This is a genomic window from Sphaerisporangium corydalis, from assembly GCF_025506355.1.
Classification (GTDB): domain Bacteria; phylum Actinomycetota; class Actinomycetes; order Streptosporangiales; family Streptosporangiaceae; genus Sphaerisporangium; species Sphaerisporangium corydalis.
In genome coordinates this window covers 110,793-163,998 of the sequence record NZ_JANZYP010000011.1, presented here as the reverse complement: position 1 = coordinate 163,998, position 53,206 = coordinate 110,793, and the positions used below count along the sequence as shown (strand labels likewise).

The following is a 53,206-nucleotide window of genomic DNA, read 5'->3' as shown; positions in this document are numbered from 1 at the left end:
CCACCCCTTCCACCCCACCCCCACAAACCCTGACGAGATCAGAGGCGGCCCTCGGCCAGGAGCGTGAGGAGGTCGGGGATGGTGTCGATGACCGCGTCGGCCTGCCGGGACTCGGGGCGTTCGGCGTGCAGGTACCCCCACGGTCCGCGCCGCAGCAACGCCGTGCGCATCCCGGCCGCGCGGGCCGGCAGCACGTCGTTGTCCAGCCGGTCCCCGACGTAGAGGATCTCGCCCGGCTCCCGCCCCGCGACGGCGGCCACCTTGTCGAAGAACGCGCGCTGGGGCTTGCTCAACCCCCACCCGGCGGAGGTGTGGATCGCGTCGACCGGCAGATCCATCGCGACCAGCGCGTCATAGGCCTGCGGCGGCTGGTTACCCGCGATGATCAGCTGGTACCCGGCGTCCCTCAGCGCCGCGAGCCCCGGCCGCACGTCCGCGTAGAGATCGTCGCCGTCGAAGTTCTCCCGCAACCCCTCGGGGTCGTCCCGCCGCCACCGCTCGATCTCGGCGTCGGTGTCGATCCCCGGCCGCACGACCTGGAACGCGTCCCGATGCGACCGGTCGAGCGCGGCCATCCCGCCGAGCACCCCCAGCATCACGAACCGCGAGACCCCCAGCCGATCGGCCCACCGCGACCAGATCCGCGTCTCGTCGATCAACGTCTCCCCGACATCGAACACCAGCGCCCGCACCACGTCGACTCCCTGCTCGCCCATGGCATTCGACCCTACTTGTCCGAACCTGGCCACGGCCCCGCGACCATACGGGACCCCAGGTCGACACCTGTGGGACCCCCGCCACCCATGTGCCCAGTGGTCCGATCATGAAGCAACTTCGAGCATCATGCTTCAGCTGGGACAAGCCGGACGTTTATCGTCCGGTGCATGGGAGGAGCCGAGTTCCCCTGCTGTTCACGGAGAGGACTGCCACTCCGGTGACGGAACAATTGTCCCGGCACGACCGGGCGTACGCGAACGTGAGCAGGCGGCTGGACACGCTCCTGAGCGCGTCCGAAGGGCACGCCGACCACGCGCCGCACGTCCAGCGCCCGGCCGGAAAGCCCGCGAACCTCATCGACTGGCGGACCGCGACCTACTACGTCGCCCGCACCCGCGAACTGCGGTGGACGTGCGAATGCCGCCTCACCGTCTACTACCTGATGACCGGGGGCGGCCTGGCCTGGATCCGCCGCGCGCAACGCCCGAGCGCCCTCAACCACCGCGCGAGGATCACCGAGACCGACCACATGCGGTACCCCGACGCCGAACGCCTCTGGGAACGCGTCCTCCTCGGCCACGCCCGCTAGAACCCCCGCCCGGCTTTTCCCGTCCCCGCATCCGGGCAACCCATCACCCCTCCCGGTTGTCTGAACAGGCATGAGATCGGACCAACTAGCGTGAACGCCGAGGACGGCGACCCGTTCGCGGCGTTCGTCGCCGCGCGGGGGACCGGGCTGCTGCGGTTCGCGTACCTGACCTGCGGCATCAGGGAAGACGCCGAGGACCTGGTGTGATCCTTCGTCCGGCCGTCGTCACCACGCCCGTGGTCAGACCAGGAGGGCCGGCCACACCCGGACCCGGCACCACCGACCAGGCCGAAGTGGAACCGTCCTCCCCCGCCCCGAGACCGAGAGTGACCTTCACCCCCACGCACCCCGACCTCGGCGACCTCGGCGACGGGCGGACCTTCAAGAACATCCGCGTCGGTTACCTGCCGGCGAAGCTGCGGTGGTCGAAGTGGTCGGTGAACTGGGGCGACAAGTTCGCGACCGCGTGGAACAAGACCGGCGCCGAGGGCGACCACTCCTACTGCGTGGAGATCTACGTCTACGAAGGGCGCTCCATCGAACTACCGGACAAGGCCTGGAACATCGTCACCGACGACGGCAAGGCCAAGGAGGTGACCTTTTGGGGACGAAAAGGCCTGATACGCCGGCAATTCGTGGGCGAGGACGGCGGCACGGGCACACCTACCCTCTACATGAGCCTGGGCCGCGACCGCCGCGTAGAGATCATGCTCAGCCCCGGCTACGCCGACGAGGTCGGCCCCCCGAAAGCCGTCGAATCCCTCCTCAAGAAGATCGCCACCGGCCTGACCACGACCAACTGACCCCCGTCCGACGGGCACCGGCGCGGACGGCCCCACCGCCCGACCAGCCTCACCCAGTGTCGTCCGCCAGCAAGGCCCACACCCGGTGCCCGGTCATGGCAGCGCCCTGAAAGCCCGTCCTGCGCGCCACCCCCGCCACGACGACCAGCCCGCGCCCGCCCTCCTCGTACTCGCCCTGATCCTGGTCCTCGCCCTGGCTCTCGTCCTCGTACTCGCCCTCGCGCCCGCCCTGGTCTTCGCCCTCGGCGGCGGTCCGGCTGGGACCGGCGAGCCGGGGGATGCCACCCCCTCCACAGTCATGCACCGTGATCAGGACGTCGGCGGGGCCGTCCCCACGCCCGTTCCCTGCGCCCAGCACCACCTCCACCATGAACCACCCGCCAGGATGTCCGCTGCGCGTGTGACACAGCGCGTTCCCGGCCAGCTCGGAGACGACCAGCTCGGCCACGTCCACGCATGCGATGTCCTTGAGCAGAAATCGGACGAACCGACGAGCCTGCGGCACCTGGTCCAGCGTGCCGGTAAAGACCCGCCGCCAGACCAGCCCTTCAAGCCGAGGCGGCGCAAGCCCAAACAGCGCACCGCCCCCGGAACCGGGACGAGGGCAGGAATCAGGACCGGAGAGAGCCTGGGGGTCGGGAACAGGAAGAGTGCTGGGGTCGGCGGTCATCCGCCCACCTCCTTGCCGGGAGACGAGGGTGCAATGGACAGGCCAGAACTCTCGTCCGCCCGGCTCCCCCCGCGCACCCCTAACTCACCCGATCACACCGACCCCGCCAACGGCCTCCCTGACCTGCCCAGACACCCACCAAACAACCGCGACCACCCCCCAACCCAGCACACGATTCCACCCACCCCCCACCCACCGCCCGGGTCGGGAAGACCTCACCTCACCAGCGATGATCCTTCTTGCGAGGACCACAGCCTCTCCGCACGGTCGAGATTTCGAATCAGCCGTCATTTTGCGTAGCCGGTCGTGTACTTTAAGTGAGAACAGGTGTTCGGACGTCACTCTGACAAGGGGGCCTCACGGTGTCCGGTGAGGGTTATCGCGTACTGCTCGACTGTCGGCGTCGCAGCGCGACTCTCCGCGCCAAGGGCTTCAGCCATGACCAGGTCGCGGACATCTTCGCGGCCTTCTACGACGTCAGCCCGCTCCGCCTCCACCGCCTTTCCTACGGCCGGACGGCGGCCGAGGTCGTGGCCACGTTCAACGACCTCGACCCGGCCGGAACCGCTTGCCTGCGGGAAGGCCGGCTATACGACTACGAGACGTGGCCGTCGCGCGGAAAACGGCCTTCGGCGCGAGCCCTGACCATCCTCGCCCAGATCTACCGGACCACCGCCCGGCGCCTTGTCGCCGACCAGGTATACGCGTCTTACACCGTTCGCGACCGCGACCTCATTGACCATACGGACCATCGTCACCTCGACACCCACAGGCCTCGTCACATCCCGGCCTCCAAAGCGGGACATGTCACGATGGAACGACCAGGAGTGCGCACAGACGGACATGCTCCGAGCCCCGCTCCGGCGGACTGCGCCGCCCTGCTCCGCGCCCTCGCCGCCGAGGAGGCCGATGTGAAGCGACGTGACCTGCTGTTCGAACTGGCTCTGGCCCTAGGCGGCATCCCCGCCCTCGCCCTGCTCCGCCACCTGTCTCCCACCGAGAAAGACCGACTGGCGATCGCGGTACGAACGTCCGGCCACGTGGACTTTCAGACCGTCGCCGTCGTCGAGAAACTGACCGCCCGCTGCCGCCGCCTGGACGACGAGTTCGGCCCTGAGACGGTCCTGCCGATCGTGGAATCGCAACGAGATCTGGTCGCCGGCTTCCTGCGCCGGGAATCTCTGAGTCCTGGCCTGCGCGACCGCCTTATACGCACCTACGCCGATCTGAGCCAGCTCTCCGGGTGGCTTCATTTCGACCTGTTGGACTACCCAGGGGCGAAGCACCGCTACCAGGACGCCCTCACGGCCGCCCATCAGATAACCGATGCCGCCTTGATCGGCTATCTCCACGACTGCCTGAGCCATATGTACCTCCGCCAGGGCTCGACGGGGCTCGCTTTGGACCACATCTTCGCCGCACGGGAGTGGGTGCGGAAGAGCGGAAGCGGTTTACTGGCATCGGTCCATGCGACAGACCTCGCTCGCGTTCTCGCGCGCACGGGTGAGCGACGAGCGAGTGAATTCGCGCTCGATCAGTCGGCAACCGCCATCCAGCGCCCCAGAAACGAGAACGACCCCGCGTATCTCTACTGGTGGACGGCCAACGGGGTGCGTAAGAACACCGCCTACTGCATGCTCGCCCTGGGCCGACCCGAGGAAACGATCAGGGCTGTCGAGGCGGCACTGGCGGCGCCGCAGGCACGCAAGCTCGCGCGCGGCGAAACCTTCGTCTACTACGCCGACGCGCTCATCCGGAAACGTGAGATCCCGGCGGCTGCCGACACACTCCGTGAAGCGGCGCGCCTCACCACGCAGCACTCCTCCAACCGCCTAGCCGACTCCGTACGGCAAGCCCGCGCGCGCCTCCAACCCTGGGCGGACAACAAACACGTCCGCACCCTCGACGACGAACTTCACACCTTGGCCATCACCTCCACCGCCACCCGCTAGACCCCACCCGTATCCCGGACCACGTGTCCGTGCTGTCAACACTGGGATACTCAGTGTGTCCACACAATCACGAAGAGGCAGGAACGATGGTCATGACATCGCGAAAGTCACGCACGAAGCCTGGCGCGCCCCCGGAGGACGGTTCTGGACCGAAAAGCCCGACCGATACCGCCGCCGACGTCGTGCCGGCCCCCCACCCGGCACCCACGCCCACGCCCGAGGCGCCGGACATGGCCGACGCCGGCGCTGCGAGCGGCAGGAGTACGCAGCTCCGCCCGGCACCTGGCAGGAGGTCACACGCCATGCTGGCGCCTATCCCGGATACCGAGAACGCGCCGCTCCCCAGCACTCCGCGGGAACTCTTCGATGCGCTGCCACCCCTGCCCCTCCGCACCGAAATCATCAACGGGAGAATGATCGTGAGCCCTATGGGCACCCCCGAACACGGCCGTTCGGCGATGCGCCTTTGTCGTGCTCTGTTCCCCCTCATCGACGAACACGGGTGGGACGCGTTCACCGGCAACGTCGACGTCTGCATCGACGGCCCGCATGATCCGATCATCCCCGACCTGGTGCTCGCTCCCCTTGAATGCCCCCGCTGGGGTGACCGTGAGTTGCTCTCGTCCGGGCTGCTCATGGTGGCGGAGGTCGTGTCGCCCAGCAGCATTCGGGAGGACCGGGAGGACAAGCCGGATATCTACGCGCGCGGCGGAGTGCCGGTCATGCTCGTGATCGATCCTGAGGACGGGCCGCCCTCGGTGACCGTGCTCAGTGACCCCGAGCACGGTTCGTACCAGACCGTCACCCGGGTGACCATGGGCAAGCCTCTCCGGCTCCCCTTCCCCATCGACTTCGATCTCGACACCGGGATCTTTCTCGGGTGAGAAGAGATCCAGGTCATGGCAGTGTCCGGGTGGGGTGTTCGAGCGTGGTCAGGAGGGGTTCGATGATGGTGAGGGCTTGGTCGACCAGGATGGCGAGCGGGGTGGCGCCTTGTTCGGCCACCCATCGGCGGGAGGCGGTGAACAGGACGCCGGCGAGCACGAAGGCGATGAGTTCGAGCTGGTAGTCGTCGGCGGGGCGGCCGGTGCGGTTGGCGAGCAGGCGGGCCAGCAGGTCGATGGTCCTGCGATCCTCGCCGGCGTAACGGGCTTCGAGGGCCGGGACGGTCGCGACGAGCCGCATACGGGCGAGGGTCAGGTCACGGTCGGCTTCTGCGGCGCCCACGACCGCGCCCATGGCGGCGCGGATGGTCGCGGTCAAGGGCTCGTCGGCGGGCCGTGTCGCGACGGTGGCTTCGAAGAGAGGGGAGGCGTCGTTGTCGAGCACGACGTCCTCCTTGGTGGGGAAGTATCGGTAGAAGGTGGTGGTGGAGGCCTCGGCGGCCTCGGCGATCTGCTCGACGGTGGTGTGCTCGTAGCCCTGGGTCTCGAAGAGGCGCAGGGCCGCGGTTTGGATGGCGCGGCGCAGCTTGATCTTCTTGCGTTCCCGTAGACCGGGGGGCGGATCAGTCGGTGTGCTCATTGCGTTGATCTTCGCTCATGGACCGGCGCGGCGGGCCGGTCGGCCGACGACGGGTGATGTGCCCGCGACGAGCCCGTGCCGATGCTGGCAGGCGGCAGGCGGCAGGCGGAGGCGGCAGGCCGCATGGAAGGCCGCAGCGGCAGCGGCAGGTCATGCCTGTAGCACTACCTCGTAGATGTCGACAGGGGTGGGGGCGATGTTCAGATCTGAGCTCGCTTCTTCACGTACGTGGGCGCCTCGGGCTTCGAATCGTCGCAGGTCGTCGTCGCTGTCCCACAGGGAGATGCTCACGACCTTGCCGCTCTGACGGTCGGCGAGCAGGTAGAAGCCCTTGAATCCGGGAGCTTCCCGGACCTCCGGGAACTGCTCCTCGGCGAAGCCGACGAGACCGGCAAGCTTGTCGGTCTCCGCCTGTACGGAGTTGATGCGAGCGAACATGACGTTCCTTTCGTGATCGGGCGTCCACTGACAGGCCACCGGCCATCGTCTACCCCGATATCGGGTCGTTCTACTCTTCGGGCTATTGGCACAAATAGTAGTTTGTCCCAGATTTCAGGCCTGTCAACCCCTCGAAGGGATTTCGCTGGTCCTAAGATGACGCGGTGAAGTTCGTGATGGTGCCGGGTGGCTGGCAAGGCGGATGGGCGTTCGACTCGGTGGCCGCCGAGCTCCGCCGAAACGGTCACCACGTCGAGGCGGTGACCCTGTCCGGGTTGGAGTTGGACGGCCCCGTCGATGTGGACCGTCCGCCGAACCTCGACACCCATATCGACCAGGTAGCCGAGATCATCGACCGTGGCGACGAAGCTTCCCTCGCGTTGTGCGGGCACAGCTACGGCGGGATGGTGATCGCCGGTGTCGCGGATCGGCTCGGCGACCGCCTCGATCAGCTCGTCTTCATCGACGCCTACGTCCCGGACGACGGAGATTCGTGCTGGTCGCTGACCAGCGACGGTTTCCGGGAGCTGTTCATCGCCGGCGCCCGCGCCGACGGTCGGTGGGTCGCGGTCCCTGACGGGCTCGACCCTCGCGCGCGACCGCACCCACTGGCGAGCTTCGTCCAGTCCATCAGGCTGGAAAGCGACCCCAAGCACGCGTTCGGCCGAACGTTCATCAGTGGTGGCGCGTGGCCAGGTAGCCCGTTCGTGACCCTGACCGAACGGTTGCGCGACGACTCCGGCTGGCGGGTTCACGAGATTCCCGTCGGTCACAGCATCGCCGGCCGCGACCCGCACAGCCTCGCGGCCGTCCTCAACGCCCTGCCACCTGCCGCCGGGAAACCGTGATCCGGGTGCACCCAATAACTATCCCGGCAATATTATCCCGGTACTAGAATCGGCACCATGGTCAGATTGCCGCTCACTCCCGATGAGGTCGAGCGCGGACAGCGCCTCGGTACCCTGTTGCGTCGCGCCAGGGGAGAGCGCTCGATGCTCGCCACCGCGCTCGACGCACGCATCTCACCGGAGACCCTCCGGAAGATCGAGTCGGGCCGTGTGGCGACCCCTGCCTTCCCGACCATCGCCGCGATCGCCGATGTCCTCGGCCTTTCCCTCGACGAGGTGTGGGCCGAGATCAACCGGCCCGAAGGTGGTGTCGAACCGGCCGGCTCTGGTCGCAACGCACGTGAGTGGCTGGCCTCGTAAGTCGCGATCCCGCCGTGACCGGCGGGGCGTTCGGGGTAGAGGCCGTGACCGGAATCGAACCGGCGTATACCGCTTTGCAGGCGGTTCCCTGAGCCACTCGGGCACACGGCCATGCTTGGGGGACGAGGTCAGACCCGATGGTGTCGGGCCAGGCGCTCGTCGAGAGCGTCCACGTCGGGCAGGAACCAGACGTGATCACCCTGGTTCGTCTCGGTCACGAAGTCCTGCAGGGCCGAGCTTTCCGCCGTATGCCGGGAGATGTCGCCCACGACGACCAGGAGCAGTTGGTAGGTCACGAACTTCTGCGCTATATCACCGGCAATTCGCGTGCGGAGCCGGAAGAAGTCGTCGCCGAGCCGCTCCGCGGGAATGACGACCACCTCCGCCTGCTCACCGAAAGCCTCGCCTATCAGGTCGACGGCGGAGCGCTCATTTTGAATGACCTCACCGTCGGACTCGCATATGAGCACGCGAAATCCATTTATGATTGAAAGAGTTTCGGGCATGTTCATTGAATCCCTCTGGGTGCCAGGAATAATGCGCGGCACACGCCGCTCAGGCCGCCGGATTCGTCAAAGACGCAGGACAGGCCAGGTGTGGTGAGGTTACGCGTCAGGCGCGACAACAGGACGAGGTGACCAGATCACAGGTAGTGCGGATCATCGTTACCGCCGCCTTCCTGTCCATCTCCTGGCTCCTACCGTCTCGTCCCGGGGCGGGCCGCCAACTCAAGCCCTGCCGTTCGTGGTAAATGCGATGTTAGTGCCGGATATCAGCGACGTCAATCTCGGAAAAGAAATAACGACCTCCCCGGCACCTTTCTTCGGCCCCCGCGACGGCGCCAAGTTCATGCCGACCCCGTCCGGCCCAGGCATCCCGACCCGTCGGGCTCAGGCGTTCCGCCGCGATTGAGGCGGGGTATGGCGGGCGGTGATGTGGAACGGGCTGTGGTGATGGCCGACACGCTCGAGCGCCGTCCTGGCAAGATGTCGGCATGGAACGTGTGCTTGGAATCGGTGGATACTTCATGCGCGCCGCCGACCCGGTGGCCCTGGGCGCCTGGTACCGCGACTGCCTGGGCCTGGACGCCGATGAGCACGGCCTGTGGCGTCAGGAGACCGGGCTGACGGTGTTCGCGACGTTCGAGGACAAGACCGACTACTTCGGGTCCGACGCCCAGCGGACCATGCTCAACTTCCGGGTCCGCGACCTGGATGCGATGCTCGCGCAGTTGCGCGCCAAGGGAGCGGACGTGGCCGAAGAGACACAGGCCATGGAGGGCGTCGGTCGGTTCGGCTGGGTCACCGATCCCGACGGCAATCGGATCGAACTGTGGCAACCCGCCTGACCGCGTCTACACGATCAAGCGTCCGCCCGTCCAAGTGCCCGTTCGTCGTGCCCGGGTGACGTCAGGTGTAGAGGTCGGGGAGGCTGATCAGGTCGACGTCGTCGCGGGTGCTCGCCTGGGCGAGGTCTTCGGTGAAGCCGGCGCGGGAGTAGCACACCAGGCGGGTGCGAGTCGTGTCGTACTTGCCGTTCTGGGTGACCAGGTCGCGGATTCGCCGGAGCCGTTCGAGATGCCCGAGTCCCATGGTCTCGCCCCACTTGGCCTCGCCGATCGCCAGCAGCGGAGGTTTGCCACCGTCGGCGTGCCCCACCGCCGCGACGTCGACCTGAAGCGTGGTCCGGTTCGCCGGATCGTTGACCGTGCCCGCGGTCACCTGGGAGGCCCAGTCCCCGAAACGATCCTCGGCGAAGTACAGCGTCCACTCACGGCACAGCCGCTCGAAGTGCGGCCCGAGCACGTTCCCGGGGAACCTCTGCTTCGCCCGCTGCCAGATCCGGTCGGTCGCGGCCGCCCGCATGAGCTGCGGCCAGTACGGGCGCATCATCGAGTGGTAGAAGGTGAGCAGCGGTTCTCTGATCCGGAAGTCGGTGCGGTTGCCGCGGAACGCGTCGGTCTCCCGTGCGATGAGCCCGGCATCTTCGAGGACGGTCAGCGGGTGGGAGAGTTCGTTGCTTTTGCGGCCCACGTACCCGGCGATGCCCCCGCGTCCGCTGTTGCCCTCGGCGATGGCGGAGAGGACGGAGTGGTAGAGGGCGCCGTCCCGCAGGTCGGGCTCCTCCGCGAGCAGGTATCTGGCCTCCAGGAACATCGGGCTGCCCGGAGACAGGACGGCTCGGACGATCCAGTCGTCGAAGTCGTCCAGGCCGCGAGGCGCGTCGTAGCGGATCATCTCCGTGCGGTAGGCGGGCGTCCCGCCGACGACGGCGTGCACGAGGAGCGCGAGATGGGGATCCTCGAGATCCCAGAACCGGGCGGCGAGCCGGTAGTCGAGGGTGTCGACCGTCAGGTCCAGGGACGCCCGTCCCCGCAACGGGGCGTTCCCCGACAGCAGCCCACCCATGAACGAAAGGGACGAACCGCAGAGCAGCAGACGGGTGCGCGACCCGGTCCGCTCGGCGCGGCGCGGCGCGTAGGCGCCCTGGATGATGGACGGCAGCGCGGGGTGGGCGCGAGCGAGGTAGGGGAACTCGTCGATGACGACCGGGAACGGGCGCTCCCTGCCGGCCCGAAGCAGCACGTCGACCACTTCGGCCCAGCTCGACGGCGTGAACGGGACCACCGGGTCAAGATGCTGGGTGAGCGCCTTGCCGATCTGGTCCAGCGACTGGGCGTCGGTCGCCTCCTGGGCCGAGAAGTAGAACCCGCCGAGCTCCTGGCAGAGCGCCTCCAGCAGGAAGCTCTTACCCTGGCGGCGGCGACCGGAGACGACCCCAAGAGTGGCACCCGGCTGCTCGTCGGAGGCGAACCCCACCAGCGCCGCCCACTCGCGATCGCGATCGAACATGTCGTCGGGCTTCCGCATCCTCACCTCCCTGTAAGAGTCCTACAGGTATGATAACTATAGAACTCCTAGTTGTCCCAGGTAGCAGACACGAACAAACCCCAACCAGGCCGCCAGGCTCCTAAAAACACTGCCCGAGCCGGAGCGCCCCCAGGGCGCGGAGGGGAGGGCCTTCAGGCGGCGGGCAGCGAAAGCGTGGACCTGCAGCCGTCCATGGGGAGTGGGGGTCAGGGGGTCAGTTGGGAGAGGGCTCGGTGGATGCGTTTGTCGGAGATGGGGTAGGGGGTGCCGAGGGTTTGGGCGAAGTAGCTGACTCTGAGTTCTTCGAGCATCCAGCGGACGTCCAGGACCGCGGGCTCCGAGCGGCGCGCCGGGGGCAGGTGGTCCAGGACCTCGTCGTACGCGTCGCGCATCTTGTCGAGTTGCAGCATCCGTTCCCGGTCGCGGAACGGGTCGTCCGGTAGCTTCTCCAGGCGCCGCTCGACGGCACGCAGGTAGCGCTGGAGGTCGGGCAGCCGCCGGTACCCGGTCGCGGTGACGAACCCGGGGAAGACCAGTGACGACAGGTGCTCCTCGATCTCCTCCAGGGTGTCCGCGGGGCTCTTCATCGTGCTGAGCGTGCCGCGCACGCCCTGCCAGATGGCCAAACTCCGCTCGACCCGGGACACGACCTCCGCGACGGTGTCGTACAGTTCGGCCCGTACGTGGTCGTGGATGCGGGTGAAGTCGCCGGGCGTCCACGCGGGCCCGCCGGACTCGGCGATGAGCTTGTCGGCCGCGCAGGTGACGCAGTCTTCGAACAACTCGGCCGCGTCGCGATGCGGGCTGTGGCTGAGGGCGAGTTTCTGCTGGGTGGACAGCCCGCGCAGGATGGCCTTGGCCGGGGAGGTGACGTTCAGCAGGACGAGCCGCCGCATGCCCGCCCACATGGCCGCCCGCTGCTCGGCCTCGGTCTCGAAGACGCGGACCGCGACGGTGGCGCCCTCGTCGACCAGCGCCGGGTAGGCCTTGATCTTGCCCTGCTCGAACACCTTGGGCAGGTCGCCGATCGTCCAGGAGCGCAGCCCGGCGCGTTCGAGATGCTCGCCGGCGCGGGCGAGGGTGGCGCGCATCTTCGGGGCCAGCCGCTGCTTCAGCGCCGAGAGGTCCTTGTCCTCGGCGACGGTGCGGCGGCGCTCGTCCACGACGCGGTAGGTGACCCGCAGGTGGTCGGGCAACCGCGCCGGGTCCCAGGCGTCCGGCGGCACGCGCACGCCGGTGAGCTCGTACAGCTCGCGCCCGACCGCGTCGACCAGTGGTTCCCTGCCGGGGGTGACGCGTTCCAGCACGGCCTTGGCGAACTGGGGCGCGGGGACGAAGTTGCGGCGGATGGGCTTGGGCAGCGACCGGATCAGTTCGGTGACCAGTTCCTCGCGCAACCCGGGGATCTGCCAGTCGAAGCCGCCGTCGCCGACCTGGTTGAGCACCTGGAGGGGGACGTGCACGGTCACGCCGTCGGCGTCGGCGCCGGGCTCGAACTGGTAGGTGAGCCGCATCCGCTGCCCGGCCTGCCGCCAGGCGTCGGGGTAGGCCTCCTGGAGGCCGAGCGCGTCGGCTCCGGCGTTGATGAGCATGTCGGTGGAGAAGGTGAGCAGGTCCGGCTCGGTCAGCCGTTTGCGCTTCCACCAGGTGTCGAAGTGGGCGGCGGACATGACGTCCTCGGGCACCCGTTTGTCGTAGAAGTCGAACAGCGTCTCGTCGTCGACGAGGATGTCGCGCCGGCGGGCGCGGTTCTCCAGTTCCTCGACCTCGGAGAGCAGCCGGCGGTTCTCCTTGAGGAAGCCGTGGTGGGTGTCCCAGTCGCCTTCGACGAGGCCGTTGCGGATGAACAGTTCCCGTGACAGGTCGGGGTCGATGCGGCCGTAGTTCACCTTGCGGTCGACCACGATCGGCACGCCGTACAGGGTGACCTTCTCGTACGCCATGACGGCGCCCTGGTTCTTCTCCCAGTGCGGTTCGCTGTAGGTGCGTTTGACCAGGTGCGCGGCGAGCGGCTCGACCCACTCGGGTTCGATCTTGGCGACGACCCGCGCCCACAGCCGGGACGTCTCGACCAGTTCGCCGGCCATGACCCAGGCGGGCTGCTTACGGAACAGCGCCGAGCCGGGGAAGATGGCGAACCGGGCGTTGCGGGCGCCGATGTACTCGCGGGCCCCGCGCCGCCGCGCGCCGCCTCCGCCCCCGCCGCCTTCCTCTTTCTTGTCGGCCTTCTCGACGTCCATGACGCCGATGTGGGACAGCATGCCGGCGAGCAGGGAGACGTGGATCTGGTACGGGTCGGGACGCGTGGTGTTGAGGGTGACGCCCATGCCCTTGGCGACCTGTTTGATCTGGCTGTTGATGTCCTGCCACTCGCGGACGCGCAGGTAGTTGAGGAAGTCGGCCTTGCACATGCGCCGGAACTGGCTGGAGGACAGCTCGCTCTGCTGCTCGCGCAGGTAGTCCCAGAGTTTCAGGTAGGTCAGGAAGTCGGATTCCTTGTCGGCGAAGCGGGCGTGCTTCTGGTCGGCCTGGGCCTGCTTGTCGGCGGGACGTTCGCGCGGGTCCTGGATGGACAGGGCGGCGGCGATGACCATGACCTCGGTGGCGCAGCCGTTGGCGTCGGCGGCGAGCACCATGCGGGCGAGCCGGGGGTCGACGGGGAGCTGCGCGAGCTTGCCGCCGATCTCGGTGAGCTTCTTGTGCTCGTCGAAGGCGCTCAGTTCCTGGAGCAGGTTGACGCCGTCCTTGACCTGCCGCTGGTCCGGCGGCTCGACGAACGGGAACGCCGCGATGTCGCCGAGGCCGAGCGAGGTCATCTGCAGGATGACCGAGGCGAGGTTGGTGCGCAGGATCTCCGGGTCGGTGAACTCGGGCCGCCCGAGGAAGTCCTCCTCGGAGTACAGCCGGACGCAGATGCCGTCGGAGGTGCGCCCGCAGCGTCCCTTGCGCTGGTTGGCGGAGGCTTGGGACACCGGTTCGATCGGCAGGCGCTGCACCTTCAGGCGGTGGCTGTAGCGGGAGATGCGGGCGAACCCGGGGTCGACCACGTACTTGATGCCCGGGACGGTGAGCGAGGTCTCGGCGACGTTGGTGGCCAGGACGATCCTGCGCCCACGATGGGCCTGGAAGACGCGGTGCTGCTCGCCGGAGGACAGGCGCGCGTACAGGGGCAGCACCTCTTCCTTGCGGCCCTTGAGCGCCTCGGCGGTGTCCCTGATCTCGCGCTCACCGCTGAGGAACACCAGGATGTCGCCGGGGCCTTCGGCGCACAGCTCGTCGACCGCGTCGACGATGGCCTGCGCCTGGTCCTCCTGGTCGTCGGTGATCGGCCGGTGGCGGACCTCGACGGGGTAGGTGCGGCCGGAGACCTCCACGATGGGGGCGTCGCCGAAGTGCCGGGAGAACCGTTCGGGGTCGATGGTCGCCGAGGTGATGATCACCTTCAGGTCAGGCCGCTTGGGCAGGAGCTGTTTCAGGTAGCCGAGGATGAAGTCGATGTTGAGGCTGCGCTCGTGGGCCTCGTCGATGATCAGCGTGTCGTACCGGGACAGGAGGCGGTCGCGCTGCATCTCGGCGAGCAGGATGCCGTCGGTCATCAGCTTGACGAGCGTGCCGTCGCCGGACTGGTCGGTGAAGCGCACCTTGTAGCCGACGGCGTCGCCGAGCGGGGTGTCCAGTTCCTCGGCGATGCGCTCGGCCACCGTGCGCGCGGCGATGCGGCGGGGCTGGGTGTGCCCGATCTGACCCCGTACGCCCCGGCCGAGCTCCAGGCAGATCTTGGGGATCTGCGTGGTCTTGCCGGAGCCGGTCTCCCCCGCGACGATGACCACCTGGTGGTCACGTACGACGTCGAGGATGTCGTCCTTGCGCTGGCTGACGGGCAGGGCCGGCGGGTAGGTGATCGCCGGGATCAGCGCCCGCCGGGTGGCGACGCGGGCCTCGGCGGCCTCTATCTCGGTGGTCACCTGGTCGGTGATCGCCTTGAGGGCCTTGCCGTCGCGCACCCTGCGGGCGCCGTCGAGTCGGCGGCGCAGCCTGATCTCGTCGCGCGTCATCAGCGCGGGCAGGCGTTCACGAAGATCGGTCAGGGGCGATTTCAACGAAGACGTTCCCATGGTCGCTTTTCCGGCCGTCTCGTCAGACGGCCGCCACCGGCAAGGATAAGCAACCCGCCCCCGGTTTCCGCCAGCGGTTTACCGGTGGCCCCCCTTCCCCCTACGTGGCCCGCCCGGTCAGTGGGCGGTGAGCAGCTCGCCCGGGGAGTCCCGGGTGAAGCGCAAAGCCTTCTCCAGGCAGACGATCGCCCCCTGGAGCGGCCGGTTCATGAAGCGCACGTCGTCGGCCAGCGCCCGCATGATCTGGAGCCCCCGCCCGTGCTCCGCCATCGGTGACGGGGTCTCGGTCTTCTCGGCGTCGAGCTTCTCAGGGTCGAATCCGCTCCCCGTGTCCACCACCGTGATCACGAATCGATCTTCGATGAGCTGGGCGCTCACCGTGTACTCGTCGGTCTCGGAGGCATGCCTTATCACGTTCGAGCACGCCTCGGTCAACATGAGCTGGATGTCCTCCTTGATCTGGGTCTCGACTCCGAGTACCTCCAGCTCCGCTCCAAGGATCTGCCTGGTCACGGACACGCTCGCTGCATCGCGCGGCAAGCGCAATGCGATGGTCACCTCCACGGTGCCTCCTTCCGGCCCACGATGGTAAAAGTGCCCCCAGGAACCTGCGCAAACACCGGACCGGCCCGTCATTCACGATCACCCCTGACCGCAGGCGGCCACGGCCGTCCCCTCCCCGCGCGTCCGGGACGGCGCCGCCGCGCAGGTCAGGGACGGATGGCGTCGGCCGGTACGGCGGCCAGCGCGGCCCCGATGATGCCGGCGTTGTTCTGCAGGGTCGCCGGCACGACAGGGGTGCCGGGGAGTTCGATGTGGGGCAGGAACTTGTCGGCCTTCTTGCTGACGCCGCCGCCGATGACGAACAGGGCCGGCGACATCAGCGCCTGGAGGTGCTCCAGGTACTCCTGGACGCGGTGGGCCCACTTCTCCCAGCTCATGTCGTGCGACTCGCGGGCGTGGTCGGAGGCGCGGTGCTCGGCCTCGTGCCCGTCGATCTCGATGTGCCCGAACTCGGTGTTCGGGATGAGCACCCCGTTCATGATCATGGCGCTGCCGATGCCGGTCCCGAAGGTCAGGACGAGCACGAGTCCCCCGCGGTCGTGCCCGGCCCCGAACGTGGCCTCCGCCACTCCGGCGGCGTCGGCGTCGTTCAGCACGGTGACGTCGCGTCCGGTCGCGTCCGCGAACAGCTTGCGGGCGTCCAGGTCGATCCACGCGTGGTCGACGTTGGCGGCGGTCCTGGTCACGCCGTCCACCACGACGCCCGGGAAGGTGATCCCGACGGGCCCCGTCCAGGAGAAGTGCTCGACGATCTGCCGGACGGTGTCCGCGACGGCGTCCGGTTCCGAGGGGTCCGGTGTCGGGATCCGGTAGCGCTCCGCCAGGAGCGTTCCGTCCGCGGTGTTCACCGGGGCGCCCTTGATGCCTGATCCGCCGATGTCGATTCCCAGTACGTCCATGCCACTCCCTCATGAGGCTCGTGCAGCCCTTATTGCCGATATCCGGCCGCCGATGCAGAACTACCACCAGTTCTCTGGATTAGAGATATCGGACATGTCGCGATCTGGTAGGGATGTCGGATGATCCCGTTCACGCTGAGGGCCCCGCTGACGGTGGCGCTGGCCGCCGTCCTCGCCACGACCTTCACGCCGGTGCCGCAGGCCGTGGCGGCCCCCGCCGCGTCGGCGCGCCCGCCGAGGATCCCCCCTGGCACGACGGCGGCCTACATGGTGTTCGACCGCACCACGGGCCGGGCGACGCTCGGAGCCAAGGTGCACACCCGGTTCAGGTCGGCGTCGGTGGTCAAGATCCTCATCGCGGTGGACTACCTGGAGTCCCACAAGGCCGGCACCGCCGTCCCGGCCCGCGACCGCGACCTGCTGCGCCGCATGCTCCGCTCCAGCGACGACGACGCCGCGACGGCCCTGTGGACGCGCGGCGGGCGGACGGCGGTCATCACGCGGATGGTCCGCCGCATGGGCTTGACCGACACCGGCCCGCCGCCGGCGTCCAAGCCCGGCTTCTGGGGGTACACCGCGCTCAGCGCGGCCGACGTCGTACGGGCGTACCGCTACCTGCTGGACCGGGCCGACCCGAAGGTCCGCGACCTCGTCCTCGGCCACCTGCGGAACGCGACGCGCTGCGCGGCCGACGACTTCGACCAATATTTCGGCATCCCGAGCGCGCTGCCCCGGCCGTGGGCGGTCAAGCAGGGCTGGTCCGGGTACGGCGCCCGGCCCGCCGTCCGCTGCTCCGGCACGCGCGGCGCGGCCGAGGCGGCCGGGACGAATACGGCGGGCGTCTCATCAGAGCAGGCGGGCGCGGCCGAGGCGAGCGCGCCTGCGGACGTCTCGGCGGGCGGCTCGGAGCAGGCGGGGACGGCGGAGGCGGCGAGCGCCTCGGCCGTGCGGGCGCCGGTGAACCTGAGCCGGCCGGTGCTGCACACGACCGGTCTGGTGGGCAAGGGGGATCGCCTGATCCTCGTCGTGCTCACGCTGCAACCGGCCGGCGCCACCTTCAGAGCCTCCGCCGCCCGCCTGACCGCCATCGCCAAGGACGTGTACCGGGCCGGCCTCCCGAAGTGACCCCGCGCCCTGACCGTCGAGTGGTGACGGTCAGGGCCGCGCGGGTCAGGGCCTGCGGTTGCCGTACCTGCGGTTCCGCTCGGGCGACACCACGCTGAAGGGCTCGGTGTTGTCGTCGAACGTCCACTGCTGCGTGGTGTCGAGCGGGTCGAGCGGATCGTGCCGCAGGTTGTCGTTGCCCACGTCGAGGCGGCCGTGCCTCGGGTCCTGGTTGCCCACGACGAACGGGTCCTCCCGCTGGTACGGCCGCGCCGGGGGAAGCTGCCTCTGCTGGGTGGACGACTCGGCCGGGAACCCGCTGTGGTACCCGGACGGCGTGCCGGCCGCCTTGTTCTGCCGGGCCATCCTGGCCTCGTAGGAGTCCCTCTCCTTCAGGTACGTCCCGTCGTCCGGGTACGAGGACACCGCGGCGACCGGCTCCTTGAGGTACGCCGTGGGCGTCACCGGGGCCGGCTCCTTCAGGTACGCGGTCGGCGTCACCGGGGCGGGATCCGACAGGTACGCGTTGGGCTCCTGGGCGGAGTAGGCGACCGGGGTGGCGTACGACGAGTCCTTGCGGTGCCCGGAGGAGGCCGGGTAGGACGGCTCCGGCCGGGCGGGCGCCTGGTAGGAGGGCTCCGGCGGCTGGTACACGGTCTCCTGCCGGACGGGCGCCTGGTACGAGGGTTCCGGGGGCTGGTACACCGTCTCCTGCCGGACGGGCGCCTGGTACGACGGCTCCGGCACCTGGTACGACGGCTCCGGGGGCTGGTAAACCGTCTCCTGCCGGACCGGCACCTGGTACGACGGCTCCGGGGGCTGGTACACGGTCTCCTGCCGGACAGCCGGCTGGTAGGCGGGCTCCAGCGGCTGGTACGACGGCTCCGGCACCTGGTAGACGGGCTCCTGCCGGACAGGCGGCTGGTACGCGGGCTCGGGCAGGGCCGCCGCCTGGTACGCGGGCTCCTGGCGCGCCGCCGCCTGGTAGGCCGGTTCGGGCGCGGGCGGCAGGTACGCGGGCTCCAGGGGCGTGGCGGACGCCGCGTACGACGGCTCGGGCAGCGGGACCGGCGCCGCCTGGTAGGCGACCGCCGCCTGACGGACGGGCAGCGGGCTGATCGCCGCGGCGGCCCGGCCGCTGCCGACGGTGAACAGGTAGGACTGCAGCCCGTCGACCAGGCGCTGCACGTCCGGCCTCGGCCGGACCACCAGGCGCAGGAACTGGCTGCTGGACCCGAGCTTGTTGCCGCACTCACGCACGAAGACGTTGTGCGCCGTGTACAGGTAGTCGCGCAGCGCCTTGCCGTCCTTGCCGTGCGGCAGCTTCACCATCAGGAAGTTGCCTTGCGAGGGGTAGACGGTGAGGCCGGGCAGCGTCGCGAGCTGCTGGAACATGGACCGCCGGTCGGCCGCCAGCAGCCGCAGGCTCTCCTGGTACTCGCGCGTGTGCTCCTTGAGCATGAAGACGACCGACTCGGCGAAGGAGTTCAGGTTCCACTTGGGCAGCATGCGGCGGACGTTGCCGGCCAGCGCCGGGTTCGCCACCATGTACCCGAAGCGGATGCCGTGCAGGCCGAAGTTCTTGCCCAGGCTCTTGAGCACGATCACGTTGGGCCGGATGGCGGCCTCGTCGGCGATGCTGGGGTTCTCCTCGGCGTCGACGAAGTCGATGAACGACTCGTCCACGACGACCAGGTCCAGGTCGGAGAACTCGTCTAGCAGGTCGATGACCTGGGCGCGGCGCAGGTATCCGCCGTCGGGGTTGTTGGGGTTGCAGATGACCGCGACCCGCGACCCCCGCTTGCGCACGAACCGCACGTACTCCTCGATGTCGAGCGCGAACCCCTGCGCCTCCGGCAGCGGGAACATGTCCACGCGCTTGCCGGTCTCCAGCGGCTGGTCGGTCCAGCGGCCGAAGGTGGGGATGGGGATGGCGAGGCTCTCGCGGACAAGCAGGTGGTCGATCCAGGTGATGAGCTCGGTCGACCCGTTGCCCATCACCACGGTCTGGGACTTCAGCCCGAGGACCGCGCTGAGCTCGGCGGCGATGGTGTCGGTGTCGCTCGGGTAGTACTTGAGGATCGTGGTGATATTTCTGCCAAGAAGTTCGAAAACCTCTGGTGTGGGGAAGTATGGGTTGCAGGGTATGCAGAAGTCCACCGGAGCACCCTCTAGCCCGGAGCTCCCCCGCAGGAGCGAGAAGTACGACGGGCTGTGCGCCTCAGCGCGTAGCAGGTTGAGATCGGCGGAACCGGCCAACGGTGGCCCCTCCTCCATGACGATCGGCGTCCGCGGGAATGCGGAAACGGCCGTGGGAATGCGGCAAAAGGAGCTACGTGGCCGGGTGGCCACTGGTTCATCCTATTTCGGACGGGACCCGCTTCGGGCCCCGTCCGAAAAGTCAGGAGTGCTCCGCCATCGTCACCTGGGGGAGAGCGCCGGAACAGGCTCCTCGGGAGCCGCCGGCGGCGGGGGATCCGAGGGCGCGTGGTCGTCCACGAAGGTCTCCTCGTCGAACGGCGCCCGGCCGGCGAGCACCTCGGTGGCCCGTTCCCGGTCGAAGTCGTTGGTCCAGTTGCCGATCAGGACGGTGGCCACCGCGTTGCCGGCGAAGTTGGTCAGCGCCCGCGCCTCGGACATGAAGCGGTCGATGCCCACGATGAGCCCCACGCCGTCTACCAGCTCGGGACGGTGCGACTGCAGGCCGCCGGCCAGGGTGGCGAGCCCGGCGCCGGTGACGCCGGCCGCGCCCTTCGAGGCGATGATCATGAAGACGAGCAGGGACACCTGCTCCCCCACCGACAGCGGGGCGCCGGTGGCGCGCGCCACGAACAGCGTCGCCATCGTGAGGTAGATGGCCGTGCCGTCGAGGTTGAAGGAGTATCCCGTCGGCACGGTGATGCCGGCCACGGCCCGGCTCACGCCGAGGTGCTCCATCTTGGCGATCAGCCTCGGCAGCGCGGACTCGGAGGAGGACGTCGACAGGATGAGCAGGAACTCCCGGCCGAGGTACCGCAGCAGCGACACCAGGTTGATCCGGGCGAACAGCCACAGCATCGGCCCGAGGATGAGGCCGACGAACAGCAGGCAGGTGAGGTAGAAGGCGCCCATGAGCAGGGCGAGGCTCTGGAGCGCGCCGAACCCGCCCGCGCCGGTCACCGCCGCCATCGCGCCGAACGCGCCCACCGGCGCGGCCCACATGATCATCGCCAGCACGCGGAAGACGAGCCGCTGGATGTGGGCGAGGCCGTTGAGCATCGGCACGGCCCGCTCCCCCATCGCCTGGAGGGCGAAGCCGGTGAGCAGCGCCACGAGCAGGGTCTGCAGCACCTGCCCCTCGGTGAACGCCGAGACGAAGGTGGTGGGGATGATGCCGAGCAGGAACGTGGTGGTGTCGCTCTCGCCGCCCTTGGCCGCCTGGTCCTCTGCGGCCTTGCGCAGCTCGTCGGTCAGCTGCAGGCCGGCGCCCGGGTGCAGCAGGTTGCCGACGACCAGGCCGATGACCAGGGCCACCGTGGACATGATGAGGAAGTAGCCGATGGCGAGGCCGCCGACCTTGCCCACCTTGGCGGCCTGGGCCACCGATCCGACCCCGAGGACGATGGTGCAGAAGATGATCGGGCTGATCATCATCTTGATCAGCGCCACGAACGCCGTCCCGAGCGGCTTCATCGCCACACCGGCGGCCGGGGCGACGAGCCCGACCACGATCCCGGCGATGACGGCGATGATTACCGCCAGGTAGAGATAGCGGGTACGGTCCCGGTGACCTGGGGATTGAGGTGTGGTCACGCGACCCTCCTTGGTCATTCATGCGGAGGAAGCGAAGCATCGGTCGAGTGACTATGCGTCACGGTAGTGACCTGGGTCACTATTGCGTACATTTCGTTCACCGCCGCATCCGCGAGCGTGTGAACCGCCCGGCCCCGAACTGGTGAACCCGTGAATGTGAGAGCCCTGACGATGATCGCGACCCGGCCGGGACGGTGGAGCCTGGCCAGGCAGATGCTCGCGCTGCAGATCGCCGTCGTGGGGATCACCGTGGCGGGCGGCACCCTGCTCGCCTTCTCCCACGTGCGGCAGATCCTGATCGACGACGCCGCGCGGACGACCAGCGCGGTCGCGATCAGCGTGGCCGACTCCCCGGCCGTGCTCGCCGCCCTCGGGGACCCGGACCCGACGGTGGCGCTCCAGCCGTACGCCGAGCGGGTGCGCACGGAGGCCGGGCTGGACTTCATCACGATCATGAGCAGGGAGGGGCGCAGGTACACCCACCCGACCGCGTCGCAGATCGGCGGGCGGTTCCTCGGCAACACCGCCGCCGCGCTGGCGGGGCGCACGTTCACCGAGACCTACACCGGCACGCTCGGCCCCTCGGTGCGGGCCGTCACCCCCGTCCGCGACGGCGCGGGGAACATCCGCGCGCTGGTGAGCGCGGGCATCACCGTCGACAAGATCAGCGCGCAGTTGCGCGAGCAGATCGCGACCGCCGTGCTCACCGGGCTGCTCGGCCTGTCGGCGGGCACCGCGGGCACGTACCTGGTCGGCGCGCGGCTGCGGCGGCACACGCACGGGCTGCGGTCGGCCGAGCTGAACCGCATGTACGAGCACCACAACGCGATCCTGCACGCGGTCCGCGAGGGACTGCTCCTGGTCGACGGCGGGCACCGGCTGACGCTGGCCAACGACGGCGCACGGGAGCTGCTGGACCTCCCCGGCGACGCCGAGGGGCGGCGGGTCACCGAGCTGGGGCTGCCGCCCTCGCTGGCCGAGGCGCTCTCCTCCGGCGAGGACCGCGCCGACGAGATCCATCTGACCGGTGACCGCGTGCTCGTCGTCAGCGCGGCCACGGTCCGCTCGGGCTCGCGGTCGCTCGGCACGGTGGTGACGTTGCGCGACCACACCGAGCTGCAGGCGCTCACCGGCCAGCTCGACGCCGAACGCGGCTTCGCCGACTCGCTCCGCTCGGCCGCCCACGAGGCCGCCAACCGGCTGCACACCGTCGTCACGCTCGTCGAGCTGGGACGCGCCGAGCAGGCGGTCGACTTCGCCACGGCGGAGCTGCGGGCCGCCCAGCAGCTCACCGACCGGGTGGTCGGCGCGGTACGGGAACCCGTGCTGGCGGCGCTGCTGCTCGGCAAGACCGCCGAGGCGGCCGAACGCGGGGTCGAGCTCTCCCTCAGCCCGGAGAGCGAGCTGGACGACGTCGCCCTGGACGGCCGCGACCTGGTGACCATTCTCGGCAACCTCCTCGACAACGCGATGGACGCCGCCGTGTCCGGCACGCCACCGGCCCGCGTGGGCGTCCACCTGCGCGCCGAGGACGGCACGTTCCTGATCCGCGTCGGCGACAGCGGGCCGGGGCTCGGCGCCGAGACGGCCAAGGAGGCGTTCCGTCGCGGGTGGACCACCAAGGGCGACGGGCGTGGCCTCGGCCTGGCCATGGCCGGGCAGGCTGTGCGGCGCCTGTCCGGCACGATCGAGGTCGGCAACGCGGGCGCGGGCGCGGTGTTCACCGTGCGCCTCCCCCTCGGCGAGAACGGCGCGGCGCCGGACGGGCCGGGGGATGACACGGCGGACGGGTCGGGGGACGGCACGGCGGACGGGCCGCGGAACAGGGACGCGGCGGACGGGCCGCAGAACAGGGACGCGGCGGACGGGCCGCGGGACGGCGCGGCGTCGTGATCTCCGTGCTGATCGTCGAGGACGAGGAGCTCACGGCCGAGGCCAACCGTCTCTACGTCGAGCGGATGCCCGGGTTCCGGGTCGCGGGGGTGGCGCGGTCGGGCGGCGAGGCCCTGCGGTTCCTCCGGCGGCACCCGGCCGACCTGGTGCTGCTCGATCTGTACCTGCCGGACATGCACGGGCTGGACGTGTGCCGGGCGCTCCGCGCGGCGGGGATCTTCTGCGACGTCATCGCGGTCACCTCGGCCCGGGACCTGTCGGTGGTGCGGTCGGCGGTGTCGGTGGGGGTCGTGCAGTACCTGCTCAAGCCGTTCACCTTCGCGGTGCTCAGCGAGAAGCTCAGGCGGTACGCGGAGTTCCGGTCCTCGATGGGCGGGCCGGGCGAGGTGAGCGACCAGGGCGAGGTGGACCGCGCGCTGTCCACCCTGCGCGGGGCCGCCTCCTCCGGGCGGCTGCCCAAGGGGATGACCGAGGCGACCCTGGAGGCGGTGGCCGGCGAGCTGAAGCGGGCCACCGGCGGGGTGTCGGCCCAGGCCGTCGGCTCGGCCATCGGCGTCTCCCGCGTCACTGCCCGCCGCTACCTGGAACACCTGGTCGACACCGGCAGCGTCCGCCGGGTCCCCCAGTACGGCGGCCTGGGCCGCCCCGAGCTCCTCTACCAGCTCACCTGACCGGAGCCCTGAGCCGGACGGCGGCGATCGTGAGCACCGGCCAGGACCGCACGCCCGGCGAGACGCGACGCCGGTCAGGAGCGGGCGGCCTGGAGGGAGGCGCGGGCGGCGGACTCCAGGTGGGACAGGTCGCTGGAGACGGAGGTGAAGGTGAAGCCGCCGGCGAGGTGGCGGGCGGCCTCGGCGCCGGTGAAGCAGTGGATGCCGGCCGCGATCCCTGCCGACTCGGCCGCGCCCGCGATGCGGGTCAGGGCCTCCTCGAACTCGGGCAGGTCCTCGACGGCGCCGGGCCTCGGGGCGCCGAGGGCGAGGGACAGGTCGGCCGGGCCGATGTACACCCCGTCGACGCCCGGTGTGGCGCAGATGGCGTCGATGTCGTCCAGTGCCCCCCGGGTCTCGATCATGACGACGCACGCGACGGCCTCGTCGGCGGCGCGCGGGTCGGGGCCGATGCGCAGGCCGGCCCGCATGGGCCCGAAGCTGCGCCCGCCGGCGGGCGGGTAGCGGCACGCGCGCGCCGCCGCGGCCGCCTCCGCCGCGGAGTCGACGAGCGGCACGATCACGCCCTGCGCCCCGGCGTCGAGCGCGCGGCCGATCGGCGCCGGGTCGTTGGCGCCGACCCGGGCCAGGGAGACCCCTCCGGCCGCGTCGACGGCGGTGACCCCGGCGAGGAACCCCGCGTAGCCGATCAGCCCGTGCTGCAGGTCGAAGCACAGGTAGTCGTACCCGAGGCCCGCGAGGTGCTCGGCGGCCACGGCGTTGTCGGTGACCTGCCAGAATCCGACGATCCTGTCCCGGGCGCGAAGCCGGGTGGCGAACGATGTCATGACCTCTCCCCCAGGGTTCGGCGGGCGGCGCGGTCGACCACCTCCCGGTACCGGTAGCGATCACGGTACACGGCACCGGGATCCGGCCCGGCGGAGCCGGGACGCCGTGCCGTCAACTTCGGACATAACGGTATCAAGGTGGATTAAGACCACTGACCGGCGTGCTTCTTACGCCCGCTAAATGGGATTAAGGCCACACTTCCCATTGAATAAAACACCTGCGACATCTCCGCCGAACAGGCGTCGATACCCACTATATCGGCGATCATTCAACATTCTTCGCCATACTTCGCCCTGACATCGTCGAATCAGAATCGCATTCCAGACAAGTCGAACCGGCCGAACTCACGGGCGCGCACAGCCGTCAAGAGACCGCCGGGACCGGCCGCGCCGGCCGCCCGGCCACCTCCCGAGCAATGTTCTGCCGCAGGCCAGAGGGGTTCATCTCCGACTTACGGCCGCCAAATGCGGTCAACCAAGGAATTTTCCTGAAGTCATCGGCGGGCGAAGTCCACCGGAACCTCACAGGTCAACAAGCCCGACTGTGACGCCCATCATGAAACTTATAGTGACACTCGCATATGCCACCGATGGAATCCGTCACTAGGCACGGCTGGGGATATCCGTAATTCTCCTCCTAGCGATCGAGCGAAGAGAGGGGTGTGGGAGATGATCGACAGATATGAGATCTATTGCCTAGCCGATCCCCAGTTTTACGACACCCTTGACAGCCAGCGTGCGAAGTATCCTGACTTTTCGATTTCTGCGACGGATGTCCCATCCGGTTGGCAGCATCGGGCGACCGACACCTGGCTCCACTACGGGCCGGAGGGACGCACGCTCCCCCTCCAGGGCTGGAAGATCCACATCTCTTCCCGCCTGGAGGACGCGGACAGGACCCTGGCCGCGGTGTGGGACTACTGCGTCGGCCGCCGGCTGAGCTTCAAGTTCCTGCGCGGCCCCCGCGTCGTGACGATGCTCAACTCCAAGTACGCCGACCGGGGAAGCAGCGGCAAGCTGGTCACCATCTACCCCCGGGACGAGGACGAGCTCGAACTCGTGCTCAAGGACCTGGCCGAGACCCTGCACGGCGTCCAGGGCCCGTACATCCTCAGCGACCTGCGGTACGGCGACGGCCCCCTGTACGTCCGGTACGGCGGGTTCGCCGAGCGGCACTGCCTGACCGCCGAGCGGGAGCGCGTCCTCGCGATCGAGGACGCGGACGGCACCCTGGTGCCGGACCGGCGCGGGCCCTCCTTCTCCCCGCCGGCCTGGGTCACCCTGCCCGCCTTCCTCGCGCCCCACCTCGCCGCGCGCAACGCGGTGACCGTCGCGGACCTGCCGTACGAGATCGACGAGGTCCTGCACTTCTCCAACGGCGGCGGCGTCTACAAGGCGCGGGACACCCGCGACGGCCGCCAGGTCGTGCTCAAGGAGGCCAGGCCGCACGCCGGGCTCGACGCCGCCGGCCGCGACGCGGTCAGCCGCCTCCTGCACGAGGCCGCCATCCTGCGGCGGCTCGACGGGCTCGACGTCGTCCCCGCCGTCCACGACTACTTCACCGTCGGCGAACACCACTTCCTGGTCCAGGAGTTCATCGGCGGCACCACGCTCAGCCAGGAGTCGGTCCACCGGCACCCGCTGACCCGCGCGACGATCACCCCAGAGGACGCCGCCGAGTACGCGGAATGGGCGCTCGGCATGCTCGCGGGCGTCGACCGGGCCGTGGCCGCGCTGCACGGGCGCGGGGTCGTCTTCGGAGACCTGCACCCCTTCAACGTCCTGGTGGACGGCGACCGGATCGTGCTGATCGACTTCGAGGTCGCCTCGCTCGCCGAGGACAGGGCGAGGCCGACGCTCGCGCACCCCGGCTTCTGCCCGCCCTCCGACCGGCTCGGCGTCGAGGCGGACAACTACGCCCTCGCGTGCCTGCGTATCGGGCTTTTCGCCCCGATGTCGACCGTGCTGATCCCCTTGCACCGGGACAAGGTGACGCATCTCGCCGACCTCGTGTGCGACACCTTCCCGGTGCCCCGCGCCCAGATGGACGTGGCGGTGCGCACCATCCTGGGCGAGGACGCGCCGGGGGAGGCCGGCGCCGGTGGTGACCGGGCGGGTCCGCGCGCGATGCGCGACCTGCCACTGCCCGGCCGCGCCCCCTGGACCTCGGTCAGGGACGCGGCATGCCGGGCCATCCTGGCCACGGCGACGCCGGAACGGGACGACCGCCTTTTCCCTGGCGACCCGGCCCAGTTCCAGCCGGGCGGCGGGCTCACCATGGCGAGCGGCGCGGCGGGCGTCCTGTACGCGCTCGCCGTGACCGGCGCCGGCCGCTTCCCCGAACACGAGGACTGGCTCCGCACCAGGGCGATGGCCCCCCCGCCCGGCACCGGCCTCGGCTTCTACGACGGCCTGCACGGCGTCGCCTACGCCTTCGAGGCGCTCGGCCGCAGGCAGGACGCCCTCGACCTGGCCGGCATGTGCCTGCGGGAGAAGTGGGACCAGCTCGGCCAGTCCCTGTACGCGGGCCTGTCCGGCATCGGGCTGAACCTGCTCCACCTCGGGGCGGCGACCGGTGAGGACGAACTGCGGCGGACCGGGCTCGCCGTCGCGGGGATCGTGGCCGACCGGCTGGGCGACGTCGACAGCGTCCCCGAGGTCAGCGGCGGCACCGGCCCGCACGCCGGGCTGATGCGCGGCTCCTCGGGCGCGGCGCTGCTGTTCCTGCGCGCCTACGAGGCCACCGGCGACACCGGGCTGCTGGACCACGCGGCCGTCGCGCTGCGCCAGGACCTGCGCCGCTGCACGCGGCGCGAGGACGGGCAGCTCCAGGTCCAGCAGGGCTGGCGCACCAACCCCTACCTGGACGAGGGGTCGGCCGGCATCGGGCTCGCCCTCGGCCAGTACCTCGCGCACCGCGAGGACGAGGACTTCCGGCGGGCGATGGACGATATCGCGCCGGTCGCCGACCTGGACTACTACGTGCAGTCGGGCCTGTTCGCGGGCCGGGCCGGCATGATCGCGGCCCTGTCCATGGGGCTGGCGCCCGGCGGGCGCGCCGCGACCGAGGTGGCGGCCGGGCAGATCAGGCGGCTCGCCTGGCACGCCATGCCGTACGCCGGCGGGCTCGCGTTCCCGGGAAACCAGCTTCTCCGGCTGTCGATGGACCTCGCGACCGGCACCGCCGGCGTGCTCCTCGCGCTGGGCACCGCGCTGCACGACCGGCCGGTGGCCCTGCCCTTCATCTCCCCGCCCGGCACTCCCGCCGGACCGGTGGACCCGACCAGTGACGAGAGGAGGTGACATACATGGCGCTTCTGGACCTTCAGCAGATGGAGATCCCCGGCGGCGACGGTGGCCACGGCGGTGGCGGCCAGAGCAGCCTGAGCCTCGTGGGGTGCACCCCCCACGAGAACAGCAGCCTCAGCCTGCTCTGCGGCTGAGCGAACACCGAGCCGTACGGCGGAGTGACCCCCCGAAAACCACACGAAAGGGCGTAACCAAAATGGCGCTTCTCGACCTTCAGGACATGCAGCTCCCCGGCGGCGGCCACGGCGGCGGCGGTGGCGGCCAGAGCAGCCTGAGCCTCGTGGGGTGCACCCCCCACGAGAACAGCAGCCTCAGCCTGCTCTGTGGCTGATAGCTGAACCAGTCGCCTGGGGCGGCCCTCACCCGGCCGCTCCGGGCCTGTTCATTCCCGGAACCCCTTGAAGGGAAACCCTCTGCCATGCCGGACACCCAGCCTCCGGGCGGCCAGGTGACCGGATCGGCCCCGCCCGGCGGTTCCGCCGCCGGGGACGGGGACCGTGCGGCCGACCGGCTGCTGGCGGAGGTGCTGCGCCGCAGCGGCGGATGGCCGGTGGTGTACGCGGTGACCGCGCTGGCCGGCGCCGTGGTCGAGCTGATGCTCCCCAGCGCGCTGGGCCGCGCGGTGGACGTCCTGGTCTCCCCCGGCGCCGTCGCCGGCGAGGCGCTCCTGTCGTGCGTGGTGCTCGTCGTCACGGTGGTCGCGTGCGACGCGGTGGCCGTGCTCGCGGCGGGCGCGGGCGGCGCGCAGGCCGCGCGCCGGCTCCGCCTGCGGGTCGTGCGGCACGTGCTGGCCGTCGGGCCCGCGATGTCCCGCCGCCTCCCCGCCGGCGACCTGGTCACCCGGCTGGGCTCCAACGCCGAGGAGGTGGGGGCCGCGCCCGAGGCGCTGATCACGGCCGTGGCCCTGCTGGTCCCCGCGGGCGGCTCCCTCGTCGCGCTCGCGCTCATCGACCCCTGGCTCGCGGTGGCCTTCACCGCGGGGATGGCGCTGATCGGCGTCGTCCTGCGCGCGTTCCTGGACCAGACGACGGCCGTCGCGAGCGGCTACCAGCAGGCGCAGAGCGACATCGCCTCGCGCCTGTTCGACGCGCTCGCCGGGGCGCGGACCATCGCCGCCGCCGGCACCGAGGACCTGGAGACCCGCCGCGTGCTGCGCCCGCTGCCGCGCCTGCGCGCCTGCGGCCTGGCGCTGTGGCGGGTCAACGCCCGCGCGGGCGTGCGGGCCGCCATCGTCGTGCCGCTCCTGGAGTGCGCGGTGATCGGCGTCGGCGGGCTGCGGATGGCCGCGGGCGAGCTGAGCGCCGGCGAGCTGTTCGCGGCGGCGCGGTACGCGGTGCTCGGCGCCGGGATCGGCTCGGCGCTGGGCTACCTGAACCGGCTCGGACGCGCCCGCTCGGCGGCCCGGCGCGTCCAGGAGGTGCTCGACCGGCCCGCGCCCGGCTACGGCGGCGACCGCCTGCCGGTCGGCCGGGCCGGGGGGCGGCTGGAGTTCCGCGACGTGACCGTGCGCGTGGACGGCACCCCCGTGCTGCGTGACATCGACCTGGTCGTCCCCGGCGGCGCCGCCATGGCCGTGGTCGGCCGGTCGGGGAGCGGCAAGTCCCTGCTGGCGGCGGTCGCCGGGCGGCTGGTCGACCCTGATCAGGGCGAGGTGCTGCTCGACGGGGTCCCGCTACGCCGGCTCGGCCGCGAGGAGCTGCGCCGCGCCGTCGGGTACGCGTTCGAGCGGCCCGTGCTGTTCGGCGGCACGCTCGCCGAGGCGATCACCGTGGGCCGCCCGCCGGACGTGGCGCGTACTGCCGCCAGGGCCGCGGCGGCCGACCCGTTCATCCGCCGGCTCCCCCGCTCCTACGGCACTCCGGTCGACGAGGCCCCCATGTCGGGGGGCGAGCGGCAGCGCGTCGGGCTGGCCAGGGCGTTCGCCCACGGCGGGCGGCTGCTGGTCCTGGACGACGCCACCTCCAGCCTCGACACCGTCACCGAGTTCCAGGTGGCACGGGCGCTCACCGAGGAACTGCGCGACCGCACGCGGGTGATCGTGGCGCACCGGGCCGCCACGGCCGCCCGCGCCGACCTGGTCGTCTGGCTGGACGGGGGGCGGATCCGGGGGCGGGGGCGGCACGACGTCCTGTGGCGGGACCCCGGCTACCGCGCCGTCTTCCAGCTCGACGGCCCGCCGGGCGCTGAGCGCGGATGACGGTACGCGGGCTGCTGTGGGAGGCGCTGCGGCGGCGGCCGGGGCAGCTGGTCCGGCTGCTCTGCTGGTCGTTCGCCGAGGCGGCGCCGTCGTTCGTGTCCGGGCAGGCCATCGCGCACGCCCTGGACGACGGGTTCTCCGCCGCCCGCCCGCTGACCGGCCTCGCCTGGCTGGCGGTCCTGGCCGCGGCCTGGGTGGCGGCGGCGCTGGGCGCACGGCAGGTGCTCCTGGCGCTGGCCGAGATCGTCGAGCCGTTCCGTGACACCCTGCTCTCGCGCGTCGTGGACGGCACGCTGCACCGGGCCGCCGCCACGGGCGCCCGCCCCGACAGCGCCGCCGTCGCGCGCCTGAACCGCCAGGTGGAGCTGGCCAGGGACTCCTTCGGCGCCGTGATCGCCGTGCTGCGGACGTTCCTGTTCTCGGTGACCGGGGTGGTGCTCGGCGTGCTGACGCTCATGGGGTCGGTGCTGCCGCTGGTGCTGCTGCCGCTGGTCGGCGGCCTGGCCCTGTTCCTGACGTCCCTGCCGGCCATGGCCAGGCTGCAGCGCCGGCTCATCCTGGCCGAGGAGCGGACGTCGGCGTCGGTGGCCGCCATGGTGGACGGCCTGCGGGACGTCACCGCCTGCGGCGCCGAGGAGCGGGTGGCCGGGGAGGTCGGCCAGGACGTGGAGCACCAGGCCAGGACCGGCCAGGCGCTCGCCCGGCTCACCGCCGTCCGCATGCTGTCGCTGGCGGTGGGCGGCTGGCTGCCCATCCTGATGGTGCTGGCCGCCACCCCGGACCTGGTCCGCGACGGCGCGACCGCCGGGATCATCCTCGGGACGCTGACGTACGTGGCGCAGTCCCTCACCCCGGCGCTCGGCAGCCTCGTGCAGGGTGCCGGAGTGAACGGCGTCCGCCTGGTCGTGGCGCTGGAACGCATCCTGACCACCAGCGCCCGGCCGCCGTCGCCCTCGACCGGCTCGGCCGGGACGCCCAAGGGCCTGCTGCTGCGGCTGCGCGGGGTGAGCTTCGCCTACGGCCCCGACGCCGAGCCGGTGATCTCCGGCCTGGACCTGGCCGTGCGGGACGGCGACCACCTCGCGGTCGTCGGCCCGAGCGGGATCGGCAAGTCCACTCTGGCGGCGCTGGCCGCCGGGATGCTCCGGCCGCACAGCGGGCGGGTCCTGATCGGCGGGGTCCCGGTGGACGCCGTCGACCGGGCCGCCCTGTGCCGGGCCCGGGTGCTGATCCCGCAGGAGGCGTACGTCTTCCGGGGCACGCTGGGCGAGAACCTGGCCTACCTGGCGGAGGACCCCTCCCCCGCGGACATGGACAAGGCGGCCGAGGCGGTCGGCATGACCGCGCTGGCCGACCGGCTCGGCGGCTACGAGGCCGAGGTCGACCCGGCCGGGCTGTCGTCGGGGGAACGGCAGCTCATCGCGCTGACCCGCGCCTACCTGTCCCCCGCGCGGCTGGTCCTGCTCGACGAGGCGACCTGCCATCTGGACCCGGCGGCCGAGGCGCGCGCGGAGGAGGCGTTCGCCGCCCGTGACGGGACGCTCATCGTGATCGCGCACCGCCTCACCTCGGCCCTGCGCGCCCGGCGGGTGCTGGTCATGGACGGCACCCACGCGCGGGTGGGGACGCACAAGGAGATGATCGGCGCTTCGCCGCTCTACCAGGACCTGATGGGCCGCTGGGAGGGCCCGGCCGCCACGACGCCGTGACGGCCACCTGACGCCCACAAAACAGACACTCGGTATAAAATGGTCTTATAACACCCTACTTCGGGGTACGTGCATACCGGTTGTGCCTTCCCATTCGGCGACGCAGGCAGGTCCTGCTGGAACGGAGGACAACGAGGTGAGCACCCAGATGAACGACACGCCCGGCCAGATGGCCGGCGTCAGGACCACGGGGACCACGCCGCAGCACGAGGCGGGGGCCAACGGCGACCGGGGCAGGACGACCATCGCCGGGACCGTGGTCGCCAAGATCGCGGGGATGGCGGCCCGGGACGTGTCCGGGGTCTACGCCCTGGGCGCCGGGATGTCCCGCGCGCTCGGCGCGGTACGCGAGCGGCTGACCGGGGCGACCGGCGGCGCCGACCAAGGGGTCGCGGTCGAGGTGGGCGAGCGCCAGGCCGCCGTCGACCTCGATGTGATCGTCGAGTACGGGGTCTCGATCCCCGACCTGGCCACCGGCGTGCGGCGCAACGTGATCGGGGCCGTGGAGAACATGTGCGGCCTGGAGGTCACCGAGGTCAACATCGCCGTCGACGATCTCCACCTGCCCGGCGACGAGGCGGCCGAGCCGCAGGAGGCGCGTGTCCGATGAACCGTCCCGCAGGCCCGCGCCGCACGGGGGCCCCGGCGGCGGACCCCACCGGGCGTCCACCGGACGTCCAGAACCCGGCCGGCGGCAGGCCCGAGAGCACCAGGAAACCGTCCGGCGCCCGGAAGGCGTCCCAGCCGGCACGCCCGCCCGAGGGCCGGGGCACCGCCGAGGCCGCGGGGCTGGCCGACCGCATCGCCCAGGCGGTGGCGGGCTGCCGTGACGTCGCCTCCCTGGGCGGGAGCCAGGTGGCCACCTACCTGTCCGGCCGTACCGTGTCCGGGGTGGCCGTCCGCGACACCGAAGTGGAGGTCGCCGTGGCCGTGCGCTACGGGCGGCCGCTGGCCGAGATCGCCGAGGACGTCCGTACGGCGGTCGGGAAGCTGGCCCCGGGGCTGCCGGTCCACGTGCGCATCGTCGACATCGACGAACCCGGCGCGCGTACCGGCGCCGCGGACCGGCCGGGAGATCCTCCGGTTCCCAAGTGAGCGACGCCCGCCGGACCCGGTGAGCGCCTCGGCACAGTGGAAGGTGAGTGACATGGATGAATCCCGCTGGTGGCCGGCCATCGGCCTGCTGTTCGGGACCGCGCTGGGCTTCGCCGTCATGGCGGGCGGCCTGACCGCGTTCCTCGTCGTGCTGGTCCTCGGGGTGATCGGTTTCCTGGTCGGCCGTGCCATGTCCGGCGAGCTCGACATGAGCGGACTGCTGGGCGGCCGGAGAAGGACGTGAGCGCCGAGACGGCCGTGCCGTCCCCGGGCGGCTACGGCACCGGCCAGGTCCCGTCGGCCGGGCCGGCCGGGACCCGCGGCCACACCGGCATCTCCGACCGGGTGCTGGAACGGATCGCCACGCGCGCCGTCACCGAGGTGGACCACGTCGGCGGCTCCTCGCCGCGCCTGCTCGGGGTGCCGCTCGGACGCGACACCACCGGCGGCCCGCGCGTGAGCGCCCACGTCGACGGGGACCTGGCGATCGTGCGGGTGACGCTGTCGGTGGACTATCCGGCGCCGATCAGGCAGGTCGTGGACCGGGTCAGGGAGCACGTGATGACCCGCGTCCGCGAGATGACCGGCCTGGACGCCCGGCAGGTCGACATCGACGTCGCCCGGCTCGTCCACCCGCCCGACCCGGGGAGGCGGGTCCAGTGACCACGCCGGACCCGTACTCCGGCTACCCCCTTGACCCCGACGAGGGCCCGCCCACCCGGGACCTCTCGCCGCCGGGGGGCGGCCCGCTCGTAGGGGAGCCGCGTGAACGGAAGGCCGCACCGGAGCCGCGTGAACGGAAGGCCGGGCGGGAGCCGCGTGAGCGGAAGGCCGGGCGGCGGGTCGCGGACGCGAAGGCCCAGGTCCGGGCCGCGACGGTCGGCGGGCCAGGCCGGCGGGCGGCGGCGGGCGAGTTCCGCCCGCGCCGCACGGCCGCCGCCACGGTGACCGCGCTGCTGCTGGCCGCCGCCGCCCTGGTGACCGTCGTCGCGGCCGTGGCCGCCATGTGGCGGGGGCGGTCGCACGTGCCGCCGCTCACGTGGCTGACCCCGCTGGGCAGGACGCACTGGAACGACCCCGCGGCCATCACCACCGCCGCCGTCGTCTGCCTTCTCGGCCTGCTGCTGCTGGCACTGGCGCTCACCCCGGGACGCGCCCGGGTGCTCGCCCTGGCCTCCGAGGACCAGCAGACCGTCACCGGGATCACCCGCTCCGGCCTGAGCCGCCACCTCGCCTCGGTCGCGGCCAGGGTCGACGGCGTCTCCCGCGCCCGGGTGCGTTTCCGGGGCGACAGCGTCCAGGTGAACGCCGCTACCCCGCTCCGCGAGGTGGGCGAGCTGCCCGGCCAGGTCATCCGGGCCGTGACGGCACGGCTGGAGGAGCTGCGCCCGCTGCGGCCCATGCGCGTACGCGTCCACGTACGCCAGAGAGAGGAGTGAGCCGGTGAGCCACCGAACCGCCCGCGTCAACCGCGCCGGCCTGGCCATCGTGGGCCTGGTGCTGGCCGTGGCCGGGGGCCTCGCGCTCGCGCGGGGCCTCGGCATGAGCTTCCTGTGGCCGCCCTACTCACCGGTGATCTCCGAGCAGACCGCCGGGTACGCGGCCGGGCACGGCTGGTTCTGGCCCGCCGTGGCCCTCGCGGCCCTGGTGGTCGAGATCCTCGCCCTGCGCTGGCTCCTGCTGCAGGGGCGCACCGACTCGCTCCGCCGCCTCAGCCTTGAGCCCGACTCCGGGCACGGCGCGACCCACCTGTCCGCGCGCGCCGCGGCGGGCGCGCTGGAGGACGACGTGCGGGAGAGCCTGCACGCCGGGCGCGGGGAACGGGCTCCGCGCGGGGAACGGGTGCGCGCCAGCCTGTCCGGGGCCCCCGGCACGCCGCGCGTCGCGCTGGCCATGGTCCTGCCCGACGAGACCGACCCGTCGGCCGCCAGGCACGGCGCGCAGGGCGCGGTGACCCGGTTGCGGCAGTCGCTGGAGCTCGACCGGCTGCCCGCCACAATCAGGATGCACACCACCAGAACCCATCCCTGAGCGCTCCGCCGCCAGAAAGTCGCGGCCGGCCCGTCGGAGGAGCGGGGGCCGGAGCGATGGAGGGAATGTGAACCTGCCGGCGGGAGTGGAACCCGACCCCGGGGCCGCGCTGCTCGCCTTGTACGACGCGGCGCTCCCCGAGGTCTACGGGTACCTGCTGTCCCGGTGCGGGCAGCGGGCGCTGGCCGAGGACCTGACCGCCGAGACCTTCCTCGCGGCGGTGGAGGCGACGGGGAAACGCCCGCCGCCCGAGGTCAGCACGGCGTGGCTCGTCGGCGTGGCCCGGCACAAGCTCGCCGACCACTGGCGCAGGACCGAGCGCGAGCAGCGCGGCCTGCGGGTCGTCCACAGCCGGCCCGAGGAGCACGACGACCCCTGGGACGAGCGGCTCGACGTCATGACGGCGCGCGAGGTGCTCACCGGGCTCGGCCCCCACCATCGCGGCGCGCTGATCCTGCGCTACCTCGACGGCCTGCCGGTGCCCGAGGTCGCCAAGCTGCTCGGACGCACCGTCCACGCCACCGAGGCGCTGCTCGTCCGGGCCAGGAAAGCCTTCAAGGACGCGTACGAGAGCAAGGAGGGGCGCGATGTCTGACCCGTTCGACGCCCTTCGCGAGCCCGTCGTGCCCGTTGACCCCGATCCGCGCTTCGCGGCGCGGCTGCGCGCGCGGATCGAACGCGCGTTGCTCGACACGAGAGGAACCACCATGACCACCCCCACCCTCCCCCGCCAGGGAGACGCCGGCTACGTGTCCCTGCGAGTGCCCGACATCGAGCGGGCCGCCGCGTTCTACGGCTCGGCGTTCGGCTGGCGCTACGCCGAACCGGCCGCCCCGCGAGGCCGCCAGGTCCAGGGCCTCGGCATGCCGCACGGCATGTGGGAGGACCAGGAGACCCGCTCGCTGTTCGTCTGCTACCACGTGGACGACGTCAGGGCGGCGGTGGAACGGGTCCGCGCCGCCGGCGGCCGGGCCGAGGAGCCGTCGCGCGAGGCGTACGGGCTGATCTCCGGCTGCACCGACGACCAGGGGATCCCCTTCGCGGTCTACGAGGACTCCGGTGAGGACCGGCCGGCGGCGACGTCCCGGCAGGGCGAGGTCGTCTACCTGACCGTGGAGGTCCCGGACGCGTCCGCGGCCCGCGCGTTCTACGGCAGCGTGCTGGGCTGGGAGTTCACGCCGGGCGGCGTCCAGGACGGCTGGAGGGTGCGCGTCGCGGACAGCGAGGCGCGCCCGATGGCCGCGATCTGGGGGGGCCGCGAGCGTGCCGCCGTCGTGGCGATGTACGCGGTGGACGACATCGGCGCGGCCGTCGCCCGGGTCCGCGCCGCCGGCGGCACCAGCACCGACCCCGAGCGGATGCCCTACGGCGTGACCGCCGAGTGCAGGGACGACCAGGGCATCCCCTTCCAGATGGGCCAGCTGTTCTGAACCCCGACCGGACGGCCTGTCCTGAACCCCGGCCGGACGGCCTGCCCTGAACTCCGGCCGGACGGCTGTCCTGAACGCCGGCCGGACGTCCTGAAGTCACGGATCGGACGGATGTCCTGAGCCGTCACCTCCGACCGGGGCCGGAGGTGACGGGCCCTTCCGGGGGCGCGGCTCAGGGGCGCGGGTTCTCCTCCTCCGGCGCCGTGCCGGGGGCGGAGGGCAGGGCCTCCCCCGTTTCGAGCAGTGACTTGAGGCTGGACACGACCGCCGGCCAGCCCTGCCTGATGCTCTCCAGCACCGTGCTCCCCGGTTCGAAGCCGTCGTGGACGACGGTCAGTTTGACCATCTTCCCGAGCGGCTCGATGTCGAAGGCCACCTTCGACCGGGCCTCCGCGGCCACCTTGGCGAGCAGCGCCTCGTCGAACCCGAACCTTTCCGCCCATTCGGGGGTGAAGGTGTGCCAGGTGTAGACGAGCCGGCGGTACGGCTCGGATTCGAGGACGACCTGGGCAGGGTCGGAGATCCGCACACCCTCCTGTTCCCAGGTCATCACCGACCCCTTCTCCCAGTCGGTCTCCACGGCGACACCCCAGTAGCGGCGGGTGAACGCGGGGTCGGTCAGCGCCTGCCAGAGCCGTTCCGGCGTGGTGTTGATGTAGGTCGTGTAGACGAATTCGGCGGTGTCCATGGGCTCCTGCTCCAATGCCGTCTTGAGGTCCGCGAGGGCGCGCACGCGCTCCCGGTGGTACCGGTTGATCCAGCGCTCGGTGATGGCGTTGATCGGCTCGGCGTTGAGGTAGTGCAGCTTCTCCCGGCCGCGCCACACCGTGGTCACGAGGTTGGCCGCCTCAAGGACGGCCAGATGCTTGCTGACCGACTGCCTGGCCATGTCCAGCCCGGCGCACAGCTCCCGCAGGGTCTGCCCGTCGCGGGCGTTGAGCCCGTCGAGCAGCCGGCGGCGGCTTGCGTCGGCGAGCGCCTTGAAGACCTCGTCCATGTCCGTGCCATCCCTAACATGCAGCCGTTCGGATGCATGAATCTTATGCACCCGAACGGCTGCATATCAACCCGGCGGCGAGGGGGATTTGTTTCCAGGTCTTTACGGGGGTCAGGATCAGGAGTAAACCCGGAGTGATCGGTCGAAAACCAGATCCCCCGCGAGGTGGTCGCCGTGTACCAGCAGGTCCTCGATCCCGTCGGCCACTCGCTGGCCTGGAGCTCCCTGGTGGCCGCGCTGCCGCTCCTGGTGCTCTTCGTCCTCCTCGGCGTGCTGCGGGTGACCGCGTGGGTGGCCTCGCTGGTGTCCCTGGCCCTGTCGGTGGTGATAGCCACCGTCATCTACGGGATGCCGGTGGGGCAGGCGCTGCTGGCCGGGACCGAGGGCGCGGCGTTCGGGTTCTTCCCGATCCTGTGGATCGTCATCAACGCCATCTGGGTCTTCCAGATGACCGTGGAGACCGGGCACTTCGACGTGCTGCGGCGCTCGTTCGCCCGGGTCAGCGACGACCAGCGCATCCAGGCGATCATCATCGCGTTCTCGTTCGGGGCGCTGATCGAGGCGCTGGCGGGGTTCGGCACGCCGGTCGCGGTGACCTCGGTCATGCTCATCGCCCTCGGGTTCAAGCCACTGAAGGCCGCCGTCCTCGCGCTGACCGCCAACACCGCGCCCGTCGCGTTCGGCGCCATGGCCACCCCCATCATCACGCTCGGCAAGGTCACCGGCCTGCCCAGCGACACCCTGGGCGCCATGGTCGGGCGGCAGACCCCCGTCCTGGCCGTGTTCGTCCCGCTCGCGCTCGTCATCATCGTCAGCGGGGCGAAGGGGCTGCGCGACACCTGGCCGGTGGCACTGGTCTGCGGGGTCGTGTTCGCCGTCGCCCAGTACGCCACCTCGAACTTCGTCTCGGTCCCGCTGGCCGACGTCGTCGCGTCCCTGCTGTCGGCCGCCGCCGTGGTCGCGATGGTCCGCGTCCGGCGCCCGCGCGAGCCGTACACCGAGCCCGCCGTGATCGCGGGCGGCGCGGCCGACGAGCCGACCCCCGGATTCGCCGCGCGCGTCGCCCGCCCCGACGACCGGGCGGAGGTCGTACGGGCCTACGCGCCGTACGGGATCATCATCGTGGTCTTCGTGATCTGCCAGATCCCCGTGGTGAAGGCGCTGCTGGACAAGGCGACGTTCACCGTGCGGTGGCCGGGGCTGCACCTGCTGAACGCCAGGGGCGGCCCGCTGGCGCTGCCCACCTTCACCCTGAACCTGCTCACCACGCCCGGTACCCAGATGCTGGTGGCCGGCCTCATCACCATGATCGCACTGCGGCTGACGGTCCCCCGGGCCCTGAAGGCGTACGGGGCGACGCTCCACCAGCTCCGGTGGGCCATCGTCACCGTGATGGCCGTGCTGGCGCTGGCGTTCGTGATGAACGCCAGCGGCCAGACGATCACCCTCGGCACCTGGATGGCCGGAGCGGGCGGCGCCTTCGCCCTGCTGTCCCCCATCCTCGGCTGGCTCGGCGTGGCGGTGACCGGCTCCGACACCTCGTCCAACTCGCTGTTCGGCGCCCTGCAGGTCACGGCCGCGAACCAGGCCGGGCTGCCCGCGGTGCTGATGGCCGCCGCCAACAGCTCCGGCGGCGTCCTCGGCAAGATGATCTCGCCGCAGAACCTCGCCATCGCGGCCGCGGCGGTCGGCCTGGACGGCAAGGAAGGCGACATCTTCCGGCGCGTCATCGTCTGGAGCCTGATCTTCCTGGTCGCCCTGTGCGCCCTGTCGGCCCTCCAGGCCTCCCCGGTGCTGTCCTGGATGGTGACCTAGCAGGTCATTTGTCCTTTTCGTCCGTTTTCTGGTCCTATGGAGGAGTGGCTCACGCCACACCTGGGGTCAGGGGGACGCCATGCTTCAGATCGTCGGTGCCGGTTTCGGTCGCACGGGGACGCTGTCGCTGCGGGCGGCGCTGGACAAGATCGGGTTCGCGCCGTGCTACCACTTCACCGAGTTGCTCACCCATCCCGACCACCTCTCCGGCTGGCTGTCGGCCGCCCACGGCGCCGCCGGGGCGTGGCGCGGGCCGCTGAGCGGGTACGAGGCCACCACGGACTGGCCCTGTGTGGCCTTCTGGCGCGAGCTCGTCGAGGACAACCCCGAGGCGAAGGTCATCCTCACCAGCAGGGACGCGGACGCGTGGTACGAGTCCATGATCCGGACGATCTTCAAGGTCATGGGCGACGGCGCCCCCGGCCACGGGGTCACCGGGCGGTTCGGCGGGCTCCCGGACGGCCGGCGCCTGGCCGAGTTCGCCCGCGAGATCGTCGTCGACCACACCTTCGGCGGCCACATAGACGACCGCGCGCACGTGATCTCCTGCTACGAGCGGCACAACGACGAGGTCCGGCGGACGGTCGCGCCCGACCGGCTGCTCGACTACCACGTGGACCAGGGCTGGGAACCGCTCTGCGCCTTCCTCGGCGTCCCCGTCCCGCCGGACCCCTTCCCCCACCTCAACGACCGCGCCGCCTTCCCGCCCAACCTCCCCACCCGCTGACCCCGTCCGGGCGGGCACGTCAGCGGGCCAGGCGGTCCGGCCATTCGATGAGGAGGGACCGTTCGGCGAGGGTGAAGCGCGGCCGGACAGGCGGCCGGGATCAGGATCGTTGCGGGGTCTCGCGGTGCAGGGGGATCCCGCGGCCGAGCCCGACCTGCCGGGGAAGCCCGAGCTGTCTCTCGTTCCGCGCCACCGTGAACCCCCGAACGCTCCACGTGATGCTCGCAACGCAGCCGCCCACGCCCAGCGTCATGAGACGTCCGTCCCGGACGGTCGCCTCCATCAGGCTGAGGCTGAACGACAGGTCGATCCCGAACTCGACCCGCGTCACCCGCCGCCCGTCGACGTACACGTCCACGTAGGGGGCGTGCCGGGAGGTGATCGTGTGCTCGGCCAGGCTGACCGTCTCGGTGGTCCCGGGTCGTTCCAGGGTCGTACGGGCGGCGATCCGCAGGTCGCGGTACCGCTGCCAGCCGCCGAGCAGCACCGCCCCGAGGTCCAGCCCGCTCAGCGGCTCGCCCCCGGCCTTGGCGACGTGGCCGTTGAGCGCCTCGTGGAAGGCCGAGTCCGCCCGGCGGGCGCCGTCCTCGACGAGCTCCAGCATGCGGCGCGCCTCCAGGGCGCGGGAAAGCTCGGCCGCCGCGTTCTGGGGGTTCGCGAAGAGCAGGAGGTCGGCCGTGCTCGGGTTCGTCTCGATGTGGACCGTCACGGTGCCACCTCTCTCAGTTCCTGGCGACCGGCATCGGCATGGAGTTCGACCCGGATGTCCGGTATCCGGGGGCCTGCGGGGCGGCCTGTTCGCCCGCCCAGCGGAGTGGCGGAGGCGGTCAGGTGGAGCTCCACATGTGGCGCGGGGTCCGGGTGGGCGACGCAATGGATCGCGCTGTGCGGGCGCTCGCTCTGCGCGTGCGACGCGGGGCGTGGCGCTGGGGGCGGGACTGGGCGGGGCGGCGGCGGTCCCGTGACCGGCTGGGGTGTCCGCCGGCGGGCGAGAACGCCGCGGGCGATGAGCACCAGGCCGATCAGCAGTCCGCCCAGCACCGCGGCGGTGACCGGCCCCGTCCCGCCGGACGTACTGCCCCCGGTGTCGGTGATCGGGATGTCCACGGGACCGGTGTCGTCGCCGGGCTCCGACACCGACGGCTCCGGGGTCACGACCTCCGGCGCGGGAGTGGTGATCTCCGGTGTGGGCGTGGTGATCTCGGGGGTGGGGGTGGTCGGGGAGACCAGGTCGAAACGGACGGCCGACCTGTACAGGGCGAGGGTCCCGGCGGCCGGGTCCTGCCCGGTGACCGTCCACTCGACGCCGGCGTCCGGCGGCCGGGCGTCCGCGGTGAACCCGAAGTCGGCCAGCACGGTCTCGGCGTCGTCGCGCGGAAGGTCCCGCAGGGCCGGGACCTTCGTGCCGAGCTCCAGCGTGATCGTGTACGCCTGGTAGGGGTAGTCGGTCGAGCATTCGCTGATCTGGTAGTCGACGACGTAGGACGTCTGGCTCGTCGGCGGGTCGGAGGGGGTCTGCGTGACGGTGATGGTGTTCTTCGGCAACCCGGTCAGCATGGCCCGCGCCTGCTCGACGGGCAGCCCACTCACCTCGGGCGCCACGCATTGGCCGATCCCATTGGGCACGGGCACGAACGGGCCGGGCGTCGACGACTCGGGCACCGGGGTCGACGGGTCCGGCCCGGGAGTCGACGGCACCGGGTTGAAGGCGATGGCCAGCGCCAGCACGGCACCAACCAGCCCCCGTTGCGCGGTTCCCCGGCCGGGGAAGGCCGGTGAGAACGGCATGCGGGAGAGGAGCGGAAAACGGCGGAACATCGGCGACCCCTCGCAGAATCAGGCCATCGCGCCTGATCCTCCGAGTCTAAAAAGCACACCTGCTCAGTACATGAGTACTCCCCTACTCATATCCCCCACCTGACGCGGCCGATGTCGCATATCCCCGCCGGGCACGTCCGGTGTCGCGTATCCCCACTGGACGTGAAAGACCCCGCCAGGGAACTCCCCTGGCGGGGTCTTTCACGATCGCGGACCGGTGTGCGGGTCGCCTCTCGGCGAAAGGCACAACGCGGCTCCAGCCGAACGGTATTCCGCGAAGGCAATAGGTGAGGCCCGGGGACACCGGACACACCGGCCACGATCTAAGTAACCACGCTCGCACGAAAGATGTTCCCGGGTCCCCGAAATCACCCGCGAGCACAGAACGGATCGCTCCCGGCCGAGGGAAGTCAAGTGCTGTGGGGCAGGCCGGAGTCATTCCCGGTTCGCGAGGGTGTTTCGAACCGGGAACGGCGGGTCAGCGGCCGGAGGCGCTGGAGATGAGGGCCCTCGGGTCCGCCGCACCCGCCAGCACGCCGTCCGTACGTACGTCGATCATGTGCGCGTACCCGAACGCCCCGCTGTACGGGAGCGGCTGGACGTGGTGGCCGCGCTCGCCCAACCCGTCGCCCCAGGACGCACCCTCCTCGACGTCCAGCGACGCCCCGTCGGGGTCGGCCCAGGCGTCGAACCCGGTCAGACCGGACCCGAGCCGCCACCGGGGCGCGCTGATCGCCTCGCCGGGCGACTCCCCCGCCGCCAGCAGCCGCGCGAGTACCTGCAGGAGGATCTGCGGCTGGGAGTCCCCGCCCATCGTCCCGAGGACGGTGCGGAGCGACCCGTCCGGACGGGTCACCAGGGCGGGCGCGAGGGTGTGCGGCGGGCGGCGGCCGGGGCCGTACTCCGCCGGGTGACCGGAGGCGAGCGAGAAGCCGATGCCCCGGTTGTGCAGGTTGATGCCGGTGGCCGGCTCGAAGAGCATGCTGCCGAAGCCCGCGGCGTTCGACTGGATGAGCGACACGCCCATGCCTTCGGCGTCCACCGCGCACAGGTACGTCGTGTCGCCGGGCGAGGACAGGCCGCGGAGGCGGGCCCGGCGCGAGGGGTCGATCGTGGCCCGGCGCTCCGCCGCGGAGGCGAGCACGTCCCCGACGGACGCGCCCTCGTAGAGCACGTCGAGGCGGTCGTGCCCGGCGGCCCGGGCGGACTCGGCGAGCAGGTGCGCCCAGAGCGGGTCGGCCGGGTCGCGGGGAAGGTCGAGTCCCTCGGCGATCGACAGCGCCAGCAGCAGGAGGTAGCCCTGGGAGTTCGGCGGCATCGTCCACACGTCGTGGCCGAAGACGTGGGTGACCAGCGGTTCGACCCAGTCGGCGTTCACGCGCGCGAGGTCGGCCTCGGTGTACTCGCCCTCGTTCGAACCACCCGCGGACCGGTCGCGGCCCAGCGTGACGAGGCCCTTGCCGAAGTCGCCGAGGTAGAAGCCGTCGCGGCCCTCGGTGGCCAGCGCCTCCAGGGCGCGGGCGACGCCGGGGCGCCGGAGGAGGTCGCCGGGGGCGACGGGTGCGTCCTGGCCGGGCAGTACGCCGGCGGCCGGCGCGAGGAGCGGCGAGGCGGGGAAGCCCGCGTCGGCGTACCGGACGGCGGGGGCGAAAAGCTCGGCGAGCGGCAGCCGGCCGTACTCGGCGTGCAACGCCAGCCAGCCGTCCGCGCATCCTGGGACCGTCACCGATCGGATGTCCCGCTGGAAGGGCATCCGGTCACGGCCCTCGGCGCGCAGCCGGTCCGGATCGGCGCCCGAACCCGCCCGGCCGGAGGCGTTCAACGCCTGCGGCGCGCCGGCGCCCGCGTGGACGAGGGCGAAGAGGTCACCACCGAGACCGCACGCGTGCGGCGCGGTCACCGCGAGCACGGCATTGGCGGCGATCGCCGCGTCCGCGGCGGATCCACCCCGTTCCAACATGGTCAGCCCCGCTGAGGAGGCCAAGTGATCGATCGTACAAACCATGCCGAACGTGGCAAATCTGGTGAACTCCATGCCGGAACCTTACGACCCCTTCAAAACCCCTTGAAACCTGCACTACCGAACATCATCCAACCATCGTAGAACCCACCCAACCCAACCCTCCACACCCCAACCTCCCCCTCCCTACCCCCGCTCCCCTTTCGCCATCACGACGCCCTTACCAACAGGCGCCGACGGCCCCCTCTCGCCCTCATAACGCCTCTGCCAACGGGCGCCGACGCAGCGGGACAAGGTACGGCGAATCCGGCGCCCTGTACGACGCCAAGCCCGGCTGGAAAAGGTCCTCGCCTCCGGCTCGGGCAGTTTTCCCATGGCCTACCGGCCCTTCCGGCCCCAGACCCCATGCGCCCTCAGCGCCTGCCCCCCACCGGTGGCCGGCCTGCGAGTCGGTGAAGAAGGTCCTCGCCTTCGGCTCGGGCAGTATTACCAAGGCCTACCGGCCCTACCGCCCCACCCCGACCCCCGCCACCCCTGACCCGCGCGCTCGTCCCCTCGGCCGCTGCCGTCACATACCGGGCGCCGTCACGACGGGACGGGCACGGCGAATTCGAGGCCCCTGTGCGACGGCCAAGCACCCAACAGAGGCCACCGAACATGACACTGCATCGCTTGAAGGTTCAGGCGAACCAGGTGAACGACTGGCCGTGGGGGCGGGACCAGGCGAGTGGTGTTCCGTCCAGGGCGAGGACGGTGTGCAGCGTCTCGTCCGGGGGGTCCGGGAGCGCGTCGTAGCGCAGCACGGCCGGGTCCTCGTTCGCGATCCAGTGACCGGGCAGCCCGCGTACCACCTCCGCGAACGCCCTCCTTCTCGGCTCAGGCACGTAGAACAGCACAGCAGTGTGGAACACCACCAGCGTCGCCCCCTCCGGCGCCCGCGCGGCCAGCGCCGGCAGGTCGTCCACCACGTCGCCGCGTACGAGCAGCGGCGGATCGGCGGCGGCGACGGCCACGGCGTCCCGCAGCCGGGCGCGGCGGTGCGCGTGCTCCGGCCAGATGAGGGCGTCGAGCCACGCGACGTCCGCGGGGTCGGTCACGTCGAGCGGGTTCAGGTCCAGCCCGGCCCGCCACACCACATGGGGCAGACCGGCCGGCGGCCGCACTCCGGTCGCCGCGCAGTCGAGGACGGGCCCGCCGGAGCCGACCACGTGATCGCCGTAGCGGTAGGTGTACCGGTCGGGGTAGAGGCACAGCCCGGCGGACGCGCCCACCTCCAGCAACGCGAGCGGCTGCGGCAACGCGGCGAGCACCGGCAGCAGCACGGCGCAGCGCCCGGCCTCGTTGGTCTGCGTGGCCCGGGTGCGCATCTCCGCCTCGATCGCCGGCCAGTTCGCCACCGTGTGATCGTGGAACGCGGCCGGGTCCCCGACCGGACCGCCGAGGAACCGCACTACGCCGAACAGCAGGTTCGGCTGCCGCTTGCCCGGCGGGAGCGTGCCGAGCAGCGCGAGCACCTCGTCATCACGGGAGACCGCCAAGGCCAGCCGCTCATAGGTCGGCGACACCCCATGCGCCTCACGCGCGGCGAACTCGACATACGTCGCGGCCGTCGCCATCCCCAAAATGATCACCCCCACCCTCACCACGCCACAACGGCACCCGCCTCTAGCACCACTCCCCCAGACACAACGGCACCTGCCTCGAGCATCGCTCCCCCGGACACACCGCTCCGGCCTGGCTCCACCCAAGTACGTCACACCCCGATCCGGGGGTGGATCCATAGCCCAGGTGTCCTGCCCCGATCTGGACCGAAGCCACTCTCGGACGTCGCCTGCGCGATCTGAATCGGGGTGTCGCCCCGAGGCTGTCCATCCCCGATGTGACCGGTGCCGTCGCTGGACGCCCACCCTGCCGGGACCAGGTGTCGCCGCTAGGCGTTCCGTTCCCGGTGTGGGCCTGGGGCTGTTCTTATGTGTTCTGTCCGTGGAGTGCGGGCTTCAGGGTGTGGTGGTGAAGTCGGCGTTCTTGGTCTCCACCGTGCCGGCCGTCCGTCCCGGCGCCTTGTGGTAGGTCCAGTACAGGTTGGTGTGCGCGATGACCTGGCCCGGCGGGGGCGCACCCCATTCCGTCTGGTCCTCGGTCGTGTGAGCGTCGCTGACCAGGATCGCGTCGTACCCTCGGACGATCGCGCCGTGCAGCGTCGACCGGATGCACTCGTCGGTCTGGGCCCCGGCGACGACGAGCCGCCCGACACCGAGGCCCGACAGCACGGCCTCAAGGGTGGTCTCCTCGAAGGAGTCGGCATAGCTCTTGTCGATCAGCGGCTCGCCACCAGCAGGGACAAGCTCGGGGACGATCCGCCAGCCGTCGCTCCCCTTCGTGAGCCGTTCGTCGTCGAACTGCTGGACCCAGATGACGGGGACCTGTTCACGCCGCGCCTTGTCGACAAGGCTGCCGATGTTCGCCACGACCACGTCGCGCTCGTGATTCCCCTCCACGACGTCGTTCTGCACGTCGATGACAAGGAGCGCGGTGTTCGGCCGGTTCCCAAGTGTGCTCATGGTCTCCCCTTACTCACGCTTAGCCCTACGACCCCTCACGCTAGACCGCCCCACCGACAATCCCGCGAGGTCCAACCCGGACCACCGGGTCGTTCATCTGTGGAGGCCCGATGCGCGGACCCGCAGGCGGCTCTCCGGGCAGGCGGGCGAGACGTGGCTCACAATCCCACGGCACAACGTCACACTTCGCCACCCGCCGGCCCTCTCAGGTCACGACATCGCGAAGGAGGCACGTCATGACCATCACCGGCCAGGACTTCCGGGTGCTGCGCACCCCCGAAGATCGCTTCGAGAATCTGCCGGATTACCCGTTCGAGCCACACTACGTCGAGGTCGACGAGGGGCGGCTACGGGTCCACTACCTGGACGAGCGGCCCAAGGACCCGGCCGCCTCGGGGGAGACCGTGTTGCTCCTGCACGGCAACCCCTCGTGGAGCTATCTGTACCGGCACATCATCCCGCCGCTGGTGGCCGCCGGGCACCGGTGCGTGGCCGTCGACCTGGTGGGGTTCGGCAAGTCGGACAAACTCGCCGACCGTTTCGCCTACACCTACGAGCACCACCTCGGCTGGCTGCGCGAGGCGGTGTTCGACCAGCTGGACCTGCGCGAGGTGACCATGGTCTGCCACGACTGGGGCGGTTCGCTGGGCCTGGCCCTGCTGGCGGCGCATCCCGACCGGTTCAGCAGGGTGGTGGCCTCCAACACCCGTCTCAGCACCGGGGACGACGACCTCGGCCCGGGATGGCGGATCATGGCCGCCTGGTTGCAGGCGAGCCAGCGCACCTATCCGTACAAGCCGTCCTCGGTCGTGGACGCCTTCACCGTCACCGATCTCGACCAGGCGGTGCTGGACGCCTACGACGCCCCCTACCCCGACGAGCCTTTCCTGGGTGGCGTCCGGCAGTTCCCGCTCATCATCCCCATCACGCCCCAGGACGAGTACTCGCCCGCGCTGCGCGCGGCCTGGGAGGTGCTGGAGAAGCTGGAGCTGCCGTTCCTGTGCGCTTTCAGCGACCAGGACCACATCACCCACGGCGATCACAGCGCCTTGAGCGGACGGATCCCGGGGACCAGGGGCCGGACCCATCCCACCATCACCGGTGCGGGTCACTTCCTCCAAGAGGACGCCGGAGCGGCGCTCGCGATCACCGTGAACGAGTTCATCCGTTCAACCGTCAGGAAGCACTCGGCATGACGATCCTACGGGTGCGGGCGGCCAGCCAGCCCGCCATCGCGCGGACGCCGTGACCGATGGCCCGCTCGTCCGGGGCGAAGGTGGGGAAGTGCGGATAACCGGTCTCGACGGCGGCGCCGGGTGCGCGGACGCCGAGGAAGGTGTACGTCCCGGGAATCCGGTCAAGGAACAGCCCGAAGTCCTCACCGCTGAACGGGACCGCGGCATACAGCGTGCCCACCCGGTCGCGGCCGACCGTCTGACGCAGGTACCGCTTGATCGCCCGGCCTTCCCGCTCAGGACAGACCATGGCGGGAAACGGGTCGCTCGGGAAGGCCACCGAGGCTCCGCCAAGTGATCGCGCCAGACGGCGGATGGCGGCGCGGATCTGGACGTAGCGATCCTCCGGCCAGCAGCGGTAGGACACCCGGACCTCGACCCGGCCTTCGGTGTCGGACGCCTGAGCCTGCATGAAGACGAACCTGGAGAAGGGCCCGTCCGGTATCTGGACGTCGGCGACGAGCCGTTCGAGGTCCTGGGGAGTGACGGGCAAGGACACCGTTCCGAGCGCGCTGATCTCGGCGGCGAGCCGTTGTGCCCGCGGCATCGCGTCGGAACCCGTGAGCGTGATGACGCCGCGGTCCTCGCCGGGGTGCCCGTACCCGGGCGTCACGAGGAACTGTCCGACCGGGAAGGGCCCACAGTGCAAGGCATGGATCTCGGCCGGCCGGGTACGGGCGAACACGCCGTCGTCGAGCATCGCGGCCGCGCCGGCGAGCGTCTCCTCGGCGGGCTGGAAGACGAACATCACGGTGCCGCTGAGCCGGTCGCGCAGACGTGCCAGCACCTCCGCGACACCCACACCCACGGTGGTGTGCACATCGTGCCCGCACAGGTGGGCCGGCTGTGAGCCACCGCCCACCTGATCGCTCGGCGGTACCGCGTCCATGTCCGCTCGATAGGCCACCGTACGACCGCGACGGGCGCCGGTGAGCACTCCCACCACCCCGTGCCCGCCGACGCCCGTGGTGACGTCGAGACCGGCCGCGCGAAGCCGGCGCGCGACCACCTCGGCGGTTCGTTGTTCCTGACCCGGCAGCTCAGGGTGCCGGTGAAGGTCACGGCGCAGCTCGATCAGGCCGCGGTCCAGCCGGGACGCCACCGCGTCCACCGCATCCTGCTTCGGTGTTCCACCGCCGCCGCCGTCGGCGTGCGCCGCCCAGCCCGGCGCCAGCCCGGCGCCGGCCACCCCGGCGACGACTCCACCGAGCACGGCGCGCCGGCTGACGACGTGATCTTCTAAGTTCGACATGGATCCTCCAGCTGTCACCCGAGCACTTCGGTTGGCAAGAACCTTGTCGCACTCGACCGTTGGCGCACACTGACGCCAGCCCTTCCAGCCATGGGGGGTCACCTCTACCACGGCGCCGCGCCCCGGCCAGGGACGGCGTCCGCGGCGCTTCGCATCTGTGCGCTGACCATCCGGCGCAATGATTGGCCGGTAAGGGAGCGACCGCCCGTCCAGGGCATGAACAAAGGCGGACTCACCCTCAAGCGCCTGAGCGGGCAGGTGGCGGTCCACTTTCCTTTGTGCTTCCGGTCACGATCTTCAGTTTTGGTGGTCACGTCGGTTTTGCGTTCGAGCGCGCTCGAAGGCATAGCGTCCCCGCCGTGACCACACAGACCTGGATCATCACCGGAGCGTCCCCGCCGCGCTCGTCCGGGCGGCGGCTGCCGCTCGGGCGCGAGGCGGTCGAGGGTATCTCGCGTGCCTGCCGGCGCGGCCTTGCGGAGGTCGAGCAGTGGGCCGAGACCGCCCGCGGCGCCGGCTTCGAGGGTGTCTCCGCATCGGTACGGCCCATCTAGGCTCGTGGTCATGGCCACCGACGATCTGATGACCCGGGCGCTCGAAGCGCTTGGTGATGACGGTCCGCTGTCGGTCGAGGCGATCCGCCGCCTCGCCGACCTGGCCGATCTGCCCGAGACGATGACGATCGCCGAGGTCGCCGACCTCCTCGACATCTCGCCCCACACGCTGCGCTATTACGAGCGGGCCGGGCTGATCGAGGTGGCCCGCGACGGCATTGGTCATCGCGTCTACGACGCCGGAGCGGTTCGGCGTCTGGTGTTCCTCACCCGGATGCGGCTGTCCGGTATGCCGATGCGTGACCTGCGGCACTACATCTCGCTCGTCGATGCCGGAGGGCACACGGTGCCGGAGCGGCTCGATGTGCTGGTCGAACATCGCGACACCATCCGCCGCCGGATCCGCGAGCTGACCCTTTCCCTCACGGCGGTCGAGTACAAAATCGCCACGTACGGGGGCGCGACCGGGCCGGACGTACAGGCCCTCGGCACCACCACCGGTACCGGCCACACGGCGCTGCCGGACGAGCCGCCGCGACGGGCACTCCCGGCGGAGTGAGGGACGCCGCCGCTCGCCGGGCCGCCGGCGGTGGCCACCACGGCGGGAACCGCAGGGGCTCATCGGGCTAGTAATCGGTGTATCGACAACATCGAAACGCGGAAGGCCACGTGTGAGCACCCCCGACGTCATTCCTGAAGAGCGGGATGAGGCGTTGCTGAGGCCCCGGTCGCTTGACGACCCCGGCTGCTTCGACGACCTCTTTCGCCGGCATGCACCGCCGATCCACCGCTACGCCGCTCGGCGGCTGGGCAGCGACCTCGCCGACGACATCGTCGCCGCGACCTTCCACCAGGCGCTCAAGCACCGCCACAGCTACGACCCTGCCCGCGGGGACACGTTGTCGTGGCTGTGGACCATCGCCACCAACCTGATACGCCGTCACCACCGTTCCGAGGCACGGCTTTATCGCGCGCTCGCTCGTACGGGCTTCGACCCCGTCACCGAGGGTCACGCCGAGCGCGTCGTCGACCAGGTCACTGCGGCGACGGTGACTCCACACCTGGCCAAAGCCCTGGCGGGACTGCGCAAGGTAGATCGCGATCTGCTGTTGCTGGTCGCCTGGGGCGAACTGACGTACCAGCAGATCGCCGACGTGCTGGACGTCCCCGTGGGCACGGTCCGCTCGCGGCTGAACAGGACCCGCGCCAAGCTGCGCAAAGCTCTGGGAGAAGTGGCAAATGGATGAGATGAAGCTGCTCCGGCAGATGCGGGCCGAGATTCCTACGCCCGATCCTGACGCTCTGGCAGTGGCCGTCGGCTGGCGATCGGTGCCCCCCGCAGAGCCGCGCCGCTCGAACCGCCGGCGCTCACCCGCGCTCACTCCGAACCTGAGCCGGGGGCTGCTCGTCGGCGCTGTGTTGACCGCGGTGCTGGCGGCGGTTCTGGCGATTGGCCCGAGCGTCCTGCCCGGTGGATCGGGCGGCGCGACCTCCTACGCCAACTCCGCCATCGAGATCGAGAAGCGGAACGACCACTGGGTGGCCAAGATCAAGGACCCTCTCGCCGACCATGAGCGCTATGCCGAGGGATTCAGAGCGGTGGGCCTGGACGTGCGGCTGAGCCTCGTTCCGGCGTCCCCGGCAGATGTCGGGCGTTTGGTCGGGCTCGATGCGGACAAGACCGAGACCAGCCCGCCGCAGGAAGGTGATGGAACACCAACGCCTCGCGTCCACATGGACATCTCAGCGGGTAACGAGCCGTCCGGTTGCCAGATCGGGCAGGGCGACTGCCGCCTTACCGTACGCGTCTCCGAAGGTTTCCACGGGGCTGTGTCGGGTGAGCTGGGCCGGCCCGCACAGCAGGGAGAAACCTACCGATACCCGACTCTCGCCACAGACCCCGGTGAGGTACTCCACGGCGTCGATGCGCACGAACGGCCTGTGGCCGAGGTCCTCGACGAGATCAAGAAGCGAGATCTTCAGGTCGTGTACGAACGGGTGACCTCCCATGACGAGGGGCCGTCCACCTACATCGGGCAGCAGCGCTACAACCTGACATTCGCCCCCGTCAATGCCGGCGAGGTCGGGCCGAACTGGGTCGTCTGGCAAGCGCGGTCGATCCAAGACGGCGTGATCCAACTGCAGGTCTCGCCCGAAAAGCTCAAGCCGTTGCGCTAAACGAACAAGCCGGTGACGGGTGGTACTCCACCCATCACCGGCCCATCTGCGTTACCGGACAACGGCTCCTGACGACAGGTCAATCAGCCTGAGGGCCTCGGGCGTTACTTGAGGCGGCGGCGGACGGCCCAGGCGATCAGCACGAGAGCGGCCCACCGAAGGGGCCTGTCGGTGGTCTCCGGCGGGGGCGCGGGAGTCCTCACGCCGAACCGCGGAACGGCGTGGACGAGCCTGATCAGCACGGGGGCCGACGCCGGCATCGCGAGGAGGATGACCGTGATGGCCAGCCAGGCGGGGGTGGGGTTCCAGTAGACGTCGGCATACGCCAGGAGCATCCCGAGCGCGATGGCTGTCACGAACGCGTAGCGGACGGCGCCGAACGTGCCCTTCGACAGCTGGCGCGCGAGGTCTGTCGCCGCGGCCGTGCGCCGCAGTCGTATACGGATCAGCACGATGACCGCCAGGATCACCACGAGATAGGCGTACACCGAGGCGATCAGCCAGGCCGGTGGATGGGTGCCGAAGGAGACGTAGAGGTAGTCCAGGGAGGTGGTGGACAGCAGTACGGTCGCCAGCACCGCCACGCCGTGCAGGACGGCGCGGGCCAGCCGCTCCAGGCCGATCGTGTCGTCCCAGACGTCGCCGTCGGTGTCCTGTTCCAGGTGTGCGGCGAGTAGCCAGACGATGCCGCTGGTGAGGGCCACGGCTCCCACTCCCAGCAAGCCGCTGGCGATCATCATTTCCGACCAGACGCGATAGCAGGCCCCGCCCTTGGGGGTTTCGCCGGCGATCACCGCGAACAGGTAGCTGTTGAGCGCCAGCGCCGCGAACGCGGCGACGAACAGGCTGATGGCCGGGATCCTGCGCCGCTTGGGCCACGACTGGCTGAGCATCACCACGATGCTGGTGAACACGAAACCGGCCAGGACTCCCGCCAGCTGGGAGAGCTCGGGAGCGAGCGCGATCGGGTTCCAGCCAGACTCCGGGCAAAGGTCGTCCACGACCGCCAGTGTGCAGGAACACGCCACCCCCTGCCGGGAAGTGGTGCGTACTGCACATCTCAGACGTCATGCCCTCCACGAGCTGACACCAATTCCAAGCGGATCACTGACAGAAGCAACCTGAGGGATGCGGCCGGGGGCGGGGTTGGCTGGACGACGGAGGTGGATGTGGTGCCGGAGGACGGAGGGGTCAGTGGCGGTGGGTGGCGTCGGGGTGGGTGGGGTCGGCGGGGTGTTCGAAGCCGGGGTGCAGGCGGACCTTCTCCGCGTAGCGGCGGTCCAGCCAGGAGACGAAGGCCTGCTCGACCGCGATCTCGGTCAGTTCGGCCGCGATGCTCGCTTGGACGTCCGCGTAGGGGCGCATTCCGCCTGGTTCGATGCGGTCCACGCGAAGGGTCCACGGCCCGCCCGGTCCCTCGACCGGTCCGATCGTCTCTCCCTGGGCGGCGGAGAAGATCGCCTCTTCCAGCGTCCCGGCCAGCTCACCCCGCCGCACCGGCCCGAGGACCCGCTCCCCGGCGTGGCTCAACGGGTCAGGCCCCCCTGGGTGGGCTCCTGACCTGTCATCCCCGGCGTGGCCTGCCGAGCCATCTTCCCCGGCTCGGGCGCCTTGCCTGGTGTGTCCGGCTTGGCCTTCCGGGCCTGGCTTTCTGGGCTGGGTTCCTGGGCCGGGAGGCTTGGGGTGGGGGGCGGGGCTGGGG

At 70.8% G+C, this 53,206-nt stretch carries 51 protein-coding genes and 1 tRNA gene; 30 read left to right on the top strand and 22 right to left on the bottom strand.

Annotation, left to right across the window (positions count from 1 at the left end):
• Positions 1-38: 38 nt before the first annotated feature.
• Positions 39-716, bottom strand: coding sequence for an HAD family hydrolase (locus NYZ98_RS11170; protein WP_262842531.1), 678 nt, complete (start codon positions 714-716; stop codon positions 39-41).
• A gap of 218 nt (positions 717-934) precedes the next feature.
• Here NYZ98_RS11170 and NYZ98_RS11165 point away from each other — a divergent pair, with 218 nt between their 5' ends.
• Both NYZ98_RS11165 and NYZ98_RS11160 read left to right on the top strand, forming a co-directional pair.
• Positions 935-1,306, top strand: a complete 372-nt coding sequence (locus tag NYZ98_RS11165) for a hypothetical protein (protein ID WP_262842530.1) — start codon at positions 935-937, stop codon at positions 1,304-1,306.
• Positions 1,307-1,509: 203 nt separating this feature from the next.
• Positions 1,510-2,109, top strand: coding sequence for a hypothetical protein (locus NYZ98_RS11160; RefSeq protein ID WP_262842529.1), 600 nt, complete (start codon positions 1,510-1,512; stop codon positions 2,107-2,109).
• Between the two features lie 49 nt (positions 2,110-2,158).
• Here NYZ98_RS11160 and NYZ98_RS11155 read toward each other — a convergent pair whose 3' ends face one another.
• A complete protein-coding gene (locus NYZ98_RS11155; protein ID WP_323802294.1) occupies positions 2,159-2,779 on the bottom strand; it encodes an ATP-binding protein in 621 nt (206 codons plus the stop codon).
• Positions 2,780-3,141: 362 nt separating this feature from the next.
• On the opposite strand from NYZ98_RS11155, the gene NYZ98_RS11150 reads away from it, so the two are divergent.
• Positions 3,142-4,731, top strand: coding sequence for a hypothetical protein (locus tag NYZ98_RS11150; protein ID WP_262842527.1), 1,590 nt, complete (start codon positions 3,142-3,144; stop codon positions 4,729-4,731).
• A gap of 86 nt (positions 4,732-4,817) precedes the next feature.
• Complete coding sequence (locus NYZ98_RS11145; RefSeq protein ID WP_316249557.1) at positions 4,818-5,615, top strand: Uma2 family endonuclease; 798 nt, start codon at positions 4,818-4,820, stop codon at positions 5,613-5,615.
• Between the two features lie 13 nt (positions 5,616-5,628).
• Here the strand turns inward: NYZ98_RS11145 and NYZ98_RS11140 are convergent, their stop codons facing one another.
• Positions 5,629-6,255, bottom strand: coding sequence for a TetR/AcrR family transcriptional regulator (locus NYZ98_RS11140; RefSeq protein WP_262842526.1), 627 nt, complete (start codon positions 6,253-6,255; stop codon positions 5,629-5,631).
• Between the two features lie 150 nt (positions 6,256-6,405).
• Positions 6,406-6,693 carry an antibiotic biosynthesis monooxygenase family protein gene (locus NYZ98_RS11135; RefSeq protein ID WP_262842525.1) on the bottom strand — a complete coding sequence of 96 codons (288 nt, stop codon included), beginning with the start codon at positions 6,691-6,693 and terminating at the stop codon, positions 6,406-6,408.
• 176 nt (positions 6,694-6,869) lie between these two features.
• On the opposite strand from NYZ98_RS11135, the gene NYZ98_RS11130 reads away from it, so the two are divergent.
• Both NYZ98_RS11130 and NYZ98_RS11125 read left to right on the top strand, forming a co-directional pair.
• The gene (locus tag NYZ98_RS11130; protein ID WP_262842535.1) at positions 6,870-7,541 is read left to right on the top strand and encodes an alpha/beta fold hydrolase; all 672 of its coding nucleotides are present in this window, start codon (positions 6,870-6,872) and stop codon (positions 7,539-7,541) included.
• Positions 7,542-7,598: 57 nt separating this feature from the next.
• Positions 7,599-7,901 (top strand): helix-turn-helix domain-containing protein, encoded by a 303-nt coding sequence (locus NYZ98_RS11125; RefSeq protein WP_262842524.1) that lies wholly within the window; start codon positions 7,599-7,601, stop codon positions 7,899-7,901.
• Positions 7,902-7,940: 39 nt separating this feature from the next.
• Here the strand turns inward: NYZ98_RS11125 and NYZ98_RS11120 are convergent.
• Together NYZ98_RS11120 and NYZ98_RS11115 are read right to left on the bottom strand one after the other, a co-directional pair.
• Positions 7,941-8,012: transfer RNA gene (locus NYZ98_RS11120), tRNA-Cys, on the bottom strand.
• Positions 8,013-8,029: 17 nt separating this feature from the next.
• Positions 8,030-8,407, bottom strand: coding sequence for a DUF4180 domain-containing protein (locus NYZ98_RS11115; RefSeq protein WP_262842523.1), 378 nt, complete (start codon positions 8,405-8,407; stop codon positions 8,030-8,032).
• Positions 8,408-8,895: 488 nt separating this feature from the next.
• Here NYZ98_RS11115 and NYZ98_RS11110 point away from each other — a divergent pair, with 488 nt between their 5' ends.
• Entirely contained in the window at positions 8,896-9,249 is a 354-nt protein-coding gene (locus tag NYZ98_RS11110; RefSeq protein WP_262842522.1) for a VOC family protein, read from the top strand.
• Positions 9,250-9,310: 61 nt separating this feature from the next.
• On the opposite strand, the gene NYZ98_RS11105 is transcribed toward NYZ98_RS11110, so the two are convergent.
• The 4 genes from NYZ98_RS11105 to ppgK form a co-directional block, all read right to left on the bottom strand.
• Positions 9,311-10,771, bottom strand: a complete 1,461-nt coding sequence (locus tag NYZ98_RS11105; protein WP_262842520.1) for an AAA family ATPase — start codon at positions 10,769-10,771, stop codon at positions 9,311-9,313.
• 206 nt (positions 10,772-10,977) lie between these two features.
• Positions 10,978-14,886, bottom strand: a complete 3,909-nt coding sequence (gene hrpA / locus NYZ98_RS11100; RefSeq protein WP_262842519.1) for an ATP-dependent RNA helicase HrpA — start codon at positions 14,884-14,886, stop codon at positions 10,978-10,980.
• Positions 14,887-15,003: 117 nt separating this feature from the next.
• On the bottom strand, positions 15,004-15,444 hold the full coding sequence (locus NYZ98_RS11095; RefSeq protein WP_262842534.1) for an ATP-binding protein: 441 nt from the start codon (positions 15,442-15,444) through the stop codon (positions 15,004-15,006).
• A 152-nt stretch (positions 15,445-15,596) separates the two neighbouring features.
• Positions 15,597-16,349 carry a polyphosphate--glucose phosphotransferase gene (gene ppgK / locus NYZ98_RS11090; protein ID WP_262842518.1) on the bottom strand — a complete coding sequence of 251 codons (753 nt, stop codon included), beginning with the start codon at positions 16,347-16,349 and terminating at the stop codon, positions 15,597-15,599.
• Positions 16,350-16,469: 120 nt separating this feature from the next.
• On the opposite strand from ppgK, the gene NYZ98_RS11085 reads away from it, so the two are divergent.
• Positions 16,470-17,474: a serine hydrolase gene (locus NYZ98_RS11085; protein ID WP_262842517.1), complete on the top strand. Its 1,005-nt coding sequence runs from the start codon at positions 16,470-16,472 to the stop codon at positions 17,472-17,474.
• Between the two features lie 45 nt (positions 17,475-17,519).
• On the opposite strand, the gene NYZ98_RS11080 is transcribed toward NYZ98_RS11085, so the two are convergent.
• A complete protein-coding gene (locus NYZ98_RS11080; RefSeq protein WP_262842516.1) occupies positions 17,520-19,613 on the bottom strand; it encodes a pyridoxal phosphate-dependent aminotransferase in 2,094 nt (697 codons plus the stop codon).
• A gap of 261 nt (positions 19,614-19,874) precedes the next feature.
• A complete protein-coding gene (locus NYZ98_RS11075) occupies positions 19,875-21,245 on the bottom strand; it encodes a cation:dicarboxylate symporter family transporter (RefSeq protein WP_262842515.1) in 1,371 nt (456 codons plus the stop codon).
• Between the two features lie 150 nt (positions 21,246-21,395).
• On the opposite strand from NYZ98_RS11075, the gene NYZ98_RS11070 reads away from it, so the two are divergent.
• On the top strand, positions 21,396-23,138 hold the full coding sequence (locus NYZ98_RS11070) for a sensor histidine kinase (RefSeq protein ID WP_262842514.1): 1,743 nt from the start codon (positions 21,396-21,398) through the stop codon (positions 23,136-23,138).
• On the top strand, positions 23,135-23,809 hold the full coding sequence (locus NYZ98_RS11065; RefSeq protein WP_262842513.1) for a response regulator: 675 nt from the start codon (positions 23,135-23,137) through the stop codon (positions 23,807-23,809). The genes NYZ98_RS11070 and NYZ98_RS11065 overlap by 4 nt, the downstream gene beginning before the upstream one ends.
• Positions 23,810-23,883: 74 nt before the next feature.
• Here the strand turns inward: NYZ98_RS11065 and NYZ98_RS11060 are convergent, their stop codons facing one another.
• Positions 23,884-24,636 (bottom strand): HpcH/HpaI aldolase family protein, encoded by a 753-nt coding sequence (locus NYZ98_RS11060; protein ID WP_262842512.1) that lies wholly within the window; start codon positions 24,634-24,636, stop codon positions 23,884-23,886.
• A gap of 669 nt (positions 24,637-25,305) precedes the next feature.
• On the opposite strand from NYZ98_RS11060, the gene lanKC reads away from it, so the two are divergent.
• From lanKC to NYZ98_RS10995, 13 genes are all read left to right on the top strand, one after another.
• Positions 25,306-27,939 carry a class III lanthionine synthetase LanKC gene (gene lanKC / locus NYZ98_RS11055; protein ID WP_262842511.1) on the top strand — a complete coding sequence of 878 codons (2,634 nt, stop codon included), beginning with the start codon at positions 25,306-25,308 and terminating at the stop codon, positions 27,937-27,939.
• 5 nt (positions 27,940-27,944) lie between these two features.
• Positions 27,945-28,079, top strand: a complete 135-nt coding sequence (locus NYZ98_RS11050; protein ID WP_262842510.1) for a SapB/AmfS family lanthipeptide — start codon at positions 27,945-27,947, stop codon at positions 28,077-28,079.
• A 62-nt stretch (positions 28,080-28,141) separates the two neighbouring features.
• Positions 28,142-28,276: a SapB/AmfS family lanthipeptide gene (locus NYZ98_RS11045; RefSeq protein WP_262842509.1), complete on the top strand. Its 135-nt coding sequence runs from the start codon at positions 28,142-28,144 to the stop codon at positions 28,274-28,276.
• Positions 28,277-28,363: 87 nt separating this feature from the next.
• Positions 28,364-30,142: an ATP-binding cassette domain-containing protein gene (locus NYZ98_RS11040; protein WP_262842508.1), complete on the top strand. Its 1,779-nt coding sequence runs from the start codon at positions 28,364-28,366 to the stop codon at positions 30,140-30,142.
• Positions 30,139-31,851 (top strand): ATP-binding cassette domain-containing protein, encoded by a 1,713-nt coding sequence (locus NYZ98_RS11035; protein ID WP_262842507.1) that lies wholly within the window; start codon positions 30,139-30,141, stop codon positions 31,849-31,851. The genes NYZ98_RS11040 and NYZ98_RS11035 overlap by 4 nt, the downstream gene beginning before the upstream one ends.
• A gap of 169 nt (positions 31,852-32,020) precedes the next feature.
• Positions 32,021-32,461, top strand: coding sequence for an Asp23/Gls24 family envelope stress response protein (locus NYZ98_RS11030; protein WP_262842532.1), 441 nt, complete (start codon positions 32,021-32,023; stop codon positions 32,459-32,461).
• Positions 32,458-32,946, top strand: a complete 489-nt coding sequence (locus NYZ98_RS11025; RefSeq protein WP_262842506.1) for an Asp23/Gls24 family envelope stress response protein — start codon at positions 32,458-32,460, stop codon at positions 32,944-32,946. The genes NYZ98_RS11030 and NYZ98_RS11025 overlap by 4 nt, the downstream gene beginning before the upstream one ends.
• 52 nt (positions 32,947-32,998) lie before the next feature.
• A complete protein-coding gene (locus tag NYZ98_RS11020) occupies positions 32,999-33,190 on the top strand; it encodes a hypothetical protein (protein ID WP_262842505.1) in 192 nt (63 codons plus the stop codon).
• Positions 33,187-33,609: an Asp23/Gls24 family envelope stress response protein gene (locus NYZ98_RS11015; RefSeq protein WP_262842504.1), complete on the top strand. Its 423-nt coding sequence runs from the start codon at positions 33,187-33,189 to the stop codon at positions 33,607-33,609. The genes NYZ98_RS11020 and NYZ98_RS11015 overlap by 4 nt, the downstream gene beginning before the upstream one ends.
• Positions 33,606-34,385: a DUF6286 domain-containing protein gene (locus NYZ98_RS11010; protein WP_262842503.1), complete on the top strand. Its 780-nt coding sequence runs from the start codon at positions 33,606-33,608 to the stop codon at positions 34,383-34,385. The genes NYZ98_RS11015 and NYZ98_RS11010 overlap by 4 nt, the downstream gene beginning before the upstream one ends.
• Positions 34,386-34,389: 4 nt before the next feature.
• Complete coding sequence (locus NYZ98_RS11005) at positions 34,390-34,977, top strand: alkaline shock response membrane anchor protein AmaP (RefSeq protein ID WP_262842502.1); 588 nt, start codon at positions 34,390-34,392, stop codon at positions 34,975-34,977.
• Between the two features lie 67 nt (positions 34,978-35,044).
• Positions 35,045-35,572: an RNA polymerase sigma factor gene (locus tag NYZ98_RS11000; protein ID WP_262842501.1), complete on the top strand. Its 528-nt coding sequence runs from the start codon at positions 35,045-35,047 to the stop codon at positions 35,570-35,572.
• On the top strand, positions 35,565-36,407 hold the full coding sequence (locus NYZ98_RS10995; RefSeq protein ID WP_262842500.1) for a VOC family protein: 843 nt from the start codon (positions 35,565-35,567) through the stop codon (positions 36,405-36,407). The genes NYZ98_RS11000 and NYZ98_RS10995 overlap by 8 nt, the downstream gene beginning before the upstream one ends.
• Positions 36,408-36,579: 172 nt before the next feature.
• Here the strand turns inward: NYZ98_RS10995 and NYZ98_RS10990 are convergent, their stop codons facing one another.
• Positions 36,580-37,404, bottom strand: coding sequence for an ArsR/SmtB family transcription factor (locus tag NYZ98_RS10990; protein ID WP_262842499.1), 825 nt, complete (start codon positions 37,402-37,404; stop codon positions 36,580-36,582).
• Positions 37,405-37,578: 174 nt separating this feature from the next.
• On the opposite strand from NYZ98_RS10990, the gene NYZ98_RS10985 reads away from it, so the two are divergent.
• A complete protein-coding gene (locus NYZ98_RS10985; RefSeq protein ID WP_262842498.1) occupies positions 37,579-39,219 on the top strand; it encodes an L-lactate permease in 1,641 nt (546 codons plus the stop codon).
• Between the two features lie 79 nt (positions 39,220-39,298).
• Complete coding sequence (locus NYZ98_RS10980; RefSeq protein WP_262842497.1) at positions 39,299-39,946, top strand: sulfotransferase family protein; 648 nt, start codon at positions 39,299-39,301, stop codon at positions 39,944-39,946.
• A 100-nt stretch (positions 39,947-40,046) separates the two neighbouring features.
• Here the strand turns inward: NYZ98_RS10980 and NYZ98_RS10975 are convergent, their stop codons facing one another.
• The 5 genes from NYZ98_RS10975 to NYZ98_RS10955 all read right to left on the bottom strand — a co-directional run bounded on the left by NYZ98_RS10975 (position 40,047) and on the right by NYZ98_RS10955 (position 46,285).
• A complete protein-coding gene (locus NYZ98_RS10975; RefSeq protein ID WP_262842496.1) occupies positions 40,047-40,655 on the bottom strand; it encodes a hypothetical protein in 609 nt (202 codons plus the stop codon).
• Entirely contained in the window at positions 40,652-41,734 is a 1,083-nt protein-coding gene (locus NYZ98_RS10970; protein ID WP_262842495.1) for a hypothetical protein, read from the bottom strand. The genes NYZ98_RS10975 and NYZ98_RS10970 overlap by 4 nt, the downstream gene beginning before the upstream one ends.
• Before the next feature lie 508 nt (positions 41,735-42,242).
• The gene (locus tag NYZ98_RS10965) at positions 42,243-43,748 is read right to left on the bottom strand and encodes a gamma-glutamyltransferase family protein (RefSeq protein ID WP_262842494.1); all 1,506 of its coding nucleotides are present in this window, start codon (positions 43,746-43,748) and stop codon (positions 42,243-42,245) included.
• 656 nt (positions 43,749-44,404) lie between these two features.
• Complete coding sequence (locus tag NYZ98_RS10960; RefSeq protein WP_262842493.1) at positions 44,405-45,340, bottom strand: DUF2332 domain-containing protein; 936 nt, start codon at positions 45,338-45,340, stop codon at positions 44,405-44,407.
• A 381-nt stretch (positions 45,341-45,721) separates the two neighbouring features.
• Positions 45,722-46,285: a cysteine hydrolase family protein gene (locus NYZ98_RS10955; protein WP_262842492.1), complete on the bottom strand. Its 564-nt coding sequence runs from the start codon at positions 46,283-46,285 to the stop codon at positions 45,722-45,724.
• A gap of 236 nt (positions 46,286-46,521) precedes the next feature.
• On the opposite strand from NYZ98_RS10955, the gene NYZ98_RS10950 reads away from it, so the two are divergent.
• Positions 46,522-47,481: a haloalkane dehalogenase gene (locus NYZ98_RS10950; RefSeq protein WP_262842491.1), complete on the top strand. Its 960-nt coding sequence runs from the start codon at positions 46,522-46,524 to the stop codon at positions 47,479-47,481.
• Here NYZ98_RS10950 and NYZ98_RS10945 read toward each other — a convergent pair.
• Positions 47,462-48,772: a M20 metallopeptidase family protein gene (locus NYZ98_RS10945; protein ID WP_262842490.1), complete on the bottom strand. Its 1,311-nt coding sequence runs from the start codon at positions 48,770-48,772 to the stop codon at positions 47,462-47,464. The genes NYZ98_RS10950 and NYZ98_RS10945 overlap by 20 nt on opposite strands.
• A gap of 359 nt (positions 48,773-49,131) precedes the next feature.
• Between NYZ98_RS10945 and NYZ98_RS10940 the strand changes: the two genes are divergently transcribed.
• The 4 genes from NYZ98_RS10940 to NYZ98_RS10925 all read left to right on the top strand — a co-directional run bounded on the left by NYZ98_RS10940 (position 49,132) and on the right by NYZ98_RS10925 (position 51,504).
• On the top strand, positions 49,132-49,326 hold the full coding sequence (locus tag NYZ98_RS10940; protein ID WP_262842489.1) for a hypothetical protein: 195 nt from the start codon (positions 49,132-49,134) through the stop codon (positions 49,324-49,326).
• Between the two features lie 10 nt (positions 49,327-49,336).
• The gene (locus NYZ98_RS10935; RefSeq protein ID WP_262842488.1) at positions 49,337-49,885 is read left to right on the top strand and encodes a MerR family transcriptional regulator; all 549 of its coding nucleotides are present in this window, start codon (positions 49,337-49,339) and stop codon (positions 49,883-49,885) included.
• A 112-nt stretch (positions 49,886-49,997) separates the two neighbouring features.
• Positions 49,998-50,573 (top strand): RNA polymerase sigma factor, encoded by a 576-nt coding sequence (locus NYZ98_RS10930; protein WP_262842487.1) that lies wholly within the window; start codon positions 49,998-50,000, stop codon positions 50,571-50,573.
• The gene (locus NYZ98_RS10925) at positions 50,566-51,504 is read left to right on the top strand and encodes a hypothetical protein (protein WP_262842486.1); all 939 of its coding nucleotides are present in this window, start codon (positions 50,566-50,568) and stop codon (positions 51,502-51,504) included. Before NYZ98_RS10930 ends, NYZ98_RS10925 begins: the two co-directional genes overlap by 8 nt.
• A 104-nt stretch (positions 51,505-51,608) precedes the next feature.
• Here the strand turns inward: NYZ98_RS10925 and NYZ98_RS10920 are convergent, their stop codons facing one another.
• Both NYZ98_RS10920 and NYZ98_RS10915 read right to left on the bottom strand, forming a co-directional pair.
• A complete protein-coding gene (locus NYZ98_RS10920) occupies positions 51,609-52,505 on the bottom strand; it encodes a hypothetical protein (protein WP_262842485.1) in 897 nt (298 codons plus the stop codon).
• Between the two features lie 190 nt (positions 52,506-52,695).
• Entirely contained in the window at positions 52,696-53,034 is a 339-nt protein-coding gene (locus NYZ98_RS10915; protein ID WP_262842484.1) for a peptidylprolyl isomerase, read from the bottom strand.
• Between the last annotated feature and the right edge of the window lie 172 nt (positions 53,035-53,206).

What these genes read in the sequence shown, in the direction of transcription:
- NYZ98_RS11170 (WP_262842531.1), bottom strand. Translation starts at nt 716, where the DNA reads ATGGGCGAGCAGGGAGTCGACGTGGTGCGGGCGCTGGTGTTCGATGTC.
- NYZ98_RS11155 (WP_323802294.1), bottom strand. Translation starts at nt 2,779, where the DNA reads ATGACCGCCGACCCCAGCACTCTTCCTGTTCCCGACCCCCAGGCTCTC.
- NYZ98_RS11145 (WP_316249557.1), top strand. Translation starts at nt 4,818, where the DNA reads ATGGTCATGACATCGCGAAAGTCACGCACGAAGCCTGGCGCGCCCCCG.
- NYZ98_RS11140 (WP_262842526.1), bottom strand. Translation starts at nt 6,255, where the DNA reads ATGAGCACACCGACTGATCCGCCCCCCGGTCTACGGGAACGCAAGAAG.
- NYZ98_RS11135 (WP_262842525.1), bottom strand. Translation starts at nt 6,693, where the DNA reads ATGTTCGCTCGCATCAACTCCGTACAGGCGGAGACCGACAAGCTTGCC.
- NYZ98_RS11130 (WP_262842535.1), top strand. Translation starts at nt 6,870, where the DNA reads ATGGTGCCGGGTGGCTGGCAAGGCGGATGGGCGTTCGACTCGGTGGCC.
- NYZ98_RS11125 (WP_262842524.1), top strand. Translation starts at nt 7,599, where the DNA reads ATGGTCAGATTGCCGCTCACTCCCGATGAGGTCGAGCGCGGACAGCGC.
- NYZ98_RS11115 (WP_262842523.1), bottom strand. Translation starts at nt 8,407, where the DNA reads ATGCCCGAAACTCTTTCAATCATAAATGGATTTCGCGTGCTCATATGC.
- NYZ98_RS11110 (WP_262842522.1), top strand. Translation starts at nt 8,896, where the DNA reads ATGGAACGTGTGCTTGGAATCGGTGGATACTTCATGCGCGCCGCCGAC.
- NYZ98_RS11105 (WP_262842520.1), bottom strand. Translation starts at nt 10,771, where the DNA reads ATGCGGAAGCCCGACGACATGTTCGATCGCGATCGCGAGTGGGCGGCG.
- hrpA (WP_262842519.1), bottom strand. Translation starts at nt 14,886, where the DNA reads ATGGGAACGTCTTCGTTGAAATCGCCCCTGACCGATCTTCGTGAACGC.
- ppgK (WP_262842518.1), bottom strand. Translation starts at nt 16,349, where the DNA reads ATGGACGTACTGGGAATCGACATCGGCGGATCAGGCATCAAGGGCGCC.
- NYZ98_RS11085 (WP_262842517.1), top strand. Translation starts at nt 16,470, where the DNA reads ATGATCCCGTTCACGCTGAGGGCCCCGCTGACGGTGGCGCTGGCCGCC.
- NYZ98_RS11060 (WP_262842512.1), bottom strand. Translation starts at nt 24,636, where the DNA reads ATGACATCGTTCGCCACCCGGCTTCGCGCCCGGGACAGGATCGTCGGA.
- lanKC (WP_262842511.1), top strand. Translation starts at nt 25,306, where the DNA reads ATGATCGACAGATATGAGATCTATTGCCTAGCCGATCCCCAGTTTTAC.
- NYZ98_RS11050 (WP_262842510.1), top strand. Translation starts at nt 27,945, where the DNA reads ATGGCGCTTCTGGACCTTCAGCAGATGGAGATCCCCGGCGGCGACGGT.
- NYZ98_RS11045 (WP_262842509.1), top strand. Translation starts at nt 28,142, where the DNA reads ATGGCGCTTCTCGACCTTCAGGACATGCAGCTCCCCGGCGGCGGCCAC.
- NYZ98_RS11040 (WP_262842508.1), top strand. Translation starts at nt 28,364, where the DNA reads ATGCCGGACACCCAGCCTCCGGGCGGCCAGGTGACCGGATCGGCCCCG.
- NYZ98_RS11035 (WP_262842507.1), top strand. Translation starts at nt 30,139, where the DNA reads ATGACGGTACGCGGGCTGCTGTGGGAGGCGCTGCGGCGGCGGCCGGGG.
- NYZ98_RS11030 (WP_262842532.1), top strand. Translation starts at nt 32,021, where the DNA reads ATGGCCGGCGTCAGGACCACGGGGACCACGCCGCAGCACGAGGCGGGG.
- NYZ98_RS11025 (WP_262842506.1), top strand. Translation starts at nt 32,458, where the DNA reads ATGAACCGTCCCGCAGGCCCGCGCCGCACGGGGGCCCCGGCGGCGGAC.
- NYZ98_RS11020 (WP_262842505.1), top strand. Translation starts at nt 32,999, where the DNA reads ATGGATGAATCCCGCTGGTGGCCGGCCATCGGCCTGCTGTTCGGGACC.
- NYZ98_RS10995 (WP_262842500.1), top strand. Translation starts at nt 35,565, where the DNA reads ATGTCTGACCCGTTCGACGCCCTTCGCGAGCCCGTCGTGCCCGTTGAC.
- NYZ98_RS10990 (WP_262842499.1), bottom strand. Translation starts at nt 37,404, where the DNA reads ATGGACGAGGTCTTCAAGGCGCTCGCCGACGCAAGCCGCCGCCGGCTG.
- NYZ98_RS10980 (WP_262842497.1), top strand. Translation starts at nt 39,299, where the DNA reads ATGCTTCAGATCGTCGGTGCCGGTTTCGGTCGCACGGGGACGCTGTCG.
- NYZ98_RS10970 (WP_262842495.1), bottom strand. Translation starts at nt 41,734, where the DNA reads ATGCCGTTCTCACCGGCCTTCCCCGGCCGGGGAACCGCGCAACGGGGG.
- NYZ98_RS10960 (WP_262842493.1), bottom strand. Translation starts at nt 45,340, where the DNA reads ATGGCGACGGCCGCGACGTATGTCGAGTTCGCCGCGCGTGAGGCGCAT.
- NYZ98_RS10955 (WP_262842492.1), bottom strand. Translation starts at nt 46,285, where the DNA reads ATGAGCACACTTGGGAACCGGCCGAACACCGCGCTCCTTGTCATCGAC.
- NYZ98_RS10950 (WP_262842491.1), top strand. Translation starts at nt 46,522, where the DNA reads ATGACCATCACCGGCCAGGACTTCCGGGTGCTGCGCACCCCCGAAGAT.
- NYZ98_RS10945 (WP_262842490.1), bottom strand. Translation starts at nt 48,772, where the DNA reads ATGTCGAACTTAGAAGATCACGTCGTCAGCCGGCGCGCCGTGCTCGGT.
- NYZ98_RS10935 (WP_262842488.1), top strand. Translation starts at nt 49,337, where the DNA reads ATGGCCACCGACGATCTGATGACCCGGGCGCTCGAAGCGCTTGGTGAT.
- NYZ98_RS10925 (WP_262842486.1), top strand. Translation starts at nt 50,566, where the DNA reads ATGGATGAGATGAAGCTGCTCCGGCAGATGCGGGCCGAGATTCCTACG.